At 67.0% G+C, this 57671-nt stretch carries 44 protein-coding genes (2 of these 44 only partly in view); 20 read left to right on the top strand and 24 right to left on the bottom strand.

Annotation, left to right across the window (positions count from 1 at the left end):
* From ABZ004_RS23215 to ABZ004_RS23240, 6 genes are all read right to left on the bottom strand, one after another.
* Positions 1–104, bottom strand: the beginning of a protein-coding gene (locus tag ABZ004_RS23215) for an urease accessory UreF family protein (RefSeq protein ID WP_355682625.1). It extends 571 nt beyond the left edge of the window; 104 of the gene's 675 nt are visible here — the first part of the coding sequence; its start codon is at positions 102–104; the stop codon falls past the left edge of the window.
* Positions 104–1804 (bottom strand): urease subunit alpha, encoded by a 1701-nt coding sequence (locus tag ABZ004_RS23220; RefSeq protein ID WP_355682627.1) that lies wholly within the window; start codon positions 1802–1804, stop codon positions 104–106. The genes ABZ004_RS23215 and ABZ004_RS23220 overlap by 1 nt, the downstream gene beginning before the upstream one ends.
* The gene (ureB, locus tag ABZ004_RS23225) at positions 1797–2159 is read right to left on the bottom strand and encodes an urease subunit beta (RefSeq protein WP_355682629.1); all 363 of its coding nucleotides are present in this window, start codon (positions 2157–2159) and stop codon (positions 1797–1799) included. The genes ABZ004_RS23220 and ureB overlap by 8 nt, the downstream gene beginning before the upstream one ends.
* Positions 2160–2286: 127 nt before the next feature.
* Positions 2287–2589, bottom strand: coding sequence for an urease subunit gamma (locus ABZ004_RS23230; protein WP_355682631.1), 303 nt, complete (start codon positions 2587–2589; stop codon positions 2287–2289).
* A complete protein-coding gene (locus ABZ004_RS23235) occupies positions 2586–4229 on the bottom strand; it encodes a hypothetical protein (protein ID WP_355682633.1) in 1644 nt (547 codons plus the stop codon). Before ABZ004_RS23235 ends, ABZ004_RS23230 begins: the two co-directional genes overlap by 4 nt.
* A gap of 123 nt (positions 4230–4352) precedes the next feature.
* Positions 4353–4754, bottom strand: coding sequence for a MarR family transcriptional regulator (locus ABZ004_RS23240; protein ID WP_355682635.1), 402 nt, complete (start codon positions 4752–4754; stop codon positions 4353–4355).
* Positions 4755–4927: 173 nt separating this feature from the next.
* Here ABZ004_RS23240 and ABZ004_RS23245 point away from each other — a divergent pair, with 173 nt between their 5' ends.
* From ABZ004_RS23245 to ABZ004_RS23255, 3 genes are all read left to right on the top strand, one after another.
* Entirely contained in the window at positions 4928–5995 is a 1068-nt protein-coding gene (locus ABZ004_RS23245; RefSeq protein WP_355682637.1) for a substrate-binding domain-containing protein, read from the top strand.
* A 70-nt stretch (positions 5996–6065) separates the two neighbouring features.
* Entirely contained in the window at positions 6066–6377 is a 312-nt protein-coding gene (locus ABZ004_RS23250; protein ID WP_355682639.1) for a helix-turn-helix domain-containing protein, read from the top strand.
* Entirely contained in the window at positions 6374–6820 is a 447-nt protein-coding gene (locus ABZ004_RS23255) for an SRPBCC family protein (protein ID WP_355682640.1), read from the top strand. The genes ABZ004_RS23250 and ABZ004_RS23255 overlap by 4 nt, the downstream gene beginning before the upstream one ends.
* 99 nt (positions 6821–6919) lie before the next feature.
* Here the strand turns inward: ABZ004_RS23255 and ABZ004_RS23260 are convergent, their stop codons facing one another.
* Positions 6920–8296: an FAD-dependent monooxygenase gene (locus ABZ004_RS23260; protein WP_355682642.1), complete on the bottom strand. Its 1377-nt coding sequence runs from the start codon at positions 8294–8296 to the stop codon at positions 6920–6922.
* 92 nt (positions 8297–8388) lie between these two features.
* On the opposite strand from ABZ004_RS23260, the gene ABZ004_RS23265 reads away from it, so the two are divergent.
* Both ABZ004_RS23265 and ABZ004_RS23270 read left to right on the top strand, forming a co-directional pair.
* Positions 8389–9018 (top strand): TetR/AcrR family transcriptional regulator, encoded by a 630-nt coding sequence (locus tag ABZ004_RS23265; RefSeq protein ID WP_355682644.1) that lies wholly within the window; start codon positions 8389–8391, stop codon positions 9016–9018.
* Positions 9011–9661, top strand: a complete 651-nt coding sequence (locus ABZ004_RS23270; protein WP_355682645.1) for an alpha/beta hydrolase-fold protein — start codon at positions 9011–9013, stop codon at positions 9659–9661. Before ABZ004_RS23265 ends, ABZ004_RS23270 begins: the two co-directional genes overlap by 8 nt.
* 90 nt (positions 9662–9751) lie before the next feature.
* Here ABZ004_RS23270 and ligD read toward each other — a convergent pair whose 3' ends face one another.
* The 3 genes from ligD to ABZ004_RS23285 form a co-directional block, all read right to left on the bottom strand.
* The gene (gene ligD / locus ABZ004_RS23275) at positions 9752–10732 is read right to left on the bottom strand and encodes a non-homologous end-joining DNA ligase (protein WP_355682647.1); all 981 of its coding nucleotides are present in this window, start codon (positions 10730–10732) and stop codon (positions 9752–9754) included.
* 937 nt (positions 10733–11669) lie between these two features.
* A complete protein-coding gene (locus ABZ004_RS23280) occupies positions 11670–12827 on the bottom strand; it encodes a branched-chain amino acid aminotransferase (RefSeq protein WP_355682649.1) in 1158 nt (385 codons plus the stop codon).
* A 10-nt stretch (positions 12828–12837) separates the two neighbouring features.
* Positions 12838–14184, bottom strand: coding sequence for a helix-turn-helix transcriptional regulator (locus tag ABZ004_RS23285; RefSeq protein WP_355682651.1), 1347 nt, complete (start codon positions 14182–14184; stop codon positions 12838–12840).
* 790 nt (positions 14185–14974) lie between these two features.
* Here ABZ004_RS23285 and ABZ004_RS23290 point away from each other — a divergent pair.
* On the top strand, positions 14975–15730 hold the full coding sequence (locus ABZ004_RS23290; RefSeq protein WP_355682653.1) for a helix-turn-helix transcriptional regulator: 756 nt from the start codon (positions 14975–14977) through the stop codon (positions 15728–15730).
* Between the two features lie 69 nt (positions 15731–15799).
* Here ABZ004_RS23290 and ABZ004_RS23295 read toward each other — a convergent pair whose 3' ends face one another.
* From ABZ004_RS23295 to ABZ004_RS23305, 3 genes are all read right to left on the bottom strand, one after another.
* The gene (locus tag ABZ004_RS23295; protein WP_355682654.1) at positions 15800–18802 is read right to left on the bottom strand and encodes a S8 family serine peptidase; all 3003 of its coding nucleotides are present in this window, start codon (positions 18800–18802) and stop codon (positions 15800–15802) included.
* Positions 18803–19213: 411 nt separating this feature from the next.
* On the bottom strand, positions 19214–19726 hold the full coding sequence (locus ABZ004_RS23300; protein ID WP_355682655.1) for a hypothetical protein: 513 nt from the start codon (positions 19724–19726) through the stop codon (positions 19214–19216).
* A gap of 131 nt (positions 19727–19857) precedes the next feature.
* The gene (locus ABZ004_RS23305; RefSeq protein WP_355682656.1) at positions 19858–20352 is read right to left on the bottom strand and encodes a hypothetical protein; all 495 of its coding nucleotides are present in this window, start codon (positions 20350–20352) and stop codon (positions 19858–19860) included.
* A 137-nt stretch (positions 20353–20489) separates the two neighbouring features.
* On the opposite strand from ABZ004_RS23305, the gene ABZ004_RS23310 reads away from it, so the two are divergent.
* Complete coding sequence (locus ABZ004_RS23310) at positions 20490–23867, top strand: BTAD domain-containing putative transcriptional regulator (protein ID WP_355682658.1); 3378 nt, start codon at positions 20490–20492, stop codon at positions 23865–23867.
* On the opposite strand, the gene ABZ004_RS23315 is transcribed toward ABZ004_RS23310, so the two are convergent.
* On the bottom strand, positions 23864–24631 hold the full coding sequence (locus tag ABZ004_RS23315; protein WP_355682660.1) for a class I SAM-dependent methyltransferase: 768 nt from the start codon (positions 24629–24631) through the stop codon (positions 23864–23866). The two genes, ABZ004_RS23310 and ABZ004_RS23315, sit on opposite strands and share 4 nt — an antisense overlap.
* Positions 24632–24718: 87 nt before the next feature.
* Here ABZ004_RS23315 and ABZ004_RS23320 point away from each other — a divergent pair, with 87 nt between their 5' ends.
* From ABZ004_RS23320 to ABZ004_RS23345, 6 genes are all read left to right on the top strand, one after another.
* On the top strand, positions 24719–25597 hold the full coding sequence (locus ABZ004_RS23320) for an alpha/beta hydrolase (RefSeq protein ID WP_355682662.1): 879 nt from the start codon (positions 24719–24721) through the stop codon (positions 25595–25597).
* A gap of 129 nt (positions 25598–25726) precedes the next feature.
* Positions 25727–27508, top strand: coding sequence for a glycoside hydrolase family 18 protein (locus tag ABZ004_RS23325; protein WP_355682664.1), 1782 nt, complete (start codon positions 25727–25729; stop codon positions 27506–27508).
* 66 nt (positions 27509–27574) lie between these two features.
* Complete coding sequence (locus ABZ004_RS23330) at positions 27575–29236, top strand: FAD-dependent oxidoreductase (protein ID WP_355682666.1); 1662 nt, start codon at positions 27575–27577, stop codon at positions 29234–29236.
* Positions 29236–30696, top strand: a complete 1461-nt coding sequence (locus ABZ004_RS23335; protein ID WP_355682668.1) for an ATP-binding protein — start codon at positions 29236–29238, stop codon at positions 30694–30696. The genes ABZ004_RS23330 and ABZ004_RS23335 overlap by 1 nt, the downstream gene beginning before the upstream one ends.
* Before the next feature lie 315 nt (positions 30697–31011).
* Entirely contained in the window at positions 31012–37530 is a 6519-nt protein-coding gene (locus tag ABZ004_RS23340) for an RHS repeat-associated core domain-containing protein (protein WP_355682670.1), read from the top strand.
* Positions 37530–38015, top strand: a complete 486-nt coding sequence (locus ABZ004_RS23345) for a hypothetical protein (protein ID WP_355682672.1) — start codon at positions 37530–37532, stop codon at positions 38013–38015. Before ABZ004_RS23340 ends, ABZ004_RS23345 begins: the two co-directional genes overlap by 1 nt.
* Before the next feature lie 3 nt (positions 38016–38018).
* Here the strand turns inward: ABZ004_RS23345 and ABZ004_RS23350 are convergent, their stop codons facing one another.
* The 5 genes from ABZ004_RS23350 to ABZ004_RS23370 form a co-directional block, all read right to left on the bottom strand.
* Entirely contained in the window at positions 38019–38801 is a 783-nt protein-coding gene (locus tag ABZ004_RS23350) for an aminoglycoside phosphotransferase family protein (protein WP_355682674.1), read from the bottom strand.
* A 25-nt stretch (positions 38802–38826) separates the two neighbouring features.
* Positions 38827–39087, bottom strand: coding sequence for a hypothetical protein (locus tag ABZ004_RS23355; protein ID WP_355682676.1), 261 nt, complete (start codon positions 39085–39087; stop codon positions 38827–38829).
* A 22-nt stretch (positions 39088–39109) separates the two neighbouring features.
* Positions 39110–39928 carry a poly-gamma-glutamate hydrolase family protein gene (locus ABZ004_RS23360; RefSeq protein ID WP_355682678.1) on the bottom strand — a complete coding sequence of 273 codons (819 nt, stop codon included), beginning with the start codon at positions 39926–39928 and terminating at the stop codon, positions 39110–39112.
* A gap of 83 nt (positions 39929–40011) precedes the next feature.
* Entirely contained in the window at positions 40012–40968 is a 957-nt protein-coding gene (locus tag ABZ004_RS23365) for a sugar kinase (RefSeq protein ID WP_355682680.1), read from the bottom strand.
* A gap of 259 nt (positions 40969–41227) precedes the next feature.
* Positions 41228–41851, bottom strand: a complete 624-nt coding sequence (locus tag ABZ004_RS23370; protein ID WP_355682682.1) for a bifunctional 4-hydroxy-2-oxoglutarate aldolase/2-dehydro-3-deoxy-phosphogluconate aldolase — start codon at positions 41849–41851, stop codon at positions 41228–41230.
* 178 nt (positions 41852–42029) lie between these two features.
* Between ABZ004_RS23370 and ABZ004_RS23375 the strand changes: the two genes are divergently transcribed.
* Positions 42030–43850, top strand: a complete 1821-nt coding sequence (locus ABZ004_RS23375) for a sialidase family protein (RefSeq protein ID WP_355682684.1) — start codon at positions 42030–42032, stop codon at positions 43848–43850.
* A 5-nt stretch (positions 43851–43855) separates the two neighbouring features.
* Here the strand turns inward: ABZ004_RS23375 and ABZ004_RS23380 are convergent, their stop codons facing one another.
* Genes ABZ004_RS23380 through ABZ004_RS23395 form a run of 4 tightly spaced genes read right to left on the bottom strand, consistent with a single transcriptional unit; the run spans position 43856 to position 47334 of the window.
* The gene (locus ABZ004_RS23380) at positions 43856–44710 is read right to left on the bottom strand and encodes a hypothetical protein (protein WP_355682685.1); all 855 of its coding nucleotides are present in this window, start codon (positions 44708–44710) and stop codon (positions 43856–43858) included.
* Positions 44704–45849 carry a galactonate dehydratase gene (gene dgoD / locus ABZ004_RS23385; RefSeq protein WP_355682687.1) on the bottom strand — a complete coding sequence of 382 codons (1146 nt, stop codon included), beginning with the start codon at positions 45847–45849 and terminating at the stop codon, positions 44704–44706. The genes ABZ004_RS23380 and dgoD overlap by 7 nt, the downstream gene beginning before the upstream one ends.
* Complete coding sequence (locus tag ABZ004_RS23390; RefSeq protein WP_355682689.1) at positions 45846–46553, bottom strand: FCD domain-containing protein; 708 nt, start codon at positions 46551–46553, stop codon at positions 45846–45848. The genes dgoD and ABZ004_RS23390 overlap by 4 nt, the downstream gene beginning before the upstream one ends.
* A 58-nt stretch (positions 46554–46611) precedes the next feature.
* A complete protein-coding gene (locus tag ABZ004_RS23395) occupies positions 46612–47334 on the bottom strand; it encodes an SDR family NAD(P)-dependent oxidoreductase (protein WP_355682691.1) in 723 nt (240 codons plus the stop codon).
* 192 nt (positions 47335–47526) lie between these two features.
* Between ABZ004_RS23395 and ABZ004_RS23400 the strand changes: the two genes are divergently transcribed.
* The 5 genes from ABZ004_RS23400 to ABZ004_RS23420 all read left to right on the top strand — a co-directional run bounded on the left by ABZ004_RS23400 (position 47527) and on the right by ABZ004_RS23420 (position 54871).
* Positions 47527–48810, top strand: a complete 1284-nt coding sequence (locus tag ABZ004_RS23400) for an ABC transporter substrate-binding protein (RefSeq protein ID WP_355682693.1) — start codon at positions 47527–47529, stop codon at positions 48808–48810.
* Positions 48807–49760 (top strand): sugar ABC transporter permease, encoded by a 954-nt coding sequence (locus ABZ004_RS23405; protein WP_355682695.1) that lies wholly within the window; start codon positions 48807–48809, stop codon positions 49758–49760. The genes ABZ004_RS23400 and ABZ004_RS23405 overlap by 4 nt, the downstream gene beginning before the upstream one ends.
* 115 nt (positions 49761–49875) lie before the next feature.
* Positions 49876–50700 (top strand): carbohydrate ABC transporter permease, encoded by an 825-nt coding sequence (locus ABZ004_RS23410; RefSeq protein WP_355682697.1) that lies wholly within the window; start codon positions 49876–49878, stop codon positions 50698–50700.
* 44 nt (positions 50701–50744) lie between these two features.
* On the top strand, positions 50745–52748 hold the full coding sequence (locus tag ABZ004_RS23415; protein WP_355682699.1) for an alpha-galactosidase: 2004 nt from the start codon (positions 50745–50747) through the stop codon (positions 52746–52748).
* A 38-nt stretch (positions 52749–52786) separates the two neighbouring features.
* Positions 52787–54871, top strand: a complete 2085-nt coding sequence (locus ABZ004_RS23420) for an NPCBM/NEW2 domain-containing protein (RefSeq protein ID WP_355682701.1) — start codon at positions 52787–52789, stop codon at positions 54869–54871.
* Between the two features lie 126 nt (positions 54872–54997).
* Here ABZ004_RS23420 and ABZ004_RS23425 read toward each other — a convergent pair whose 3' ends face one another.
* Complete coding sequence (locus ABZ004_RS23425) at positions 54998–56032, bottom strand: questin oxidase family protein (RefSeq protein ID WP_355682703.1); 1035 nt, start codon at positions 56030–56032, stop codon at positions 54998–55000.
* Positions 56033–56503: 471 nt separating this feature from the next.
* On the opposite strand from ABZ004_RS23425, the gene ABZ004_RS23430 reads away from it, so the two are divergent.
* Positions 56504–57671, top strand: the 5' end (the start) of a protein-coding gene (locus ABZ004_RS23430) for a BTAD domain-containing putative transcriptional regulator (protein ID WP_355682705.1). It continues 1907 nt past the right edge of the window; 1168 of the gene's 3075 nt are visible here — the first part of the coding sequence; it begins with the start codon at positions 56504–56506; its stop codon lies off the right edge, out of view.

A 57671-nucleotide genomic window follows, 5' to 3' on the forward strand; every position in this document is an offset into this window, starting at 1 on the left:
AGCCCAGCCCGTACTGCGGGCTCAAGGCCGGCCGATTGCGTATGCCCACCCGTCGGCAACCGGCCATCGGCCAGCATCAGCGCGACCAGCTCAGGGGAACCCATCAGAACAAGTTGTAGAGCTGGGCCAACGGCAGAACGTCAGCCGGTGCGGGTTCGATCAGATCGCCATCGACCTTGATCGCGAACGTCTCCGGGTCGATGTCGATGGACGGCAGCGCGTCGTTGTTCTTCATCTGCGCCTTGCCGACGTCACGCGTCGGCCGTACCGCAGCCAGTTTCCGCCTTAGTTGAAGCCTTTCGGCTAAGCCGTCATCGAGCGCCGCCGGCGAAACGAAGGAGAACGAGAGATCGGCGCCGATCGCATCGCCGAACGCCGGCCGCATCAACCCCGGCTGCGGCGTCGGAATGGACGCGTTCGGATCACCCAGCGCAGCCCAGGCGATGGAGCCGCCCTTGATCACCAGCGCCGGCCGCACCCCGAAGAACCGCGGATCCCACAACACCAGATCGGCCAGCTTCCCGGCCTCGACCGAGCCCACCACATGATCGATGCCGTGGGCAACGGCAGGATTGATCGTGTACTTCGCGATGTACCGCCGAGCGCGTTCGTTGTCGGCAGGGCCGGACCCGAGGTGGCCACGACGAGCCTTCATCACGTGCGCCACCTGCCACGTACGGGTGATCACCTCGCCGATCCGCCCCATCGCCTGCGCGTCCGACGACGTGACGGACAGAGCACCGAGGTCATGCAGGATGTCCTCGGCCGCGATCGTCGTCGCACGAATTCGGGACTCGGCGAAGGCCAGGTCCTCCGGCACATCCGGGCTGAGGTGATGACAGACCATCAACATGTCGAGATGCTCAGCGACGGTGTTGACGGTGTGCGGCAGAGTCGGGTTGGTGGAGCCGGGGATGACATGGGGCTCGGCCGCGATGCTCAGGATGTCGGGTGCGTGTCCGCCGCCCGCACCCTCGACGTGGAACGCGTGGATCGAACGTCCCGCGATCGCGCCAAGCGTCGACTCGACGAAGCCGGCTTCGTTCAAGCTGTCGGCGTGCAGCGCGACCTGAAGCCCCCAGTCATCGGCCGCCTTCAACGCGGTGTCGATCGCGGCCGGCGTAGATCCCCAGTCCTCATGCACCTTGAACCCAGCAGCGCCCGCCAACGCCTGCTCAGCAAGCGCTTCCGCGCTGACCGTGTTGCCCTTGCCCAGCAGCAGCACGTTGAGCGGAAACGCGTCGAGGCTCCGATGCATCTGCTCCAGGTGCCACGCACCCGGCGTGACAGTCGTCGCCTTCGACCCCTCGCTCGGCCCTGTTCCGCCGCCGACGACCGTGGTCGTACCGGTCGCGAGCGCCTCATGCAGCTGCGATGGTGACAGCAGGTGCACGTGGGAATCGATCCCTCCGGCGGTCAGGATCCGTCCCTCACCCGCGATGATGTCCGTCGACGGCCCGATCCTCAGATCCGGATGCACCCCGTCGGCGATGTCGGGATTCCCCGCTCGCCCGAGCGCCACGATCCGCCCGTCCCGGATCCCCACGTCCGCCCGCACGATGCCCCACCAGTCGAGGACCAGGACGTTCGTGATGACGGTATCCGGCGCGCCTTCCGCACGAGTCGCCGTACCCTGCGCCATCGACTCCCGGATCGACTTCCCGCCCCCGAACACCACCTCCTCCCCACCTACGGTCAGGTCCTGCTCGACCGCGACCCACAGATCGGTGTCCGCCAACCGCACCTGGTCCCCAACAGTCGGCCCGTACAGCGCCGCATACGCCGCCCGAGAAATCTCAACCATGGTTGGCTCCACCTGATGGAAGCTGGCCGGCGTCTGATTCCTTCACCTGGATACCCGGCACCCGGCGGAGACCACGGAGTGCGACCGCCGCAACCTCCCGCGAAGCACCTGGTTCGAAGCGCTGCGAGGTGCCGGAGGGAATGTCCAGGCGGAACCCCAGGGCTGCGGTCCGGTCGAAGTCCAGCGCGGAGTTGGCGTCGGGTAGATGCAGATGCGAGCCGATCTGCACCGGGCGGTCGCCGGTGTTGAGGATCACCAGAGTCAGCCGCTCGGCATCAGTCCGGTCGGCGTTGAGAACGATCGTGCCTGGTGCCACTCGGATCGCCCCGGGGCCGTCCGCACGAGCCGCCGTCATCGTCGCCATCCTGGCTGGACGTCCGGGTTCGCGAGAACGCGGTCGTCGAATGGTCCGGGTTGCCTGCGGTTGTGCGCCCTCTGACCTTCATTGCTAAGTCTAATCTCGTTCGGCATGGTGCTCCGGATCAGATGATGGGGCTGTGGATAGTGACGAGTTTGCGGCCGTCCGGGAAGGTTGCTTCTACCTGGACGTCTGTGAGGAGCTCGGCGACGCCGGGCATGACCTGGTCGCGGGTGAGGACCGTGCGGCCTTCCGTCATGAGGTCGGCGACGCGGGCGCCTTCGCGGGCTCGTTCGATGACCCAGGTGCTGAGCAGGGCGACGGCTTCGGAGTGGTTGAGGAGCACTCCTCGGGCCAGCCGGTCGCGGGCGACCAGGCCGGCCATGGAGAGGAGGAGCTTCTCGACCTCCGCCGGGGTGAAGTTCACGCGTTCTCCGGAAGTACGTGGTCGGATACCTTGTCGGTGCTGAGGCAGAGCGAGCAGACCGCGGCGTCGTGCGTCTCGCAGGCCGTCATGTCCGGCCGCTCGTAGTCCTGCCGACAGACATGGCAAGACAGTACTGCGCCCGACGGGTTCCCGTGCTCGTCGTACATCGGCAAGTCGATCCCGTCGCTCGTACGCCGTAGGTAGTACCGGCCCTTCGTCGCGATCGCCAGCACCGGGGGCAGCACAAGCGCCAGCACGATCGCCACCAGCGGCGAGTACGGCTTGATCCCGGACCCGAGCCCGCCGAAGAACACCAGGATCGACACCCCGGCAGCGACAGCCATCGAGACGAAGCCGACCGGGTTCACGGCATAAAGCATGCCGCGACGGAACTCCGGTGCCTTGGGGGAGATCTTCAGCAGGTACTTGTTGAAGACGATGTCGGAGGCAACGACCACGATCCACGCCATCCCGCAGTTCGCGTAGAACCCGAGGATCGTGTTGAGGAAGTCGAACATGTTGGCTTCCATCAGCACTAAGGCGATCACCAAGTTCAAGCCGAGGAAGACGAGCCGGCCGGGGTAGTGCCGGGTCAACCGGGTGTACGAGTTCGTCCAGGCCAGCGATCCGGAGTACGCGTTGGTGACGTTGATCTTCACCTGGCTGATCACGACCAGGACGACGGCCAGCGTCATCGCCAGCCAGCCCGGCAGGAAACCACGGTAGATCTCCAGGAACTGATGCACCGGCTCGTTCGCGACGGTCGCCCCGTCCGCGACATTGGCGATGATGTAGACGGCGAGGAACAACCCGATGACCTGCTTGATCGCCCCGAAGATCACCCAGCCCGGACCGGCCAGCAGTACGGCGGTCCACCAGCGACGCGAATTTTCGGGCGTCTTCGGCGGCATGAACCGCAGATAGTCGATCTGCTCGGCGATCTGCGCGATGAGCGACAGGCAGACCCCGGCCGCCAGCAGCATCGACCCGAGGTCGGTGCTCGAACCGCTCTCGCCCCGATAATCGAAGAACGACGAGACCGAATCAGGGTGCGAGACCACGAGATAGACGAAGGGCAGCACCATCAGCAGCAACCACAGCGGCGTCGTCCAGACCTGCAGCGTGGACAGTACTTTCATGCCATAGATCACCAGCGGAAAGATCACCATCGTCGAGACGGCGTAGCCGAGCGCGAGGGGTATGTGCAGGCCTAATTTCAAGCCTTGGGCCATGATCGAGCCCTCGAGCGCGAAGAAGATGAACGTGAACGACGCGAAGATCACGTTGGTGACGACCGACCCGTAGTACCCGAAACCGCTGCCGCGGGTGATCAGGTCGAGATCGATGTTGTAGCGCGCCGCGTAGTACGCCAGCGGCAGGCCGGTCGCGAAGATGACGACGGCGAAGATCGCGATCCCCCAGAGCGCGTTCGTGGTGCCGTAGGAGATGCCGATGTTGGCACCGATGGCGAAGTCGGCCAGGTAGGCGATGCCGCCCAGGGCCGAGACGGCGACGACGCCGGTGGACCACTTGCGGTAACTGCGCGGCGCGAACCGGAGGGTGTAGTCCTCGAGCGTCTCGCGGGTGGCGGTGCTGGGCTCAGCAACGGTGGGGGCGTCCAACGCGGGTTCTGCGGTCATGACGAACTCCTGCGGCACCTTCGGGCGGGTGGGTGCAGCTAGGGCCGGCGACGCTGCCGGCCGGCGATGCACCCGAATGGAAGGAACCTAAGAGCGGCATGTTTCCGCAGTGTTGCCGAACAGCTACGGTCGTGTATTTCCATCTGGAAGTAATTCGGTCAGGCGTGGCTCAGCGCTGTCGGCGAGGGCGGCCGGGGCGATCCGCTGCTCCTCGCCCGAGATCCGTGAAGCGACCGTCAGGCCGACGGGGGAGAGGGCGGCGACGACCCGACGCCGGTCGTCGTGGTGGATGCGCCGCAGTACGAGACCGCGCTCCACCAACTTGTCGACGTGGCGGGTCAGGCTGGCGGGAGGCAGTACGGCGTTCTCGGCGAGCGTGGTCATCGGCTGCCCGGGCTCCTCGTGCAGAGCCGACATCACCCGCCACTGCTCGATCGTCAGCTCGAACTCCTCCAGCAGCGGAAGCAGGCCGAGTTCGATCCGCCGCTCGGCCTGTTTCAGCTGCAACAGCAGGCTGACCGCCATCAGATCCTCCCCGTGCCTCACGAAAAGCCTCACCCGGTACGCCGTACGCCGGTACGCCGTACGCCGGTACGCCGCACGCCCGTCGGCACGCGCCGGCCGTTGGGCGTCTCACAGTGCGGTGAATATAGCTCAGTGCTCGGAGAATCGCGCCCGGTTGGACCACACTGGTCGGCATGCCCGGATCAGAGGTGGTCTCGATCGCCTTCGTCGTGCCTCAGCAAGGGCCGACCGGGATCTACGGGCCCTCTTGCCTGGCCTGCGGTCAGCTGGCAGTCGAGCAACTCAATGCACACAAAGGCATCGCCGGCCGAAGGATCGAGCTCGTCCACGTCGACGCCGGCAGGCCTCCGGACGTCGTCGCCGAGGAGGTCGACCGGCTGGTCGATTCCGGCCAGGTGGATGCCGTCGCCGGCTGGCACATCTCCGCCGTACGCGTTGCTCTCACGAAGCGGATCGGCGGCCGGGTCGTCTATGCGTTCGCTGCCATGCATGAAGGCAACGACAACACCCCGGGCGTGTTCATGCTCGGCGAACGCCCGGTCAACCAGTTGCTCCCGGCAACTCGATGGATCCGCGAACAGCACGGCGTACGCCGCTGGGCCGTCGTCGGCAATGACTACATCTACCCTCGCGTCACGACCGAGACGACGATCAAAGCCTTGCAGGGAACGGGTTCGTCCGTAGTACGGACTGATTTCGTTGCCCTCGGCACCACGGACTTCCGGCCCGTTCTCCAGGGTCTCGACAATGGCGATGTCGACGGCGTGATCATGTTGCTGATGGGCCAGGATGCCGTCCACTTCAACCGCCAGTTCGCGCGGGCCGGACTCAGTGATCGACTCCTGAGATTAAGCCCTGCAATCGAGGAGAACACCCTGCTCGGCGCAGGCTCCGGAGCCAACGACGGCCTGTATGCCGCGGCGGCGTACTTCGATGCGCTCAGTACCGTCGAGAGCGGCGAGTTCGCCCGCGAGTACCACGCTCGCTTCGGCCCCTGGGCTCCGGCGCTCAATGCCATCGGCGAATCCTGCTACGAGGCGATCCGGTTCCTGGCCCGGCTCGGCGATCTCACCGGCTCGATCTCCATCGACGCGCTCGCCGGCTTGCCGCCGAACGCCTTCTACGACAGCCCACGCGGCCTGGTCCGCCTCGACGGCAACCTGGTCACCCAGGACGTCTACCTGGCCGAGGCTCACGGCTTGGAGTTCGAGATCCAGGACCAGATCTCCCGCACCGCCTGACAAAGCACGTTCGACCTCCAAGGCGTCGTACCGATTGACAGGCAACTAAAAGGTTGCCTATTGTGAAGACGTGGATCTGGTGTTCAAGGCGCTGGCGGATGCCGGCCGCCGGCAGTTGCTGGATGCCTTGCGGGATCGGAACGGGCAGACCCTGGGGGAGTTGTGTGAGCAGTTGCCCGCGCTGACCCGGCAAGGCGTGACGAAGCATCTGCGGTTGCTCGAGGAGGCTGGGCTGGTGGTGACGCTGCGACGGGGGCGGCAGAAGTATCACTACTTGAATCCGGTGCCGATCAATGAGATCGCTGAGCGCTGGATCAGTAACTACGAAAAGGACAAGCTACGCGCCCTCAGCGCACTGAAGGCGGCATTGGAGGAGTCATGAACAACCCTGCGATGGTGCACGTGACCTACATCGAGACCACGGCGGAGAAGTTGTGGGCGGCGCTCACCTCGGGAGCATTCACCAAGCTGTACTGGTTCGGCCGGCGGATCGAATCCGATTGGACCGTCGGTTCGCCGGTCAGGTTCTTCGACAGTGCCGACGACAGCCTGACCGACTCGGGCAAGGTGCTGACGTACGACGAGCCGAAGACGCTCGCCTACACGTTCAAGAACGAGTTTCTCGAGGATCGCAAGGACGATGAGCCCGGCCGGGTGACGTTCACGATCGAGCCGGCCGGACCGAACGTGGTCAAGCTCCAGGTCGTTCACGACCGGATCGAGGAGGACCAGGTCGAGGGCTGGCGGAACGGCTGGGGTCCGATCCTGGCCAACCTCAAGACCTACCTCGAAACCGGCCACACCCTGGACATCACCTTCGACTGACCGCAGCGATGTCCCTTCACGACCAGGTCGGCCACGCCCGTCGGCGCTGTCTCCAAGGCTAGGAGGCGGCGCAGGCCCCGGCCCGACGGAACGGCATGACTAGGCGAGGTAGCCGTCGGGCCGGATCAGGATCTCGTCGCCGTCCTCAGCGTGGTAGTGGATGAAGGCATCAGGAGAGACGTAGTAATCCGGCTGGCCGTTCGTCCGTACTACGTTTACCGCGTGCGGGTGGTCGGAAGGCGTCGCCGGTGTGAATCGGAGCAGCGTTTCGTGCGGCCCACGGAACAGGTCGAAGAGCCGCAGTTTGTTGCCTGAGGCATCGACTAGCGGTGAGTCCGGAGCCCGGTCGCCACTGGTAAGAACCGCAGTGTCGGCCGGGTCGCGGTAACTGACGTCCAGCTGGCGGGTGTTCTCGCCACGCTCCATCGCGGTCTCGTCGCCGTCGCGGTGCTTCTGCATCAGTTCACTGCTGATCCCAAGAACACGAGCGGCATTCGTACGCCGTTCGGTCTCGTATGTCGCCAGCACCTCCTCCCGGCCGTCGGCGAGTTTCCAGCCGAGGTTGTAGGCATCCTGCACGCCAGTGTTCAAGCCTTGGCCGCCGGTCGGCGGGTGCACGTGAGCCGCGTCGCCGGCGATGAAGACCCGGCCGACCCGGAACCGTTCGGCCAGCCGGACATTCGGCCGCCATATCGTCGACCAGGTGAGGTTGCGCAACTTGGCGACGCCCGGACCGGCGTGCCGGTCGACCAGTTCCTGCAGGGTCTCCAGGGTCGGGTCGAGTTCGTCGTCGTCGGGCGGCGTACCGAACTGGAATTGGTCGCCGCCCGACAGCGGGGTCAGGAAGATCCCTTCCATCGGCTGGCCGGCCTTGCCGAACCAGTGGCCGTAGGCGTGGTCGAGTCCGTCGGCGGAAACGTCGCCGAGCAGCATCCGGATCGACTCGTCGGTGGTGCCTTCGAAGGCGATGCCCAGGGTCTTGCGGACGAAGCTGCGGCCGCCGTCCGCGCCGACGAGGTAGTCGGCGATCACGGTCTCGCCGGTCGACAGTTCGGCGATCACTTGATCATCGGTCTGGCGGAAGCCGACGAGTTCGGTGCTTAGTTCAACCTCCACGCCGAAGTCCGCGAGCCGCTTCCGGAGGATCGCCTCGGTGCGGGACTGGCCGAGCATGCGCCCGTTCGGGTAAGGGATGTCTGGCGTCGGGTCGACCGGCTCGGCCATCCGGCGCTCGCCCACGAACTGCCCGCCGATCGTGACCCGGATCGCCGGCATCGCGATGCCCTGGTCGAGTACTTCGTCGATCACCCCGAGGTCGTCGAACACTTCCAGGGTCCGCGGCTGCAGGCCGTCGCCGCGCGAAACGTCGAAGTACTCACTCGCCTTCTCGATCAGCCGCACGCCGACGCCGCGGCGGGCCAGGTCGATCGCGAGGGTGAGCCCGGTCGGGCCGGCGCCGGCTACCAGAACGTGCATGACATCTCCTCAAGTTGAGTGAATCATGATTCACTGAATTTAGATTCACTATGAACGTGACTAGGGTTCGTTGTCAAGGAGGAGGTGCTGGGGTGACCACAACCCGCAAGGAACAGGCGGCCGGGACCGAAGCGGCGCTGAAGCAGGCCGCGCGCCAGGTCTTCGCCGAGCGCGGCTACCTGAACACGAAGATCACCGACATCACCGCGGCGGCCGGCCGGGCGACGGGCTCCTTCTACAACCACTTCGCCGGCAAGGAAGAGCTGCTCGAGGCGCTGTTGAAGGACATGCTGATCGAGGCCGACGAAGCGGTCTATGTCGACCTGACGCACGAGGCGGACTTCAGCAAGATCGAGTCGATCCGGTGGCACGCCGCCGCGTTCTGGAACTTCTACAAGGCGCACATCCCGGAGATGGTCGCGCTCAAACAGGCCGCGATGGTCGACCCCGAGCTGGGCCGCCGGCTGCAGCAGATCATGGCCGCCGACGACGCCCACATGATCGACCACCTCGCGCATCTCCCGGCGCCCCAGCCGGATCCGAGGCTCCACATCTCGGCGATCAACGCGCTCCTCGAAGGTTTCGCCTACACCTGGTTGGTCACCAACCCGGCAAACGGCGACACCATTCCCGACGAGACTGCGATCGAGGTCCTCACCAACCTCCTCCATCACGGCCTGGCGGGCCGCCCCCAACAGCGAGGTGCCACCGCTCATGGATAACCGGCTCATCACTGAGACCTTCGAGTACGACGGTGGCCGGAAAGTCACGGCGTACGTGCCGCCGGAGCCACCCGAGGCGATCGTCTTCGCAGGCGACGGTCAGCTGATCGCGCAGTGGGGCGGGGTTCTCGAGACGGCCGATGTACCGCCGACGATGATCGTCGGCGCCCATCGGACGGACGATCCGGACGAGATGGTCCGCATCCAGGAGTACTCGCCGTCGTTCGACGAGGAACGCTTCGCCGCCCACGAGGACTTCTTCGTCAACGATGTCCGCGAGTGGGTGAGCTCCCGGTTCGGCATCGCGCTTCCCGCCGAGCGCACGGCCGCGTGCGGTGTTTCGGCGAGCGGAGAGCTCTCACTCGCGATGGGATTGAGGCATCCCGACATCTACGGCGTCGTCTTCTCGGCCTCTCCCGGCGGCGGCTACCGACCGCCCGCCGAGTTGCCGAGTCAGCTTCCGCGCACGTATCTCGTCGGCGGCACCCAGGAGCCGTTCTTCCTCGCGAACGCGACCCGCTGGGCGGACGCGCTCCGAGCCGCCGGCGCGGACGTCGTACTGACCGAACGTCCCGGCGACCACGGCGACCCGTTCTGGCAGGCCGAGTTCCCGCTGATGGTCGCCTGGGCATTCAGTAGCTGAGGCCGGGCGGACCCCGATCGCGCGGACCCTGATCGCGCGGGACTCCGGCCGCGCGGGACTCCGGTCGCGCGCGGCCTCGGCTGCCCGGTGTCACTCCTCAGGCGGTGGTGGTTCCTCGGCGCCTTCGCGTTCGTCGCGGTCGGCCCACTCGATCAAGGTGTCGAGCGAGTACGCCGTATCGTCGATCGTCGCGTGCAGGTCGCCCAGTTCGGCGAACCTGGCGGGGACGGTGGCGATCGTGAACGCCTTCGGGTCGACGGTCTCGATCTCGTCCCAGTGGATCGGGGTGGAGACGGTGCCCTCGGGGTTGCCGCGCACGGAGTACGCACTGGCGATCGTGTGGTCGCGGGCGTTCTGATTGAAATCGACGAAGACCTTCGACGGGTCGCGATCCTTGCGCCACCAGGTCGTCGTCACGTCGTCCGGCGCGCGCCGCTCCACCTCGCGCGCGAACGCCAGCGCGGCGCGGCGTACGTCAGAGAATCCGTACTCCGGTTCGATGCGCACGTAGATGTGGATGCCCGAGCCGCCCGAGGTCTTCGGGAAGCCCGTCGCACCGAGATCGTCGAGCACCTCGTGCGCTACCTGCGCCACCCGGCGGACCCGATCGAACGGGCAGTCGGGCATCGGGTCCAGGTCGATCCGCCACTCGTCGGGCTTCTCGGTGTCGGCGCGGCGGGAGTTCCAGGGGTGGAACTCAACGGTCGACATCTGCACCGCCCAGGCGACGTGCGCGACCTCGGTCACGCAGAGCTCGTCGGCGGTCCGGTTGTAGCGCGGGAAGTGCACGCGGACGGTCTCCATCCACGGTGGTGCCCCGTTCGGCAGGCGCTTCTGGTGCACCTTCTCGCCGGAGACGCCGGAGGGGAAGCGATGCAGCATGCAGGGTCGCTCGCGCAGCGCCCGCACGATCCCGTCGCCGACGGAGAGGTAGTAGTTGACGAGGTCGAGCTTGGTCTCACCGCGCGCGGGAAAGTAGACCCGGTCCGGATTCGAGATCCGCACCGTGTGGTCGCCGACCTCGAGCTCGATCGCCGGCGTCTTCGCTTTGGCCGCCTTGGACTCTGCCATGCCGCCAATCTATGCGGCTCCACGGACATCCAACACTCACCAACCCCCCAACGCGCCGCCCGCCCACGCTCAACTCCCCGCCCCCAACCCCCAATTTCCCCCTTTGCTGAGTGCTGGAGATCCGCCAACCCGGACCGCCAGACCATCAGTACAACCGATGGCGACCCGACCAAGGCGCCCGCTGAGCGTGCACCGGCACTGAGACGTTGAGGTCTGGACGACTACTGATGGTCTGGCGGTCCGCTCCCGCGAGTTCCCGGCTTGGTGAGCGCTGGAGATCCGCCGACCCCGAACCGCCAGACCATCAGTACGACCGATGGCGACCCCACGAAGGCGACCGCTGAGCGTGCCTCGACCCCACGACGACCAGCCCTGGACGACTACTGATGGCCTGGCGGTCCGCCTCCGCGAGCTAACGGGCGGGGCGGAGTGAGCGCGGCGGCCCGTGGCAGGCGAGGCGGGGCAGCCATCCCCAGGCGGCTGAGGCGGGGAGACGGCGGGCTGGGCCGTGAGGCCGGGAGCCGGCCACCCGCGCGAGGTCAGCGGTGTGGGGGCCACCTCTCAGGTCAGGCGGGCGGGGGAGTGGGCCGGACCGCCAGGCCATCAGTGCGGGCGGGGGAGTGGGCCGGACCGCCAGGCCATCAGTGCGGGCGGTGGCGAGCTGGCGGAGGTGATCGCTGAGCGTGCCTCGGCGCCAATGCGGCCGGACCTGGGTAAGTACTGATGGTCTGGCGGTCCGCGCCCGCGAGCTAGCGGCGGGTGAAGTGAGTCGGAGGCTCAGGGCAGGCAAGGCCGGTGGGTCAGCCGCTCAGGTCAGGCGGGGCACATCAGCCAGTCGTCGGAGGCGGTGCGCGGACGTCCAGCACCGGTCAACCGCTGGGCGTGGAGGCTGCTCACGCTCGGCGGGTCGGCGGGGGCGGGGGATTCTGGTGGTTGGTCAGTGGGGGAAGTGCGCGGGAAAGGCGAGGCGGGCTAGCCAGCCTCGGGGGTCGGGGGTGCGGCCGTATTGGAGGTCTAGGAGGGCGGCGCGGATGGAGGAGGTGACTGGGCCGACGCCTTCGGCGGTGGAGTGGTCGCCGATCGGGAGGTTGCCGCCGGACCAGGCGACTCGGCCGATCGGGGTGATGACCGCCGCCGTGCCGGAGGCGAACGTCTCCGCGATCTCGCCGGTGCGAACCCCGTCGCGCCACTCGTCCGCGGAGATCCGGCGCTCCTCCACCTTGTACCCGAGGTCCGCCGCGAGCTCCAGCACCGAGTCGCGAGTGACGCCGGCGAGGATCGAGCCGGACAGCTCCGGCGTGGCGATCCGCCCGTCGGCGTACACGAAGAAGACGTTCATGCTGCCGCTCTCCTCGATCCAGCGGCGTTCGACCGCGTCGAGGTAGATCACCTGGTTGCATCCGTTCTCAGTCGCTTCGGCGAACGCCGCCAGGCTCGCTGCGTAGTTGCCACCGCACTTGGCAGCGCCTGTGCCACCCGGGGTCGCCCGGATGGAGGTGTCCGAGAGCCAGATGGACACCGGCTTCGGGCCAGTGTCGAAGTACGGACCTGCAGGCGACGCGATGACGCCGAACAGCACCTCACGTGCCGGCCGGACGCTCAGTGCAGCCTCGGTGGCCATCATGTACGGACGCAGGTAGAGACTCGTCTCTCCGCTGCCCGCCGGAGGCACCCACACCTCGTCGACGGTGACCAGCGCACGCAGCGCCGCGAGGAACTCCTGCTCGGGCACCTGTGGCAGGGCAAGCCGCTGCGCACTCCGGCTGAAGCGTGCGGCGTTCATCTCTGGCCGGAACGCCCACACCGAGCCGTCCTCGTGCCGGTACGCCTTGAGGCCCTCAAAGATCTCCTGCGCGTAGTGCAGCACCGCGGCGGCAGGACTCACCTTGAGTGGCCCGTACGGCATCACCTTCTGGCCATGCCAACCGCGCTCTTCAGTCCAGGAGGCCAGCACCATGTGGTCGGTGAACGACTGCCCGAAGCCAGGCTTCGCGAGCACCGCCGCACGGGCGTCTGCGGTCGCTGGGGCGCTCGCCAGCTCGACCTCGAAGTTCCACGTGTCTGCCACTGCTGCTGTCCCGTTCTGACTCGTCACTCTCGGCACGCTACCCCGCTGCCCCCGCATAGCTCGACCCACTGCCCACAGTGCGGTTCAGATACGGCCTGCGACCGAGCAGTTCGCGGTAGTCCCGAACTGCAGGTCGCACAAGCTCCTTGCCCGGTACTGCGGACAGCACGCGCGCGCCCGCGTCGTACAAGTACTGCGTGTGCCACTCATCGGGCAGCTCCACCAGCACCCGCATCGCCAGCGCCAGCCCGGCAGCAACCTCGCCGTCGACCATCAAACAGCGCGCCAGACACAGCTCGAGTTCAGCGCGCTCGACCCTGCTCTCCAGCGGGCACAGATCCAGCGCTCGCTCCAGCACGACATAGCCGGCTGCTGGGTATCCCAGCTCCGCGCAGACCTGTCCTTCAATCCCATGCACCTTGTACGCCGACCAGCCGAAGAGCCCGCTTGTCTCTTCGTCAGGCAACTCGGCAGTCACGGCGAGAAGCTCCTCTGCTGCTTCCCAGGCAGTTGTCGCCAGCCCCTGCTGAGCAAGAACCAGCGCCCTGTCCGCATGCGCCCGCGCCAGGCACGCCGCTCGTCCACCGAGAACGCCGCCACTACTGGGTGAATCGGTGGCCAGTGCGACGGCTTCGTCGGAGAGAGTCAGAAGGCCGCCGAGAGGCCTGCGCTCGGCGAGGCCGGCTGCCGCCTCCCAACCGCGGACCAGACTCATCGCCAACCGATCGCCGGAACTCTCGGCAGACGCCCGACAGGTCGACCACCAACGCCGGGCAGCCCGAGCCTGTCCTAGTCCTGTCAACGTGAGCGCGACCAGTGCGCTCAGCTCAGTAGCCGGTACTGCGTACTCGGGTGACTCTGCTGGGAGCAGTTGCAGCTGAGCAGCTAGCTCGGGCAGCAGCTCTCCCGGTGGAGTCGTGCTGAACGCCATCGCGAGATCGGCGGCGACCGCCTGCCACTCGTCCGTTGCGTGCGACTGCTTGAACGACTCGGCCAGCCCGTGCCGGATCGCTTCCAGGGTTGCCGGCAGGGCTGCCCGGTGGGCCGGTCGAGCGTGCTGGTCGTGCCCGGCAGCGCCGAGCGACGGCAGCCCACTGTGCGTTGGTGCGGTCGGTGCGGTCGCTCCAGTTGGCCGGGAGCGGACGGTTGCCTGCGCCTGCTCTGGCTGGGGGTTCGCCTGCTGGTAGGCGGTGGTGAGAGTACTGCCGGTGTTCAGCTCGCGGTCGCACAGCCGGGCGAGGTGCGCCGACCCCGGTCGCTGTCCGCGCTCCACCTGGGACAGGTAGCTGTGGTCGTATCCCACCCGGGTCGCGAGTTGCCGCAGACTCAGAGCGGCCGCTTGCCGGGACTGCCTCAACTGCACGCCGAACGCTGCCTCAGCCACAGGATCCTCCCCCGTTCGAGCTGTGGGCCGGACTGGCCGGCTCACTGGTCACGCCTGGTGGTTGCGGTGCGTGCCGGGCACGTTACAAGGGCCTACCGACAAAACAGTGCGCAGCACCGAGCGCCTTGTATTACAGGCGATTCGCAGGGGACTGTGGGCTGGTTGGACAGCCCACAGATCACACCTGGTGGGCGCGGCTCGCGCCGGTGAACCTACAAGGGTGAAGCGACAGAACACGACGCAGCAGAAGCCGCGCCTCTTCCAGCTCGTCCGGCACACCGATGTGTCCGGCGTGCGGGGCACGGGAACCCTGGCAGACGGAGTCGAGTGGCCCGACGGAGCAGTGATCCTGCGCTGGCGTGGCCGCTGGCCGGTCACCTCCGTCTGGGAGGGCGGCATCGAAGCACTCCTGACCGTGCACGGCCAGGGCGGCCGAACCCAGGTCCATTGGCTCCCTGCGGTTCGGCAGGCCGGTCTCTCGCCACCAGTTCCAGGTGGTGGGCAGGCTGGTGTCTCGCCAGCAGGTCCAGGTGCTTCGGCGCGGGTTGAGGCGTTGGCGGGTGCTGGCGAAGTGCGTGGTACTGAGCAGGGTGGAGTGTTGTGGCTTCCGGCGGCTGGTGTGGACGGCCTGTGTGCGCGGTGCGGACGCGGGTGGCCCTGCCTTGGCTGCGACCCCTGACCAGGCGCGAGACAACGGTGTCAACCGGTTGCTGATCCGGTTTAGTGTGGAGGCGGAAGATCCTGTGAGCATGGATGGGTTGGGTGGGCGGTGCGGGGCGAAGAGGAACAGTTGGCGGCGCCGTCTGCCAGTGACCCGCTGGACGAGCTGGATGCGCAACTTTCGAGGCTGCGTCGGGTTGCTGACGAGCTGCGTGGTTCTCGCGGCAAACCGGTGCTGACCGGGAACCAGGTCGAGCTGATCGAGGACGGTCCGACGCTGCTGCAGACCTACGAGGAGCTGCAGAAGAACGCGAAGCGCGAAGTACGGGTGCTTGACCGCCCGCCGTACGCGACGCCGCCGTCCAGCCAGCAGGCGCTGGAACTAGAGCGGTTGAGTGCGGGCGTCGGGTATCGGGCGATCTATGGCACGGAGGTGTTCGAGAGCGAGGACATCATGGGGGTGCTGCCGGAGCTGCAGTCGGCGGGGGAGCGGAGCCGGGTGCTCGCCCAGGTGCCGATGAAGATGGCGGTCGGCGACGACGACACCGTCTTGATCGGGCTGACCAAGCGGGCGCCGGCGGAGTCGCACCTGCTGATCCGGTCATCGGGTCTGCTGGACGGGCTGATCGCCACCTTCGAGATGCTGTGGGCGCTGGCGATTCCGATGCCGGGGTTGCCGTTCAGCGGTGAGTTCCCGGCGCTGCGGTCACCGGACCGGGACATCCTGCTCCTGCTGGCCGGCGGTGCGACCGACGACAAGATCAGCAGGCACCTGCGGATCAGTCCCCGGACGACCCAGCGCCGGGTCCGCGCGCTGATGGAAGCGCTCGGCGCGCAGACCCGGTTCCAAGCGGGCGTCCAAGCCGCCCGCCGCCGCTGGATCTAGAGGTATCCGGGCTCGCTCGCCGCGAACCCGGACCCCGCCCCAGCTAGCTGATCGCAACCACTGGACCTGCTAGTTGATTGTCACCACCGTTCCTGCTCGGTTCGGGAACTCGACGAAGCCAGTGGAGCGCTGGTTGGTCGGCAGACCGGACCAGGATGCGGTGACCTGGAAGGGCTTGCCTGCGGCGGGTGTGGTCGAGGGGGTGACCTTCAAGGCGTTGCCAGAGCTACCCGTCACGACGTTGGTCTGCATCGTGTACTGCGTGGTGTCCGCGCCGGGCGGGTTCGACAAGGTGATCGCCAGTACTCCCCAGACTCCAGGAGCCGGTGCCGCCACCGTTGCCGAGGCCTGGTTCGACCCGTCGCCCTCGAAGGACAGCAGCTGCATCTGACCATTGACCACCTTGTAGAGCACCATCCAGATGCTCCCGGCCGGGTCAACCGTCTTGATGTTCCACTGCACCGCCTTGGTGTCAGCAGTCACCGTTACCGGGTAGTTCGGCAAGTCAGCATCCGCTGCACCGGCCGGAACAGCACCAGGAACCAGCGGAGCCGAGACCACGCCGTACGACTTGATCGGGACACCTGCCTTGCCCGCGGTCACGTCGAACGACGCCTTGCCGGAGGCACCCGAGCCTGCGACAGCGGTCGGTGCAACGACGGACGTCGGTACGACGACGATCGGACTGCGGACCGACTTGCCTGCGCCCTGCCAGGTCAACCAGCCGCTGGTGGTCTCGTTGGACGGTGCTGTGTCCTGGGTGAGCTTGACGGTGAAGCTTCTCGTCTGACCCGCCTGCAGATTCAGGATGGACGGGGTGACGACGGCCTTCATGCCCGGCACAGACACCGTCGCCCGGTACAAGCCGGCAGTGATAGCGGTGACGCGGCGAGTGACGGTCTGCGTGCCGACTAGCTGGCCGACGGCGATCGACGGTGCGTTGTAGTTGCTCGGGTCGATGGCCGGTACGCCGGTGCCGGTGTTGACGCCGCTGCCTTCCAGGTAGCCGAGCCAGTCGGTGTCACCAGAGTCGTAGACCAGACCCGGGTCCAGCATGCGCGACGGCTGAACCTCACCGGCGCCGCGGGCGAACGGGTCGTTGTTGACGGCTCCAGTGGCTGTCTTGACGTCACTGGTGGTGGTCATCAGAGCGGACTTGACCATCATGGGAGTCCAGTCGGGGTGCTTCGACAGGTAGAGCGCTGCGAGTCCGGCGATGTGCGGAGCAGCCATGGAAGTGCCTGAGTAGAAGGCGAAGCTGTGCCCGTCGTTGGTCGGCGGAGCGACCGCAGCCAGCACGTTGACGCCAGGTGCGGCGATGTCCGGCTTCAACAGGTCACCGTGGCTGGACAGGGACGGACCGCGCGAGGAGAAGTCCGCCATCTGCGGGTACGGCGTGGTCTGGCTCGTCTGGTTGCCAGGAGTCAGTTCGGCGGTGGCGCCCGGCGTACCGGCGTACGCCTTGACTGACAGTGAGCCAGGAGTGTTCAGGTGCACGGTTGGCACAGAGTGGGAGTCGGCGACCATGTCCTGGTCGGTCAGGTTGAGCAGCACCATCGCGACTCCACCAGCGCGCTTGACCTCGGCCGACTTCGCTACTCGTGCGCCGACCCCGCGGTCACAGACCACGATGTGCCCGTCGACCTTGCTCGGGTCGAGCGTGTCGGGCAAACACTGCGAAGCGTCGTACGCCGTGACGGCGGCTGTCTTCGCGGCCTCACCGGTGACCAGCGGCTTGCTGCTCACCTTGGTGGCGATGCTGGTGCTCAGTCCGGCGTACTTCTCTCCGTTGCCCAGAGTCACTGTGCCCTCGTACGGCGCCACGGTGCTCGCGCCGACCGTGGTGACCCAGGGAGACGTGTTGTCGAGAGTGGACGGGTCCGGACCGGAGTTTCCGCCTGCTGCGGAGACGAAGATGCCGGCCGAGGCTGCGGAAAGGAAGGCGAGCTGAACCGGGTCGGTGTGCGCGGACTCGAAGATGGAGCCGACCGAATAGTTGATCACGTCGACACCGTCGGCGACGGCCTGGTCGATCGCGGCCAGGATGTCGGATGTGTAGCCACCGGAGCCGACGCCGTCCTTGCCTTCCCACAGTGCCTTGTAGACGGCGATCTTGGCGGCAGGAGCGACACCGGAGATGGTGCCGAAGTTGATGCCGCCTTCTGCGACGTCCACTCCGGCCTTGCCGGCCGCTGTGGTCGCAGTGTGTGTCCCGTGGCCTTCGCCGTCACGTGGTGAGGCGTAGTCGGCCCGAGCCTCGGGGGGCGTGGCTCCGAGCCAGGCGTCGCCGAAGTACTTGGCACTGATGAGCTTGGTGTTGCACAGGTCTGCAGTGAAGTCTTCACCAGCCTGGCAGGAACCAGTGAAGTCGCTGCCGTCTGCCTTGTGCATCACGATGGTGCTGCCGGACCGGAACGGACGGTACGGGTCCGCTGCGGTAGCAGGCGTGGTGCCCAGCTTCGGTCCGGAGAGTGAGGCGCTCTCCGGCCAGATGCCGGTGTCGACGACGCCGACCACGACACCCTTACCTGCTTGGGCATTGCCGCCCAGGGCAGACCACACACCGGTCTTGCCGGACAGCTTGAGGAAGTCGGTCGGCTTCTTGTCGTCCAGTGCGATGTGCAGCTGGTCGGGTGTCACCGCGACGACGCCTGGCGTCTTGCTGAGCTCGCTGACTTGCTGGCCGGACAAGGTCGCGGCGAAGGCGTTGATGGTGGTCGAGTAGTGGCGGGCCGGCTTGGCGCCTACTTTGGCGGCGATCTGGTCGTGCCGGTTGGTCAGGAAGGAGCGGTAGCTCTTCGCGTCGGAGCTGGTGGTGTTGACCTTCTTGCCCTTGGCCGGCTTCGTGGCCTTCAGCCCGGCCACGCCGCCTTGGTAGGTGGCGAGCGGCTTGTCGGCCAGCGTGACGACGTACCGGCCCGGGGCGAACTTGGGCAGCCGCATCGAGGTGGCCAGGTTGTCGGCTGGTGCTCCCGATGGCGCGGGAGCCGCGCTGCCGACCGAGGTGGCCAGCGCGGCGGTACTCAGGACGGCGGCCGCGATGAGCGCGGTCCGGCGACGCAGTTGGTTCACAGAGTTCCTCCAGTGGCGGTGAGGGATTGCCGGAAGCCTGCCAACCCACGCCGCCGCCCACACCGTTTTGGCTTCAACTAGCCACTGGCGGAAAACTGTCAGGTATGTCGGCGCTCCTGCTCAGCTGACGTCTACCGCCGTCACGCCGGCGGTGCGGTGCAACGGGACGGCGGTAGACGCAACCGGGGCAGCGCCGCGCCTGACGAACCCAGTTGAACGTGTCGTCGCAACGCTGCCTCCCGGCGCTGTGTCCCACCGACGCAGCGCCGTGTCCTGGCGGGTATTAACGCGGCCCGGACGCGCGGAACACGGTGAGTCGCCGACGCAGCCGACGATGCCCGCCGCCAGCGCCGGCATCAGCATCAGCAGAACCGGGAGCCAATCGGACAACGAAGGATTTTGAGACATGGTTCATTCCTTGGGTTTCGTCTGAAACAGGTGAAAGGTTCGGAGACCGGCGAGGTCGCTGCCGGGGCAGTGCTTCAACAGCCAGGGCCCGACGATCTTCTGGGCTGCGGCGAGCTGATCCATGTCGGCCTGGCTGAAATCGTCCGAGTCCGCCCGCGGCAGCAGATTCGCGACGACCTGCATCGAGGGCCTGATCTCGGCGGGCGCCTGGTCGGCGATCCCGCGGAGAGTCTTTTGCGCCGCGGCGATGGCCTCCGGGCTGTCGGCGTCCGGCCCATCGTCCTTGCCGTCGCCGTCGGTGGTGCCGGCGCCGCTCACGCTCTCGAGCACCTTGCAGTAGGGGTCGGCAGGACCGCTGCTCGGCGTCGGGTCGTCTGCGGGCGGCGTACTGGCACCGGCTGGATCGGGCGGCGTTTGGAGGTCGCTGCCGTCCGGCGGCGTGTTTGTCGGAGCGCTGTCCGGAGCCTTGACCGGCTGGGTTGCCGCCTGGTTCGGCGGGGCACCTGCCGAGCTCACGCCGTCCTTGCAAGCCGTTGCTGTCAGCAACAACCCGGCGAGGATCGATACAGCGACCAGCGGTTTGAGTCGGGGTGTTCATTCGGTTCCCCCAGTGGTTGGTTCACGCCCGGTTGAGCGTGAGGTGGTCGTCAGCAGTTCTTGTCGTGCCAGGCGTTGAGCTCGACCACGTCTTGTTTCACCGCGTCGGTGGAGACTTCGCCGGCGGCGTCGGGGTGCCGCAAGGCGATGACGATCGGCCCGGTGACCCCCTGGCCAGGGCGCTGGATCTCGGCCGGGATCTCCTGAACCCACTTGTTGATGCGGGCGGAGGTGCCTTGCCGGTCGCTGGGCGCCTTGCCCTGCTGGAGGTCTCCGGCCAGCTGCGTGATGAACTGCAGGTCGTCACAGACCTCTCCACCGCCACCGGAAGGAGCCGGCGTCGTGTCGGCCGGCGCACTCGGCGTCGTACCGGCGTCGTCGGGCGGGGTCTGGTCGGAGTCGCCGGCCGGGTCGGTGGCGCCGGTGGTCTGACTACCCTGCGGAGCGGGCGCGGAGGACGTCGATGAATCCTTGCAGCCGGTCAGGCCGCACGTCATGGCGGTGGCGGCGAGCAACACCGCAGTACCGGCGATCAAGCGGGACATGGTCGGAGGACCTTTCGTGGTGGGACGACTACTTCGCCCAAGGTCCCGCGACGCCGTTTCAGATCCGTTGCATTCCCATCTCCCGCCCACGGAGCGGCCCGCGGGGAGGTGATGCCGGCGGTGGTTACCATCGGTGGGTGCTGTCGTGCCGGGTGCTGGGGCCCATCGAGGTCGAGTTCGACGGAGAGCCCGTCGAGATCTCCGGAGCTGTCCCGCGGCGACTGCTGGCGGGGCTGACCACCAGCACCCGCCCGGTGCCCAACTCCGAACTGGCCGAGCTGGTCTGGCCGGGCGAGCCACCATCCGACCCCGCAGGAGCGTTGCGGGTGGTCGTGTCACGACTGCGGACCGCGCTCGGGCCGGCTGCCCGTGACCACCTTGTCCGGACCGGGCAGGGCTACCAACTCGTCGTACCGGTGGAAAATCTCGACCACCGCCGGTTCGTCACGCTGGTGACCGAGGCGGCCGCCGCTTTCAGCGCGGGAGAACCGGCGGTCGCCGTACGCCGGTATCAGTCGGGACTCGCGCTCTGGCGTGGGCATCCGTGGCCGGAGCTCGATGGGTCGCCCGCGATCGCCGGATTCCAGGCCCGCTTGGAAGAACTGCATGCCGTCGCGGTCGAGGAGTCCGCAGCCGCCCAGCTCGCGACCGGCGACAGTGCCTCAGTAGTCCCCGTACTACGGGAAGCCGTTGCTGCGGGCCCCTATCGCGAGAGGCGCCGCGAGTTGCTCGCCCTCGCGCTCTACCGCAGCGGTCGGCAGACCGATGCGCTGGCCGAACTGCGCGCCGTACGAGACCTGCTCGACACCGAACTAGGAGTGGAGCCAGGCCCGGTACTGCGTGACCTCGAGCGCCGGATGCTGCTCCACGATCCGACCCTGATGCCCGATCGGGAACCGGTCGCCGCGCCACCTCGCAGTGCGCCGGCGCAGCCTGGCTTCGTCGGCCGTTCCGCGGATCTCGAGGCGTTGACGGACCTGCTGCCGACCGGTGGTTTCGCGTTGATCACCGGCGAGCCCGGGATCGGCAAAAGCAGCCTGCTGGCCGAGTTGGCCCGGATCGCATGTGCCCACGGCCGGGACGTCGTGAGTGTCCGCACCGTCGAAGGGACCCAGCCGTTCTGGACCTGGCAGGAAGTGGTCCGGCAGTGGACGGCGGTTGCGGATCAGGAGACCCGGCGCCAGCTCATCGATCCCGACGGCGAGTTCGGCGCGGTCTTCAGGCCAGGCCGTTCGGCGGTCCAGTTGACCGCTGAACGGCGCTTCGCACTCTTCGACCGTTTCGACGAGCTACTGGCCGCGAGTGCTGCCACGCGTGGGCTGGTGATTCTCCTCGACGACCTGCAGTGGGCTGACAGTGCGTCGCTGGCCCTGCTCAGCCAGCTGGCCAAACGCAGACGATCGGCCGACGTACTGATCGTGGCCGCGGCCCGGTCGGCGGAGTTCCTGACGCGGTCCGGCGCGCCCGAACTCCAGGCGCTGATCAGCCGGCACGGCCGTCATCTCGCGCTCGACGGCTTGTCCGCGAGCGCCGTCGAGGAGTTGCTGACCGGACTGACCGACCAGCCGGTGGACTCCGGAATCGTTGCCTCGATCATCGACCGGACGGCCGGCAACCCGTTGTTCGTGACCGAGCTCGGGCGGCGGGTGCTGACCGGTGACGACGGCGTTCCCGAGGTGATCCGGGATGCGATCCGCCAGCATCTGCACTCGCTTCCGGCCGGCTGTCGGCGGACGCTGGCCGCATCGGCGGTGGTCGGCGGCGAGATCGACCTGGTCACCACCGGCGCCCTGATCGGACGGCCGGTGGCCCAGATCCTGGCCGATCTCGAGCAGGCGCTGGGGATCGGCGTCGTGACCAGGCAAGGGACAACCTTCGGCTTCCGGCACGACCTGCTCCGTGAGGTGCTGGCGGCGGATCTGCCGATGGTCGAGCGGGCCGCGCTGCATCTGCGGATCGCGGAGTACCGGGAGGCGACGACACCCCTCCAGGTCTCGGAGATCGCGCGGCATCGGCTGGCCGCGCTGCCACTGGGCCGGCCTGAGGAGGCTGCGGCCGCCGCTGAGGCGGCGGCGCTGGCAGCGACCGCCGGCATGGCCTGGGAGGACGCGGCCGAGCTGTACGAGCAGGCGATCGTGGTCGCGGCGGACAGTTGGCCGAGTGCGGATCGGAGCCGGCTCCTGCTCGGGGCCGGCCGGTCCTGGTATGTCAGCGGATTCTGGGAACGCGGGATCGATCGCTGCACGGACGCCGCCGAGCTGGCCCGTCGGGCCGGCGATGCCGAGGCGCTCGGCCGGGCCGCCCTGGCTCTGCCCGAGGCGCCGGACTTCCGCTGGATCCCGCTGGTGCGGACCTGGTGTGAGGCGGCGCTGGCGGGCCTGCCGCCGGAAGACAGTCCGTTGCGCGCGCAGTTGCTGGCTCAGCAGTCGTTGGCGGCGGTCTTCGACAACAACGAGGTCCGGATGGCCGCCCTGAGCGAGACCGCTCTCGAGATGGCCGAGCGGATCAAGGACGACGGCGCCCTGCGGATGGCGTACCGCGCCCGGCAGCTGGCCAGGTCCACTCCGGACGGCTGGGCAGACCGGCTGGACCTTGGGTCGAGGATGCGGGCGCTGGGGGAGCGCGCGGGTGACCTGGACGCCGTGGCGTGGGGCGGTCTGTGGTCCTTCGACGCGCTCGTCCAGATCGGCCGGAGTCTGGCAGCCGAGGAAGAACTCCGGCGGCTCGGGCCGGTGCTGGACCGGCTCGGCGACGACGGGATCGAGTGGAACGTGGCCAGGAGCCGCGCGGCGATGGTCATCGCCCGCGGCCGTTTCGCCGAGGGGCGCGAACTCTGGGAGGCGATCCGCCGCTCGGTGCATGCCGGTGAGCTGGCGTCGTCGACGATGTGGGTCCAGCACCCGGCTCAGGTCAGCACCCTGACCGGCGACGACTTCGACCTCGAGGCGGTGCTCCCGCCGAACCTGGACCACCCGCTTCGAGTGGCCTCCGTCTTCAGCCTGGTCGTTCCCTGGCTCGTCGCCCACGGGCGGATCGCGGACGCCGAGCAGTACTACCGTGAGCTGCCCGATCGTCGTGACATCCGGCTGCCGGTCTTCATCCGGATGTCGTTCGAAGCCCTTCGTGGCTGGGCTGCCGCCGAGTTCGGCGACGAAGACGGTGCCCGTCACGCCTACGCGGCGCTGGAGCCGAACGCCGAGCTGCATGTCTGCGCCGGAGCCGGGATCGGGACCATCCTGGGATCGACGCAGTACTACCTCGGTGTCACCGCGGCTGCCTGCGGGCAGACCGAGCAGGCCGTCCAGCACCTACGGGCAGCCGTCGAGTCCAACGAACGGGCCGGGTACGAGCCGCTGGCGGCACTGAGTCGCTGGCGACTTGCCCGCGCCTTGCTCGACCGGCAGTCGCCCGGCGACAGCGCCGAAGCCCGGCAGCTGGCGGACGTCGTACGGGCAACTGCCGAGCGACTCGGGATGGCTCCGTTGCTGGCCGACATGGCCACCCGGATGTCTTAGCGCGTGGCTTCTATCAAGACATAGTTCACGCTGAATTCCGGGCTCGCGTCCTCGAGCAGCGCGATCACCTCGGACCGGACCTCACCGAGTACACCGGCCTGCTCAAGCAATGGGCGGAAGGTCGCGCCGGCCGGATGCTGCACCACCCGGTTCTCCCAGTATTCGGCCGGTGAGCCGACCACCAGGGGCAACTCGTGCTGGGTTGCGGTGACCTTGAAGCCGTACGGCGTGAGTAGTCCGCCGAGTGCGTCTAGGTCGTGCCAGTGGAACTGCCCGGCCGCTGGGCTGCGGCCGGTCAGGCGCCTGATCGCCCTCATCGGTGCCGCGTTCAATCGATCGAGGAAGCCGCCTGGCTGCCAGGCGGTGAACAGCATCCGGCCGTCCGGAGCCAGCACGCGGGACAGTTCCTGGCCGGCCGCGTGGGCGTCCGGGGCAAAGATCAAGCCGAAGTTCGAGAGGAGAACCTCAACGGAACCGTCCGGCAGCGGGACGTCGGCGGCTGATCCCTCGCGGGTCGCAAGGCTGAGCCCGCGCTGATCAGCCGTCTTCTGGGCTGCAAGCCGCAGCCGCTCGGCCGGCTCTATCGCGATGACCTCGGCTCCTTGCCCGGCGGCGAGCAGTGCGACGTTTCCAGTGCCGCTCCCGAGATCGACGACTCGTTCACCTGCTCGCAATGTGGCAGCGGTCACCAGTTCCTGCGCGGCCGGCAGCAGATCGGCCGCCGTCCACTCGTACTCACCGAGACTCCAGTCGATCTGCGTCATGCCCGCTCCTTCTCCGTGGTGATGCCACTGAAGCTAGGCGCTCCGGGTTTCACAGCCGTATCAGATCCGTTGGGCTAGCGTGCGGGGATGGAGATCAATGGGGTGAATCTCTTCGTGGCGGAGTACGGAGCGGCGACTGCTCCGCCGCTGCTGTTCATCCACGGGCACGGTGGGGGCTACCACTACCAGCAGTTCCAGGCGGACTTGCTGGCGAAGAGGGTTCGGTTGATCGCGCCGGATCAGCGTGGCGTGCTGCGGTCGGATCCGGTGGGGCCGGGAGAGCGGCTCGATCTCGATCTGCTGCTGGAGGACTTCGAGGCGTTGCGTGAGCGGCTTGGGATCGGCAAATGGGCGATTCTCGGGCACTCGGCGGGTGGGAACTACGCGGTGGAGTACGCCGTACGGCATCCGGATTCGGTCAGTGCGGTGATCTTCGACTGTCCGTGCTGGGACTTCGACGCCAACGATCGTTTCCGGTTGCCGATATTCGCCAGGCTTTACGACGAGTTGGGCGATCACGAGAAAGCGGCGGAGTGCAGGGCGTTGGCAGTTCTTCCGCGCAGGCTGACCGCTGAAGACAAGACCTATGAGCTCGCCTGGGGGTTGGGCGCCAGGTTTCAGGATCTGTCCTTCCATGATCCCGCTAGGCGTGCCGAGTTCGAGCAGGTTGGACAGGAAGCAGGTTTCTCCGAGGAGATCTGGGCGAGGGGGATGAGTCATCTGGTGACGGTGGCGGAGCTCTACAACTCCAAGTTGGAGCGGTTGAAGGAGCTCAGCCAGCCCAGTCTGCTGATCGAGGGGATCGATGATCTGGCGACCGATCCCGTGTCGGTCGATGCCTATCGCAACAATGTGCCGGGTGGGCGGGTGGTCACCTTCGAGCGGTCGGGGCATTTTCCGCACTTCGAGGAGCCGATCCGGTACGCCGAACTGGTCGGCGCCTTCGTGAACGCGCACGCAGGCTGAACCCAGCACGTCCCGACGGCTGGGTGCGTCGGGTATCGGACAGGTCGGGAATCCGACCGGGTGATCCATTGACCAGGAGTTTCGGAACCTCTCTACTTAATGCACCCACCCCGCCCCGGAGGTCCGGCCATGCGTTCACGGTGTCTTGCCGCGCTCACCGCCTTGCTCGTCGTCCTCACAGGATTGGTGACCGGCGTGGCCACTGCGCAGGCCGCGAACCTGCTGGCCAACCCTGGCTTCGAGGCCGGCTCGCTGAGTGGCTGGACCTGTTCAGGCGGCTCGGTGATCAGTAGTCCGACCCACTCGGGCACTGGAGCGTTGAACGGAGCTGTGTCGGCCAGCGACTTCGCCCAGTGCAGCCAGACTGTCGCAGTACAAGCCAATACGGCATACACGCTGTCAGCCTGGGTGCGGGGTTCCTATGTCTACCTGGGCGTCACAGGCGGCTCCTCGACTTGGACGCCGTCAGCCTCCGGCTACACGCAACTGACGGTTGCCTTCACGACAGGAGCCAGCCAGACCTCGGCACAGGTCTACCTCCACGGGTGGTACGGCCAACCGGCGTACCAGGCTGATGACGTGAGCTTGGACGGCCCCGGTGGTACGCCGCCAACCGGTGGAGCTCCAGGTGTCCCCGGCGCCCCCTCTGTCACCAGTACTACGAACAGCGCGATCTCCCTGTCCTGGGGAGCTTCCAGTGGCACTGTGACGGGGTACCGGGTCTACGAAGGCTCCAGCGTCGTCAAGACAGCCACCGGTACTACGGCGACAGTCGACGGCCTCTCCACGTGCACCAGTCACAGCTACACGGTTGCCGCGTACAACAGCAATGGAGAGTCAGCTAAGTCCTCGGCAACAACCGGTACGACGAGTGGCTGTACTAGTACCGGTCTCGCAAAGCACGCCCTGATCGGCTACATGCATGCCAGCTTCGCCAACGGATCCGGATACGTCCGGATGGCCGACATCCCATCCGCCTGGAACATCATCAACCTCTCCTTCGGTGAGCCGACCTCGGTGACGTCCGGCGATATCCGATTCAACCGCTGCCCGGCGAACGAGTGCCCGAATGTGGAGAGCGACGCTGACTTCATCGCGGCGATCCGGACCAAGCAGGCGGCCGGGACGAAGGTGCTGATCTCGATCGGCGGCCAGAACGGACAGGTCCAGCTCACCACCGCCGCGGCCCGCGACTCCTTTGTGAGTTCGGTCAGCGCGATCATCGACCGGTACGGACTGGACGGGCTCGACATCGATTTCGAGGGCCATTCGCTCTACCTGGACGCCAACGACACCGACTTCCGCAACCCGACGACGCCGGTGATCGTGAACCTGATCTCGGCGCTGAAGACGCTGAAGGCGAAGTACGGATCGAGGTTCGTGCTGACGATGGCGCCGGAGACCTTCTTCGTCCAGATCGGCTACCAGTTCTACGGCTCCGGGACGAACGGCGGCGACAACCGGCGCGGTTCGTACCTGCCGGTGATTCACGCGCTCCGCGACTCGCTCACCGTGCTGCACGTCCAGGACTACAACTCGGGTCCCGTGATGGGGCTGGACAACCAGTACCACACGATGGGCGGCGCGGACTTCCACATTGCGATGACCGACATGATCAAGGCCGGCTTCCCGGTCGGCACCACCGGGCAGACCTTCCCGGGTCTGCGACAAGACCAGCTTGCGTTCGGCGTACCGGCAGCTAGTAGTGCCGGGAACGGCTACACCGCCCCTGCAGCCGTTCAGCAGGCGCTCGACTGCCTGGTCAAGGGTCAGAACTGTGCCGGCTACACGCTCCGGGGCGGTTCTTCGCCGGCGTTCCGCGGGTTGATGACGTGGTCGATCAACTGGGACAAGTACTACAACTGGGAGTTCCAGAACAGCCACGCGCCGTACCTCGCGGCCCTTCCGTAACAGCGGCGGTAACGCCCTTGGCTGAACCGTTGCGGGAAGTTGGCGATCCGCTGGTATGAAGGAGGCATGACAGCGTCGACAACCCGCCCGGTGATCCTGACCGTGGACGACGACCCGGGCGTCTCCCGGTCGATCGCCCGCGACCTTCGCCGCCGGTACGGCGAGGAGAACCGGATCGTCCGGGCCGAAGCGCCCGACCAGGCCCTGGATGCCCTGCGTGAACTCAAGCTCCGGGGCGAACCGGTCGCCCTGCTGCTGGCCGACTACCGGATGCCGGGGATGTCCGGCATCGACTTCCTCGAGGCCGCGATGGACCTCTACCCGCTCGCCCGGCGGGTGCTGCTGACCGCGTACGCCGATACGGATGCCGCCATCCAGGCGATCAACGTGGTCGACCTCGACCACTACCTGCTCAAGCCGTGGAACCCGCCGGAGGAGAAGCTCTACCCGGTGGTCGACTCCATGCTCGAGCTCTGGAAGGCGACCCCGGAGCCGTCCACCGACGAGACCCGGGTGATCGGGCACCGCTGGTCGGCGCCGTCGTTCGCGGCCCGCGACTTCCTCGCCCGCAACGCCGTCCCGTTCCGCTGGATGGGTGTCGACGACGAGGAGAGCAAACGCCTGCTCGAAGCAGCCGGAGTCGACGGTACGACGCTGCCGGTCATCATCACGCCGGAAGGCGAAGTGCTGGTCGCGCCGTCCGAGGCGGACCTGGCCGACAAGGTCGGTCTGTCCACTGCTCCGGCCGCGGAGTTCTACGACCTTGTCGTGGTCGGCGGTGGCCCGGCCGGTCTCGGCGCGGCCGTCTACGGTGCGAGCGAAGGTCTCCGGACCGTGCTGGTCGAGCAGGTGGCGACCGGCGGGCAGGCGGGTCAGTCGAGCCGGATCGAGAACTACCTGGGTTTCCCGGATGGGGTGTCCGGTGCACAGCTGACCGATCGGGCGCGGCGGCAGGCGGTCCGGTTCGGGGCCGAGTTGCTGACCGCCCGGCAGGTGGTCCAGCTCGAGTCGACCGGATCGGCCCGGCGGCTGGTGTTCTCCGACGGCAGCGAGATCTCCGCGCACTCGGTGATCCTGGCGACCGGCGTCGCCTACCGATCGCTGGAAGCGCCCGGCGTGGACGATCTCTGCGGTCGCGGTATCTACTACGGATCGGCGACCACCGAGGGTCCGGCCTGCGCCGGCCAGGAGGTCTACATCATCGGCGGAGCCAACTCCGCGGGCCAGGCGGCGGTCTATTTCTCGAAACATGCCAAGACCGTGCATATGCTGGTGAGAGGACCATCGCTCGAGGCGACCATGTCCTCCTACCTGATCGACCAGATCGGCCAGATCGACAACATCGAGGTGCACACCTGCACCCAGGTGGTGTCCTGCAAGGGGTCGGAGCACCTGGAGCGGGTGACCTTGGTGAACAGTGCGACCGGAGAGAGCCGGGAGGTGGACACGGAATGGATGTTCGTGTTCATCGGCGCGGCTCCGCGGACGGACTGGCTGCCGGGTGACCTGTTGCGCGACGAACGCGGCTTCGTCCTGACCGGGCCCGACCTGCACGGGCGGCCACCGGGCTGGGTGCTGGAGCGCGAGCCGTATCACCTCGAGACCAGCATGCCCGGCGTGTTCGCGGCCGGCGATGTCCGGGCCGAGTCGGTGAAGCGGGTCGCGTCCGCGGTCGGCGACGGTGCGATGGCAGTGACCCTGGTGCACAGATATCTGGAGATGCTCTGATGGCAGTTTCTGAAACGGACGAACCGTTGCGGCTCAGCATCGACGAGCTCCGCACGCTGTTCCTGTTCGAGAGCCTGACCGACGAGCAACTCGGCTGGCTGTCGCGGGAAGGGCACGTGGAGGCCGTCGACGACGGGATCGTCTTCAGCGAGGGTGACGAGGCGACCTGCTGCTACCTGCTGCTCACCGGTGGGATCCGGATGTGCAAGCTGTCGCACGGCGAAGAGGTGGAGATCAACCGCAGTACGCAACGCGGTGTGTACGCCGGCGCGGTGACCGCCTTCCTCGGCGCCGACGAGCGCAAGAACTACAACGCGACGATGCGGGTGCTCGAGCCGTCCACGTTCTTCGTCATCACCGCCGAGACGATGGCGACGATGATGAACCGCTGGTTCCCGATGGCGGTGCACCTGATCGACGGCTTCGTCCAGGGCATGCGGCGGACCAACGAGACGATGGGTGAGCGTGAGCGGTTGCTTGCCCTGGGATCCTTGTCCGCCGGTCTGACGCACGAGCTCAACAACCCTGCAGCAGCAGCGGTTCGGGCTGCGGCGACACTGCGGCAGCGGGTCGCCGGAATGCGGTCCAAGCTGGCGATGCTTGCCGACGGCACCCTTGACGCGACCAAGCTGCACGCGATCGTGGCGATCCAGGAGGCGGCGGTCGAGAAGGTGGCGAAGGCTCCCGAGCTGTCGCCGCTGGACCTCAGCGATGCCGAGGACTCGCTGACCGACTGGCTGGACGACCATGGCGTCCGCAACAGCTGGGATGTCGCGCCGGTGCTGGCCGCGGTCGGGCTGGACGTGCCGTGGATGGAAGAGGTGCAGGCGGCGGTCGGCGACGAGTACCTCGAAGGCGCGGTGCGCTGGTTGATGTACACGATCGACACCGAGTCGCTGATGAACGAGATCGACGACTCGGTGACCCGGATCTCCACCCTGGTCGGGGCCGCCAAGCAGTACTCCCAGATCGACCGCGCGCCGTACCAGGTGGTGGATCTGCGCGAACTGCTCAAGTCCACGCTGGTGATGATGTCGGGCAAGCTGCAAGGCCTGAACGTGGTGAAGGACTTCGACCCGGAGCTGCCGCAGATCCCGGCGTACGCCGCGGAGCTGAACCAGGTCTGGACCAACATCATCGACAACGCGGTCGGCGCGATGAACGGCGAAGGCACGTTGACGATCCGGACCAAACGCGACGGCGCCTATGCCGTCGTGATGATCGGCGACACCGGCCCCGGCATCCCGCCGGAGATCCGGAACCGGATCTTCGAGCCGTTCTTCACCACCAAGCCGATCGGCGAAGGCACCGGCCTCGGCCTGGACATCTCCTGGCGGATCGTGGTGAAGAAACACCACGGCGACCTCCGGGTCGACTCCAAGCCCGGCGAGACCTGGTTCAAGATCATCCTCCCGATCGACCCCGAGAACGAGATCGAAGCCCAGGCCGACCTGATCTGACCCGCGCTGCGTCGTCTACCGGCCTTCGCCTCGTGCGGGCTCGGCATCGGTGCGGCAGGGCGAGGGCAGGTGGGGCTGTTACGGCGAGAAGCAGTTTCTGCAACTAGCTGCAGAAAGTGCTAACAGCCCACGCTGCGTACGCGATGGTTGGGTCGCCCGGCCCGCTCGACGACCCTGCCCGTCGTCGAGTCGTCCCAGGCCGGCGCGAGTTGTGGGGAGATCGCCTTGTCCGTTCTCGATCGCTTGGGTCGACCTCAACGACCCCGGTTGCCACGCCTGGTAGGCCTGGCCCTGTCATCAGTCCTCGTGCTTGGAATGGGGATCGGCCAGTCGGTCGCCGACGCCGCCCCTGCCGCCATCCCCGACGCCAAGCCCCCTGCCGCCCCACCCGCAAAAGTGACGTCCCGTCCGGACGTGGTCTCTGCTGCGGTGACGGCCCGCTCGCAGGGTTCCCGGGTCGAGGTCGAGTCGATGCGGACCGAGACCTCGACCACCTGGTCGAATCCGGACGGCACGATGACGACGGAGGCGCATGCGGCCCCGATCCGCTTCAAGTCCGGCGGTGCCTGGAAGGACGTCGATCTGACTCTGCAGAAGGGCGTCGACGGGTCGGTCGCACCCCGCTCTCAGCAGCACGGTCTGCGTCTGGGGAAGCGCAACGCCGCGACCGGTCAGGTGTTCGCCTCGGCCGATTCCGGCCCCGGCAAGACGGTCGAGTGGATCTCTCCCTGGAAGCTTCCCGAGCCGAGCCTGGACGGCACGAAGGCGACGTACGCCGAGGTTCAGCCCGGTGTCGACCTGGTGCTGGATGCCCGCCGGAACGGTTTCGAGAACGACTTCGTCGTGAAGCAGCGCCCAGCCACGGCGCCGGTGTGGCGGATTCCGCTGCGCACCAAGGGTTTGACCGCGAAGCAGCAGGCGGATGGTTCGATCGCGTTCGTCGATGCGAAGAATGTCGTCCGGTCGAAGATCCCGGTCGGGTTCATGTGGGACGCGGCGGGTGTGGACAAGGCGACGGTGAAGGTCACTGTTGAGCAGGCGTCCGCGGGTAAGGCGACGTTGGTGGTCGCGCCGGACGCGAAGTGGTTCCTGGACCCGGCCCGGGTGTTCCCGGTGACGGTCGATCCGACCTATGCGACGGGTTCGGCGTACGCGGCGTTCGACACGTTCGTCCAGTCCGGTTATACCTCTGATCTGTCGGGGTTGCCGGATCTGCGGACGGGGAAGAACGGGACGCACACCGAGCGCACGTTCTTGAATTTCTCGACCGCGCCGTTCAAGGGCAAGGACATCTTGTCGTCGTCGTTGTCGATCTGGCAGTACGGCGCCTCGTCCTGCACGCCGAGCACGGTGTATATCCGGTCGACGATGACGCTGGCCGATACCGCGACCCGCTGGACGAACCAGCCGGCGCTGGGTTCGGTCTACGGTCAGGCCTCCGCGGCGAAGGGTTTCTCCAGCGACTGTCCGGGCGGGCGGATCTCGATCCCGATGACCAGCCTTGCCCAGGCCTGGTCCAAGGCACCGTACGACGTGGGCGGGATGGCGCTGATCGCGGCGAACGAGGCGGACGTGAACTCGTGGAAGCGGTTCTACGCCACGTCCGGCACCAAGGACCCGGTCATCGGTTTCACCTGGAACCGTCCCCCGGCCAAGCCGGCCACGGTCGAGCCGTCCGAGGCCGTCGCCTACGCGGCTCCGGGTGAGACGACGTCGTGGTTGTATTCGGCGAGCCTGCGCCCCTGGGTGCGGACGAAGGCGACCGACCCGGACGGGAATACGGTCAAGTACATCTTCGAGTTCTACACCGGCTCCGGTGACACGTTCAAGTCGTGGGGCACCTGTACGTCGTCGGTGTATGCCTCCGGCACGCTCGCCGGCTGCCGCCCATCCCCAGCCACCCCGCTCCCCGACAACACGCTGCTCTACATCCGAGCGAAGGCCAACGACGGCCGGGTCGACGGGCCGTGGGTTGGCTACAACCAGCGCCTGCGCACCGGCGCTGCAGTCCCGTCGCAGCCGACGGTGTCGTGCCCGGCGCCGTACAACAACGACTCCTGGCAGGACAACTCACCCACCGCGGACGTCACCTGCACCGTCTCCGCGACCGGCTCCGGCTACAACGCACCGGGCTATCTCCGCCTGATCGTCGACGGCAAGCGACCGGCCGGCACGAACGGTGTCGAAGGCCAGGTCAAGATCATGCCCTCGACGGATCCGAACGTTGCGAAGTACGAGGTGAAGTTCAGCAAGGACACCCCGGGTCTGCACACCATCGTGACCCAGGCCGAAACCCCAGCAGGCACGTTGTCGTCGAACGCGACGTACAAGTTCGGTTGGGGCGGCACCTCGCTGACCTCACCGGCCGTGAACCCGCGGACCACCACGTCGAGCACGGTCCGGGTGACTGCGGCAGGTCCGCCGAAGGGCCTCGCGTCCTCGGTGACAGCACACGTGAAGTGGCGCGTCTCCGGCTACGGCAGCTCAGATGACCTGGTCGGCTGGAACGAAGACCCGACCGCGCTCAGCGTTCTGGACAACGCCGCCGGTGGCGTCACCGTCAACACCCAATGGGACAGCACCACCGCCAAGATCGACGCCAACCTCGACTCCGACCCCAACACCGCCGGCATCCAGCCGACGACGTTGAACGACAGAGCCCCGGTGCTGCTGGATGTACAGGTCTGCTTCAAGTACGGCACGACCGAGCAGTGCACCTGGTCCCAGACCCCGAATACCACCATCCAACGCGTACCGCATGCCTTCGGCAACGGTTTCCCGACCTCGGCAGCAGGCCCCGGCCAGGTCGCGCTCCGGACCGGTGAGTTCAACCTCGACGCAACGGATGTTTCCGTGCCCGGCTACACCGGTGACCTGTCGATCTCGCGGTCGCACTCGACCTACTCGACGCCGACCAACGACATCGACGGTGCCTTCGGTCCGGGCTGGGTCGCCGAGTTCGACGGCGCCGAAGCCGGCGCGGCCGGGTGGCGGGTCATCGACTCGACCAGCATCGACGGCACGATCGCGCTGGTGGACGGCGACGGGACCTCCCTGGTCTACACCTCGCCGACCCACAAGCGGCGTACCACGGACACCTTCGACCAAGGCACCTGGATTCCGGCCGACGAGGACACCCAGGTCGACGGGTCGAAACTGACCATCACCGGTACCGCCACGGCGCCGGTGCTGTCCTACATCGAGGATGACGGCACCGTCACCACCTGGAACGTCCCGGAGCGGCCGTTCCCGAACCAGCCGTCGGTCTGGCGGCCGATCACGATCAGCGAGCCGGGCATCGCGACCAAGACGACGTACTCCTACGACTCGAGCGGCCGCGTCGTGCGCATCCTCGCACCGACCGGGCCAGGCGTCACCTGTGGTGCCTACGACCAGACCAAGCCGCCGCTGACCGGGATGGCTGCGGGGTGTCGCGCGCTGCGCTTCAAGTACGCGGCCGTCGGCACGGGCCAGTTCCAGATGACCGAGGCCTGGCTGGACATCTACAACCCCGACAAGTCCGGTGGCGCCGCGATGGACTCGATCCAGGTCGCGGCCTACACCTACGACGGCAGCGGGCGACTGATCAAGGTCACCGATCCGCGGTCGAATCTCTCTACCGAGTACACCTACAACGCCGCCAATCACCTCACCTCGCTCAAGCCGGCCGGCCAAACGCCGTACCAGCTGAACTATGTGGCAGTGGGCGACCAGGAGAAGCTGGACTCGGTCAAGCGCGACCGTCCCGCCGGTGACCCTGCTGGTGGCACGGCGACGCTCGCCAAGTTCGTGTACGACGTACCCCTGTCCGGAGCGGGTCTGCCGGACCTGACCGCTGGTTCGGTCGCCAGGTGGAACCAGAAGACGACTCCCGCCAACGGGTACGCCGTCTTCGGTCCGGATCACCCGGTGTCCGGTACTCCGGGTGCTGACGACTGGCAGTACGCCGACCTGCAGTACACCGACGCGGCGGGCTATACCGTCAACAACGCGAAGTACGGTGCTGGGGACTGGCAATACACCTCCACCGACTACAACGACCAGGGCAACGTGACTCGCCAGTTGGACGAGCGCGCTCTGCGGACCGTGATCGACAACGCAGTACCGGCAGGTGCTCCAGCCGACCAGTTGGCCACGGTGAACGTGTACAACGCCGACATCAAGAACGCTGCCGGCGATGCGGTGGTCACTCCTGCGGGGACCTTGGTGATGGATTCTTACGGCCCGTCGCGCTTCGCAACAGTCAAGGACGGCAGCACCAAGTGGGTCCGGACGCACACCCACAACGCGTACGACGAGTCCGCGCCGAACTCAGGCATCAACCCGGCAACTGCTCTGCCTTACCGCCTGCCGACCACGGTCACTACGGGCGCCTTCGACCCGGCCGCGGGAACCGAGGAGCCGATCACCCGTACACAGACCGAGTACGTCGCAGCAGTTGTGGGCGACGGCGACGGGTGGGCCCTCGGCAGGCCCAGCAAGACGATCACCGACGCCAACCCCGCCGGTCCTCGTAACGACGTGACCGGTGATGTCGTCAAGGTCACCCGGTATGACACCGAAGGCCGTGTCATCGACAGTCGACAGCCGAACTCCAACGGCGCCGATGTGGGAACCACGAAGACCATCTACTACACGGCAACCGCCAACTCGGCCGCGCCCGAGTGTGGTCTTAAGCCGCAGTGGGGTGGCCTGACCTGCAAGGTCTACCCGGCCGGTGCTCCATCGAGCGGGCCGACCTTGCCGACTACCACCATGACCAGCTACAACTACCTGCTGTCACCGAAGACCGTCACCCAGACCTCTGGTCAGGTCACCCGGACCAGCACGACGAGCTACTTGATCGACGGTCGCGCGCAGACCACCAAGACAACAGTCACTGGTCTGACTGGCTCGACTGCGAACACAGAGAAGACCACGACGTACGACGGTGCGACAGGTGCTGCGACCGTCGTGACGGCAAAGGCAGCTGACAACACGACGACAACGATCACTACGGGCTACGACAGCTGGGGCCGTCAGGTCAGCTACCAGCCGCAAGGCGACCCGGTGAGTACCACTGTCTACGACGCGAGTGGTCAGATCGCTACGCTGACTGACTCCAACGGCTCAACCCGTTACACCTATGACGGCACTGACGCGGCCGGCAAGACTGAACACCGTGGCCTGGCCACCAAGGTTGAGGTCATCACTTCTGGGTCCACCTGGTCGTCGACCGGTGCCTATGACGCCGACGGGTCCATGACTGTGCAGAAGTTGCCGGGTGGGATCACGCAGTCCACCGACTACGACAACGCCGGTGAGCAGACCGGGCTGCGCTACACCGGCCAGGTCACCAGCACCAACGAAGACGGCTCGACCACGGTCGATCCTGATGGTCCGTGGTTGTCCTGGTCGGTCGACAACGACGTCACTGGCCGCCTCGTTCGGGAGTGGACCCCGGACGGCAACGCTTTCACTGGTTCTCCTGGTGATGCACCTGGCGACGCTGTCGGCTACGACCGCGCCTATAGCTATGACAGCCTCGGCCGCCTGACCAAGGTCGAAGACCGCACCGCCGCAACCACCGGCGTCGACGTCACCGACCCCACCCAAACCCCAGGCTGTGTCACCCGCACCTACGGCTTCGACCGCAACGACAACCGCCTCACCAAGTCCACCGCGCCCGCGGCGGCTGATGGCTCCTGCACCACGACCGGAGCCGCCACCACAACCAGGGCCTTCGACTCCGCTGACCGCCCGGTGACGGGTGCCAACGGCGTCGGGAACTACGTCTACGACGCACTCGGCCGTACGACGACCCTCCCGGCCTCGGACACCCCGAAGCCCGCCGACGGCAACCTCACCATCGGCTACTACGACAACGACCTCGCCCGATCCATCGCTCAGGGCGGAACGACCACCACCTACACCCTCGACGCCCTGGACCGTCGCTCGGTAGAAACAGCGACCAACACCAGCGGCTCGACCGACACCATCCGCCACTACACCGACACCTCCGACAACCCGACCTGGGTCGCCACCGGTACCACCACCCAGCGGTACGCCGAACTGATCGGCGGCGACCTGTCGCTCACCGTCGACCAGACCGGGAAGGCGTCGCTTCCAATCGCCAACCCGCACGGCGACACCGTCACCACCGTCGACCTGACCGGCACCCAGCCGGCCACCTCGATCGGTGCCTGGAGCAACTACGACGAGTTCGGCTGCGGCACACCGGCCGACACCGGCACCGTCGACTACGGCTGGCTCGGCGAGAAGCAACGCGCCACTTCGGCTAGCGGCTTGGTCTTGATGGGCGTCCGCCTCTACAACCCCACCACCGGCCTCTTCACGAGCCTTGATCCGGTCCCCGGCGGCAACCCCAACGCCTACACCTATCCCTCCGACCCCATCAACGCCTTCGACCTGGACGGCCGCCGCTGGGGCTGGAAGAAATGGAAGAGTTGGGGCAGATCAGCCGTCAGAAACTTCAGCTCCGGTTACCGTGCAGTCAGGAACTACCACTACACCGCCTTCGGTTATGCGTACGCCCGCGCTTCGGGCGCTCACTGCCAGAGGACACCGGGTCTTACCCTCTACTGCAGCGGCTCCCGCCGCTGGGTGCCGGAGGCCGGTTACACCATCGGTAACGTGTGGGTATCAAAGAAGCGTTATGAGGGCAACGAGCGCGCTGCGCGTCTGCGCCATGAGGGAAAGCACTCATCGCAATATGCGAGCTTCGGTCATGCTTTCATTCCGGCTTACATTGCGGACTGGGCGATCCACCGGGGTAACCGGCGCCGCATGTGGTTCGAACGTTCGGCCGGCCTGTGCGATGGAGGATATTGCTGATGCGGTGGCGGATCATCCTTCCGATCAGCCTCGGGGTGCTGGTGATGCTGGCCGTCTTCGTCGGTGGCTTGTACCTCATGGCCACTGGGGAAGCGGACTCGCGCGGATACGTGCTGCGCGAATCCTCGGGGCAGTTGGTCGTCGGGTACCGCATCTGTTCCGGTGAGTCGATCGAGAGTGTGACCGTCACGGATCAAACCGTCTCCCCGGCAGTCACGCTCTGGAGCGTCGTACGGTCCGCCGGGCAGACCGGGAAGATTCCGTTGGGCAAGGTGCCGGGCGGGTTCGGCGAGCGGGATCCGTTCGTCGTACCTGCGGCCGATCACACGATCAGATTCGAGATCACCGGTACGTCCGGAACCGCGACGACGGTCCAGTTCGTGCCTTCGAAGCTGCCTGCGGGTCAGTTCTGGGATGCCGGCGCTGCCGATCCTGCCCCGGTGTCGAAGCTCCACCCAGAAGGATCGGAGAACTACGGCTGCTGATAGTCAGTTGTTGAGGAGTTCGGCGGCGGCGTCCAGGCGTCGCCGCCAGGCTTCTGCCTCAGGGGATGTGGACGCGTGGTTGGCCAAGCTGAGTAGGCCTTGGACGACCAGGGACGGTAGTACTGCTTGGAGAGCGGCGTCGGTGTTTGTGCCGGTGCCGCTCCTGTAGGTTGCGATGGTGGTTGGCCAGAGGGTGGGGTCGACTGAGGTGAGTAGGTGCCAGCCGAGGTCTAGTACGCCGGGGGCTGCTGAGACGTCTTCCCAGTCGAGGAGGGCTATCTCGCCGGTGGGGCTGGTGCGGAGGTTCTGGGCTGAGGCGTCGCCGTGGATCAGGGTGAGTGGGCCGGCGGTGAGGAGTTGGCGTTCGGCTGTTGCCACGTTGCCGACAAGGCGTTCGGCGAGGGCGCGGACGGTGGGGGAGAGGTCGTCGCGGGCGGCTAGGCGCGGCCAGGTTTCGGCGTACAGGCGTTCTACGAGGCCGTCGCCGGCGCCGATGGGGCGGATCCACGGCCAGCGGATGGCGACTTTGTCGGTCCAGCGGTTGTGGAGGTCGGCCAGTAGGTGGGCCGCGGCCTCGGGGTCTGCGCCGAGGGTCCACGCGGAGAGGTCTTCGAGTTCGAGCAGGGTGCCTTCGGCGGAGATCTCCGAGTGGTAGCAGGCCGGTACCCGGATGCCGATCTCCGGCGCGATCTCGCGGTAGAAGCGCACCTCTGCCTCGAACATTCCGAGAGCCTCGGCGATCGACCCGGCAGTAGCGATCTCGCGCCGCTTCACGAAGACGTCCATGGGCCGATCCTTGCGGGTCGAGAGCTCAGCTGTCGCCTTGTTTATCGGCGTACGCGAGCAGATCCTCGTAGCTCTGCTCGCTCGGGCGGTAGAACTCGTCCGGGTCGCGGTGCCGGCCGATCGCGCTCTCGCCGAGGAGACGGGAGATCGTCAGGGCGGCCGACAGGGGGGCGGTGGTTGACGACGATCTCGCGGACCTGGCCCCGGTCGTTGAGGTGGAAGGTGCCGACACCGGTGACCGGGCCGCCTTCGACGGTGGCTGTGTATTCGTCGACGGCTCGATCACAATCAGTACGGGGCGCGCCGAGTCAGGGGAGCAGCTGGGCTGCCTCCAGGTCGGCGACGGCGGCTCGGGTTGCGCTGACGAAGGACCGGAAGAGATCCCGTGTGGTGTTCTTGCGGTCGGCTCGGGTGTTGGTGTCGAACATTGCCGCCCGCAACGAGGTGGTGAGTTCGAGTTGGGCGCCGGTGCCGAGCAGGGTGCGGTTGGCGATGTTGGTGGGTTCGTCGCCGTTCAGGTCCGGGATGGAGGCGGCATCGATCGCGCGGATACCGGCAGCGTTGAGCCTGGTCAGGAGCTTCGTCTTGAAGGTGCTGTTCCGTCCGCCGACCAGGACCGCCTCGGTGCCGTCCGCGAGGCCGGCCTGCGCGGCAGTGCAACCGTGCAGGCTGACCGCATTGAGTGATCCGCCGGCGAGCGCTCTGGCCACCGGGTCGTCGCAGTTCGTCGACGTGACATGCAGTTCGGCGTTGCCGGTCGACCGCAGTCCTTCGAACATCCAGTAGTCGTGAACCGGTCCCTCGGCAGGTGTTGGAACCAGGCTGGCCGGGTGATATCCGGCGATCGCGAGGCACAACTCCGACGTACCGGCCTCGATTCCGCCGCCGTGTGGCGCCAGGATCACCGTGCGCTGTACGGCGTACCGCTGGCTGAGGTCGTCGTCGAACCACTCGTGCCGGCGGTAGCGACGCGAGTAGTCGACGCCCTCGCCCAAGGACGGGTCGGCGTAGAGAGCGGTGTTCGACGGGTAGCGGTCGGCGGTCGTCGTGGCTGAGGCTGTCAGGGTGCGCGACGCGGCGGCCGCGATGACAGCCAGGCCCAGGAAACCCCTTCGTGTACTACGCATTCTGTCCCCTCTCCGATCGGCCGACCTCACCAACCCTGGGGCCGACAGCGTCGCGCCGCCGAGCATCCGGCGTGTCGCGCGGATCAACGGAGGGCGGTGCCGTGGGTGTGGGCGAGGAGGGTCAGGTCCTCGCGGGTGGGGAGGGATTCCCAGTCGCCGTATGCGCCGACGCAGAAGGCGCCGGTGGCCGTGGCGCGTTCTAGGCGGGCGGGGATCGGGAGGTGGTCGAGGGTGGCGGAGAGGTAGCCGGCGACGAATGCATCACCGGCGCCGATGCTGTCGACGACGGTGACCGGGAGGGCTGGGCGGTGGGTGGTGCCCGAAGTGGTGTGCGACCAGGCGCCCTTGCTGCCGGCGGTGACGACGACTTCGGCGGCTGAGGTCAGGAGGTCGGCGATCGGGTCGGTGGCGTCGGTGAGGATGTCGAGTTCGTCGTCCGAGGCGAACACGGTGTGGATGTGCGGGATGAGTTCGCGCAACGCGGCGGCGGCGTCAGCGCGAGACCAGAGGCGGGCGCGGTAGTTGACGTCGAGCGAAACCTGTACGCCGGCTGCGGTGGCGGCCCGTACTGCGGCCAGCGAGGCGAGCCGAGTCTCGGGGGAGAGGGCGGGGGTGATGCCGGTGACGTGGAGGAGGTGGGGCTGGGATGTTTCCATGGCCCGGATGCACTCGTCGGCGGTCAGGGTGGAGCCGGCCGAGCCGCGCCGGTGGTAGCTGACCCGGGTGATGTCGTGCGCGGGTTGATCGAACGCGATGAACCCGGTGAACGACTCGTCCGAGAAGCGCAGGTACCGCGTATCGACTCCCTCGGCCCGCAAGGTCCGCTGGATCAGCCTGCCGGGCTCATCGTTGCCCACGGCCCCTATCCAGGCAGCCCGATGCCCAAGCCGCGCCAGCCCGATCGCCACATTGCTCTCCGACCCGGCGACCGACAGGTGCGCCTCGCCTCCGAGTCGCATCGTCGCCTTCGATCGGATCGACACCATCGCTTCGCCAAGCGTGAGCACCTCGAGCCGGACCGCCACGCCATCAGTGGTCACCGCAGGCGAAGGTGTTGGCGCCTGAGTCAAGTGGCTGGAGCCCTGGAGGTCGCGGGTACTGATGGTGTGGCGGTCCGCCGTGGCGGTCGGCTGGTCTGCCGGCGAGGTGGGCTGGACGTCCGTCACTGGGTCCGCGCTCTCCCGATGGTGGTCGCTGGTGGACTGCGGGTTGGCCTCCACGTCCAGGGGATCCCCAGGTGAGCTGGGCTGGGGGTTGGCCTCCACGTCCAGGGGGTCCCCGGGTGAGGTGGGCTGGGGGTTAGGCATTGGTTACCGCGGCTAGGAAGGTGGCGGCGCGGGCTGCCAGGGCGGATTGGGAGCCGCCGGTGCCGGCGTCGCCTAGGAGTGGAGAGCCGAGGCCTACTGCGAAGGCGCCTGCGGCCAGGTATTGGGGAGCGGACGAAGCGTCGATGCCGCCGACGGCGATGAGTGGGGCGTTGGGGAGTGGAGCCCGGAGTTCGCGGAGGTAGCTGGGGCCGTGGAGTTTTGCTGGGAAAATCTTGACCGCGAGCGCTCCCATGTCGAGCGCGGTGATCACCTCGGTCGGAGTCAGCGCGCCGCAGAGGAGCGGCAGGCCGATCTCGACACTTCGGTAGGCGCCACGAGTGATCGCCGGGGTGACGGTAAACCCTGCGCCAGCGGCTGCGACCTCATCGGCCTGGGCGGCGGTGATGACAGTCCCGGCGCCGATCAGGATCGAAGAATCGAACTCCGAACGAGCCTTGGCGATCGCCTCCGCACCACCCGGCGTCGTCAGCGAAACCTCGAGCGCGGTGATCCCCGCGCCGACGAGGGTGCGGATGCACTTCAGTGCCCGGTCGGGTCCGTCCGCCCGGATGATCGCCAGCACCTTCCGCCGGCTGAGTTCGGCTAGCAGGTCCACGACAGCTCTCCTTCGACGATTTCACGGTAGGCCAATCGAGGCCTGGAGCATTTGATCGATCCACACATAGGACGTCCGATGTCCGGGTTTCGCAGGCCGGAGTTGTGGACAAATTACGGGATGAGCAATCCAAGAGGTTGTTTACTTTCCATTCACCGGAAGGCAGGTCTCCCGCCCCATGCCCAGCTTCCGCCGTTTCTTGATTCAAGTCCTGACCCTCTGCCTGTTGGCGGCCGGCCTGGTGGCCGCTCCCCAGCAGGCCAGTCCCGCGCAAGCGACGGTCACCCAGACCGTCCTCTTCGACAAAGGCTTCGCCGGCTACGGCTGCTACCGGATCCCGGCGATCGTCCGGACGAAGGCGGGCACCCTGCTCGCCTTCGCCGAAGCACGTCGTACCTGGTGTGCCGATTCGCAGGAGATCGACCTCGTCGTCCGACGGTCCATCGACAACGGGCGGAGCTGGTCGGAGCAGAAGACCGTGTTGTCCGGCGTCGACGGCGATCCGGACGCCGTGTCCACGCGCGGCAATCCGACCCCGATCGTCGACCTCGAGACCGGCCGGATAGTGCTCCTGACCACGATGGATCCCGGCAACGGGACCGATCGGCCGCGGATTCCGTACGTGCAGTTCAGCGACAACGACGGTGTGTCCTTCACTCCTGCGACGAACATCGCCGACCAGATCGGCGACCCCACCTGGGGCTGGTACGCGACCGGGCCGATGCACGGCATCCAGTTGACCCGTGGCGTCCACGCCGGCCGCCTCGTCGCCGGGACGAACTACGACGTCGGCCAGAAGGTCGCCGGGCAGCTCGTCTACAGCGACGATCACGGCGAGCACTGGCACAAGGGCGCCACCGATCTGCGGAGCAACACCGACATCATTCCGCAGGAGATCAGTGTCGTGGAAAAGGTGGACGGCGGCATCTATGCCGGTGCGCGGAACAACAACGGCAGTGGTGGCGACAGCCGGGCATTTGCCGTCAGCAACGATGGCGGCGAGACCTACGTCACGCCGTACAAGAGCGTCGCCGGGCTGACGACTCCTACGGTGCAGGGATCGCTGCTGCGACTGCGGGCCGTGGACGAAGGTGCGAAGTACAACCGCATCCTGTTCGCCTCGCCGGCGGATCCGTTGCGGCGCAGGTACATGACGATCCGGTCCAGCTTCGACGAGGGCAACACCTGGCAGTCCGTTGCCGACGGCACCAGGATCACCAGCGACTGGTCCGGCTATTCCGACATGGCCGTGCTCGGTACGGGTGAGATCGGGCTGCTGTACGAGGCCGGCGCGGTCGATGCGCGCGATCAGATCCGGTTCGCGCGGTTCACCGAGACCGACATCGGGCTGCCGGACGGCGCGAGCGGGCCGACCACCCCGGACGTGTCCGGCCTGGGGAACAACAGCTATCTGCGCGGCGGCACCACCGCGGTCGCCGGCAAGTTCGGGCAGGCGCGGGATCTCGATGGAGTCGACGACGCGATCCAGCTCCCGTTCGCCGAGTCGCTGGCGGTCGGGGCAGGGGACTTTACTGCTATGGCTTGGATCAAGTACGGAACCAGTACCGCGAACCAGGCGATCTTCTGGGGCTACGGGATCAACGACTTCTCGCAGTTCTGGCTGCGGGCCGAGCCGGGGGACAGCCGGATCCGCGGGCTCATCACGACCGGGGGCAATACCGCCGTGGTCGCGACGACCAAGGCGTACAACGACAACGCCTGGCATCACGTCGCCCTGCAACGCAAGGCCGGAACGCTGTCGATCTGGGTGGACGGGGCTCAGGCCGCTTCGGTTGCAGCGCCCGCCGGGTCGGTCAGTCCGGGCCGGCCGTTCAAGATGTACGTCGGTCAGCGGCTCGACGGGGCGCACCATTTCGACGGGTCGCTGGATGAGGTCCGCATCTACAAGCGAGCGTTGACCGCCGCCGAGATCGCGTCCATCCGCACCAGCAACTCCACCACGGTTGCCAACGTGGTGCTGGATCTGCCGCTCGGGTAGCACGATCAGACTGACCTGGCGGAGATGACGAGCCGCCAGGTCAGTTCACCCGACTCGGGCACGATCGCGGCGTCACCGGGCCCGGCTTCGTCGAGGTCGAACACCCGCCCGAGCATCGGCTCCACCCCCAGACTCCGGTACGGCGTATCGTCGGGAAACCCACCCAGATTCCGCCACAACGCCACCGAAACCGGTTGGCCAGGGCAACTGAGCGAGAACGTCAACTCGTCCGAGCCGTCCCGCACGGAAATCGTCGAGAGGTGCACCAGCACCGCGCCAATAGCTGACCCGTCGTTCGAGTCGTACGTCTCCATTTCAATCCCACCCGGAGATGGCCAACTCGCCTCAAACCAAGGCGCTGTGCCGGGCCAAGGAACATTCAGGTGTCCTGTGGCTTCTGGGTAGAGGCGGCAGGGGGTGCCTGTCGGGGCGATCAACCTGGTGCCGACCGCGCAGTCCAGTAGGGCGTGGGCGGTCCAGGTGAAGTGGTAGCCGGGCGGGGCGACCAGGCGGTAGTCGGCCCAGATTGCGCCTGATTCGGTGATCTCCGGAGGAGGCTCTCCGCCGTTGAAGCGGCGTAGGAGGACGGCTTCGCCGTACTGGACGGCGTCCCAGTCTTCGTCTTCGTCGAGGGAGGCCCACGGTTGGTTCCATAGGGCGCCGTGGTCGGGGACGCCGCGGACGGTGGGGAAGCATTCGTCGAGGCCGCCGACGTCGATATAAGACGTGAAGCCAGTGCGTGGGACTGACGACAGGGCAGGGTTCGTCCACAGCCATTCGCGCCCGCCGAGGACGAGCGAGGTCCAGCGGCCGCCGTCGTCGAGATCGACGACGACCTCGTTGGTGGGGAGCTCTACCATTCTGCGAACGATCCGTCCTCGTGCGTCCAGACCGGGTTCCGCCACGCGTGCCCGAGCTTGTCGGCCGCGCGAACGGCCTCCTCATCGACGGTGATTCCCAACCCAGGCAGGGGATTGAACTCCGCGTGCCCGTTCACCCACGTATACGGCGTCGGGTCGGTCACGTACGACGTGAGGTCGCTGCCCGTGTTGTAGTGGATCCCACGACTCTGCTCTTGGATCAAGAAGTTCGGCGTCGCGAACGAAACCTGCAGGCTCGCCGCCAACGAGATCGGCCCAAGCGGACAATGCGGCGCCAGCAACGCGCCATGCGTCTCAGCCAGTACTGCGATCCGCCGCAACTCCGAGATCCCGCCCGCGTGCGAAACATCCGGCTGCACCACGGCGACCCCGGCATCCAGGGCCGGCACGAACTCGGACCGGTTGTACAGCCGCTCGCCCAAGGCCACCGGAACCGTAGAGCTTGAAACAACCTCTGGAAGATGGTGCAGATGCTCCGGCAACACCGGCTCCTCGACGAACAGCGGATGCAACGGCTCCACCGCGTGCAGGATCCGCCGCGCGGCCGCAATCCCGACCCGACCATGCAGGTCGATCGCCACATCACGCGTATCACCAAGCACTGAACGAGCAGCCGCGAGCCGGGCCACGATCGCGTTGACCTCACCCAGCGACGGCGACGGCTGGATCCGCCCGCTCGCGTTCATCTTCACCGCGGTCATCCCGGCCTCGACCTGAGCGGCGACCTGATCCGCGATCTCGGCCGGCTCATCGCCGCCGACCCACGCGTACACCCGGACGCGATCCCGCACCCGCCCGCCGAGCAGCGACGAAACCGGCGCCCCGTAGACCTTCCCCGCGATGTCCCACAAGGCATGATCCAAGCCGGCGACAGCGCTGCTCAGCACCGGCCCGCCCCGGTAGAAGCCGCCCTTCGACAAGATCTGCCAGTGCCGCTCGATCTGCAGCGGGTCCTGCCCGATCAGATACTCCGACAAGGTCTCGATCGCCGTCCGGACAACTTCCGCGCGACCCTCCACGACTGGCTCGCCCCAGCCGACGACGCCGTCGCTGGTCTCGATCCGGCAGAACAACCAGCGTGGCGGGACCAGGAACGTCTCGATCCGCTCGATCTTCACTTGCGGCGCCGTACTTCGGACAGATCCTCGGCCGCCTTCGCCAGGAGTTCACGCATCGCCAGCTCCGCGCCCTCCGGATCGTGCGCGCGGACCGCGTCGACCACCCGCCGGTGGCTCGGCACCGAATCGTCGGAGGGCTTCACCCGATGCACCAGCCGGTCGCGATCGGCCAGGCCGGCCTCCATGATGACCTCCATCTTGGTCAGCAGCTCGTTGCCGGTCGCGGCCAGCAACGCCTTGTGGAAGGCGATGTCCGCCTCGGCGGCGGCCAGGTCGTCAGCGGCCGACGACATCGCCGCCAGCGCGGAGTCCAACGCCTCCAGATGCACATCCTCGGCCCGTACGGCGGCCAGCCGCGCGGCCGCAGGTTCCACGATGCCCCGTACTTCGTGCAGTTCTTCGAGCAACTCGGGACGCACGTCGTCGTCGAAGTGCCACCGGATCATGTCCGCGTCGAGCAGGTTCCAGTCCGACCGCGGCCGGACGAACGTGCCGCGCTTCTGCCGCGCGTCGACGAGTCCCTTCGCGGTCAGTACCTTCAACGCCTCCCGGACAGCGGTCAGGCTGACGCCGAGATCTGCCTGCAGCTCGACCACGTTGATGGTCGCGCCCTGCGGGATCTGTCCCGACAGGATCCGCTGCGCCATCACCTCGACGATCTGCCCGTGCAAACCTCGTGACATCCCGCGCTGAATCCCCGTCACCGGCATCTCCCCATCGCTTGTGAAACAAGTCCTGAATCAAGTCTCGAACGGCAGTCCGTCATGCCGAGTCCTTCACCGCGGACCAGCCGCCGTCGACCACCAGGCTGGCCGCCGTCACGAACGAAGCCTCGTCCGACAGCAGGAACGCGACAGCGGCCGCGACCTCGTCCGGCCGGCCGAGTCGCCCAACCGCGGTTGCCCGAGCACTTTGTTCCTTTCCCTCCGGGGTGACACGGTCCCACGCGGCGGTGTCGATCGGCCCCGGCAGCACGGTGTTCACCCGGATCGCCCCGCCGTACTCGACCGCTAGCTGCCGCCCGAGCGCCACCAGAGCGCCCTTGGTCGCGGCATAGGCGGGATGCCCGGGGATGCCGGCCAAGGCGTGCACCGACGACACCAGTACTACGGAACCTCGGGTCGCCGACAGATCGGCGTACAGGGTCTTGAAGCCGAGGAACGTGGCGGTGAGGTTGACGTCGAGCTGGCGTTGCCAGGAGCTCGGCGACAATTCGTGCGCGGGCAGGACCTCGACCAGGTACGCGTTGCTGACGAGTCCGTCGATCGGTCCGAGTTCGTCGCGGCCGCGCGACCGCGCCTCCGCCCAGGTGTCCGGCGCAGCGACATCGCCTTGTACGGCGATCGCCCGGCCGGGGACCTCCTTGCACGGTTGCAGGTCGACCTGGACGACCGAGGCGCCCTCGTCGAGCAGCCGTTGCACACAGGCCGCACCGATACCGGTGGCTGCCCCGGTCACCACGATCACCCGCTCAGCAAGCCGCAACAGAAGCCTCCACGTCTCCAACGATGCACCAGTTGATCGTGACCAAGTCATCACGTCAAGCGATTTGCTCGTAATTTACGAATTAATATTGACATGCCCGACTGCGCGGCTGCAAGATCCTCCGCAGAACGAACCACTCAATCGACTGGCACGGCGGATCCCGCCGGCGCCGCGAGAGCTCAGGAGTAGGGCATGGCAGGTCTGGCAGCTGATCGGCGCACGTTCCTCAAGGGGCTCGGGATGCTTGGGGCCGCGGCCCTGATCCCGGGTTGCGCGACCTCGACCACCAAGAGCGGTGGCAGCAGCGGCGGCGCGACTGGTGAGCTCTCACTGCAGTCCAACCTCTCCGCCGAGCAGGCGAAAGCCGCGATGGAGAAGCTGGTCGAGGCTTATAACAAGACCGGTGGGAAGGTGAAGCTGAACACCGTCGCGTCGGAGATCTTCCGCACCCAGCTCCCCACGTACCTGACGTCCGCGAACCCGCCGGACGTCTACACCTGGTACGCCGGGTCGGTCGCGAACTCGTACGCCAAGAAGGATCTGCTGCTCGACGTCACCAGCGTCTGGGACGGGATGAAGAGCTACCCGGAGTCGATGCAGAAGGTCTCCACCGGCGAGAACGGGCAGAAGATCTTCGTGCCGGTCAGCTACTACTGGTGGGGCATGTTCTACCGCAAGTCGAACTTCCAGAGGTGGGGCGTCACCCCGCCGAAGACCTGGGAGGAGTTCCTCGCGGTCTGCAAGACGATCCAGAGCAAGGGCGTCCCGCCGATCGGCATCGGCCTGGGCGACACCCCGTGGGTCGCGTCGGGCTGGTTCGACTACCTGAACATCCGGATCAACGGCGCTCCGTATCACCGCCAACTGCTGGCCGGCGAGAGCCGTTTCGACGACCCGAAGGTCAAGGCCGTCTTCACCAAGTGGAAAGAGGCGCTCCCGTACTTCGACCCGAAGGGGAAGTCGTTCCCGTTCCAGGAGGCGACCTCGGCCTTGCTCGGTGGCAAGACCGGGATGTTCCTGATCGGCACCTTCTTCGCCGACTCCGCGCCCAAGGACGCGCTCGACGACATCGACTTCTTCCAGTTCCCGATCATCGACCCGTCGGTCCCGGTCGCCGAAGAAGCCCCGATCGACGGCTACTTCGCCAGCAAGAAGGCGAAGGACCCCGAGGCCGTGAAGAAGTTCCTGGGCTGGCTCGCCACCCCCGAGGCGCAGGAGATCTACGTCAAGAACTCGTCCGGAACGGTCATCCCCGCGAACCCCGATGCGAAGTCCGCCGACACGCCGCTGGTCCGCAAGGGCAAGGCCATGGTTCAAGACGCGAAGGAAATCACCCAGTTCTTCAACCGTGACTCCAGCGACGCCCTCCAGCCGACCGCCGACGCCGCCCTCACCAAGTTCCTCGACAAGCCCGACCAGATCGACAAGATCCTCAAAGACTGGCAGGCAGCAGCCGAAAAGATCTTCAAGGCATGACTGCCACCTCGGTCGAGTCGGTGCCTGATGCGGCAGCCGCCAAGCCGGCCCGGTCGAAGGGGCCGGGGCGGCAGCCGCGGAGTAAGTTGCATCGGATCTCGCCGTTGATTCTGGCGTTCGTGTTCGTGCCGTTCCTGATCGAGGCGGTGTGGGTGTTCTGGCCCGCGCTGCAAGGGTTCTGGCTGGCGTTGACGAGCTGGGACGGGTTGTCGGCGCCGAAATTCGTTGGCCTGGGCAACTTCCATGACATGGTCTCGGACCCGATCTTCCGGACCGCGTTGAAGAACACGGCGATCTGGCTGGTGTTGTTCGGTGGGCTCAGCGTGATCGGCGGGTTCGGGATGGCCCTGCTGCTGCAGAAGGAGCGCCGCGGCGTCGGCATCTACCGCGCCGCGCTGTTCACTCCGGTCGTCTTCTCACTCGTCGTGACGGCGCTGATCTGGCGGGTCTTCTACCAACCCGACGGCTTGGTTGATTCCGTACTGCGCGGCGTCGGGCTCGGCAACTTCGTCCGGCCCTGGCTCGCGGATCCCGACACTGCCTTGTACGCCGTGATCCTGCCGGCCTTGTGGCGCCAGATCGGCTACGTGATGGTGCTCTACCTGGCCGGTCTCAAGGCCGTCGACCCTGCTCTCTACGAAGCAGCAAGGGTCGACGGAGCCTCGGCCTGGCAGCGGACCCGGTACGTGACGATCCCGCAGCTCAAAGGCGTGAACTCGGTCGTGCTGTCGGTGATCGTGATCGACTCGCTTAGATCCTTCGACATCGTCTGGTCGATGACCAAGGGTGGGCCGTACCACTCGTCCGAGCTGCTCAGTACGTACATGTACTCGACCGCGTTCCAGTCCACCCAGCTGGGCTACGCCTCCGCGATCGCCGTGGTGATCTTCGTGCTAGCGCTCGCGGTCATCCTCGGCTACCTGATCCGTGCCTTCCGGGAGGAGACATGACCCTGCTGTTTGCCTCGCCTCCGGCTCGGCGGGTCATGGGGCCAAGCTCCCGTCCTTCCCTCGTCCCTCCGGTCGCTTCGCTCCCTCCACTCCTCAGTCCAGGCCAGGAGGCCCCATGACGAACCGGTTCAAGACGACCGGGTACCACCTGGCGATGGGACTCGTCTCGTTCCTCTGGATCGCGCCGATCCTGTGGGTGGTGGTGATCTCGTTCCGCAGCTTCGACGACGTCGCCGCGAACGGCCTGGGTTCCCTGCCGCACTCGTTCACCTTCTCGACGTACAAGTCGGCCTGGGAGGACGCGGACGAGTTCAGGGCTTTGATCAACTCGTTGTTGGTCACGATTCCGGCGGTGCTGCTGAGTCTGGGGTTCGCGGCGACCGCGGCGTACGGGCTGGCTCGCTACAACATCCCGTTCCGGCGGACCGTGTTGCTGCTGATGTTGATGGGGAACCTGCTGCCGCCGCAGATCCTGCTGATCCCGATCTCACGGTTCGTGGAACTGACCGGGTACTACGACACGCTCTACGCACTGATCGCGGTCCATGTCGGGTTCGGGCTCGGCTTCTACACGTTCGTGCTGCACGGCTTCATGCGTGATCTACCGCGGGAGATCCAGGAGGCGGCCACGATCGACGGGGCCGGTCCGGGCAAGATCTTCTCGAGCGTGATCCTGCCGCTGACCCGGCCTGCGCTCGCGGCACTCGGTGCGCTGTCGTTCACCTGGATCTTCAACGATCTGCTCTGGTCGATCACGGTCATCCGGTCGGGCGAGAAGATGCCGGTGACGCCTGCCCTGCTCGGTCTGCAAGGGCTGTTCGTGTCATCTTGGAACGTGATTGCCGCAGGCACCGTTATTGCGGCGGTGCCGACACTTGTCGTCTTCTTGAAGTTCCAGAAGCACTTCGTGTCGGGGCTGGCGATCGGGGCCGTCAAGTGACGACCGGGGTGGTGGGGCGGGAAAAGTATTCAACACAGTGGACGTTGCGTGGAGCAGCCACGTCGTATGTGGTCGAGGTGCCGGAGCATGGGCGCTGGGCGAGCTTGGTTGCCTGGGGCCCGTATGCGGTGGCCGACGGCCCGTCGACGGTGGCTCCGACCGGGACGGTTCACTTCCTTCCGGAGGCCGATGTCGAGCCGCTGGAGTACGCAGTACGAGGGGTTCGGTATGCCGCTCCCACCGAGTTGGTGGTGAGCGGGCCGGATGGGAACGACGAGTGCCGGCCGGTTTTCGTGTCCGGGGCGCAGGAGGACGACGATCTCGAGCTGACCTTCGTGGACGAGCTTCGTCGGCTTCGGCTGGTCCTGCACTACCGGCTGCCGGCTGAGCTCGACGTCGTCGAGCGATGGGTCTCCGTGCACAACGACGGCGCGGGCGATCTGACCTTGCATCATCACGACTCGGCCGGCTTCGTCGTCCCGACCGCGTCCGGCGCTCACGTGCGTTATTTGTGGGGCGAGTGGAACAGCGAGTTCCAGCAGGCTGCGGTCACGCTGCCGCGCGGCAGGTTCACGATCGACAGCCGGCAGGGCATTACCGGCCACTCGTACTCACCCTTCCTGTCCGTCGCCGATGCCGACGACCCGGCCGGTACTACGTGGGGCGTGCAACTCGCGTGGTCGGGGTCGTGGCAACTGAGCGCGGACGTCGACACCACCGGGCAGACCCGGATCCAAGCGGGCCGAGTCGCACCCTCGCTCGGCCTGGTTGTGGCCCCTGGATCCTCCTGGGTTTCCCCGGTGGCTGTTGGCGCTTGCAGTACCGAAGGGCCGGATGGGCTTGCCCGTGCCTTCCACGCCTACCAGCGGACCTTCGCCCGCGGCTTGCCGCAGAAGGTCGTCTACAACTCCTGGTTCGCTACAGAGTTCGATGTAAGGGCTGATCATCAGCTTGAACTCGCCAGGCGTGCGGTGCGGGCCGGGGTCGAGACCTTCGTGGTCGACGATGGCTGGTTCACCGGGCGGGTAGACGACACGGCCGGGCTGGGGGACTGGGACGTCGACCCGGTCGCCTTCCCGCAAGGGCTCGGTGCCTTTATCGAAGACCTGAAGGAAGTGGGGCTCGGCTTCGGGTTGTGGGTTGAGCCCGAGTCGGTCAGTCCGGGATCGGAGCTGGCGGCCAAGCATCCTGAGTGGATTCTTCGGACCGAAGGGCGCGAGCCGCTGCTGATCCGGAATCAGTTGCTGCTCGATCTCGGTCGCGACGATGTCGCCGAGTGGATCTGGGAGACGCTCGACCGGCTGCTGACGTCGTACGAGATCAGCTATCTCAAGTGGGACGCCAACCGGCCGCGGCTCGACAGCGGGGTGCACGCCGATCTCGACGGCAGGGTGGTCGCGAATCTCTACCGGATCCTCGACCAGATCCGTTCGGCACACCCACAGGTGGTCGTCGAGGGCTGCGCGGGTGGTGGCGGTCGGGTCGATCTGGGGATGGCCGCTCGGGTCGACACGCTCTGGCCCAGTGACAACACGGCTCCGCTCGATCGGCTGAAGATCCAGCGCGGATTCCTGAGCGGGTACTCGCCGCACTTGATGAGCTCCTGGGTGACCGATGCCGAGGGCACTCATGACGGACGCGAACGGTCGCTGGCCTTCAGGTTCCACGTCGCGATGGCCGGCGGTCTCGGGATTGGCGCGGATCTGTCGAGGTGGTCCGACGATCAGCTGGCCGCCGCGGCGCGCCACGTCGCGCAGTACAAGGACATTCGTGAGGTCGTGGCCAACGGGTTGGTTTATCCCTTGGCCGAAGGGGTGCAGTATGTCGGCGCCGACCGGTCGGTGGTGTTCCTGTGGGACACCGGCGACGGGAATGTCCGAGGCACCTTGCCGACCAGACCGCGCCGGATCCCGCTGGTTCAGCTGGATACCGCGAAGAACTACCGGGTGGGGGACGAAGTCCACCCGGGCAGCTATCTGCTCCAGGTCGGCGTCCGCTGGGGAGACACAGCCGATTCGCAGTGCCTGGTCGTCGAGCCCGTCGACTGACCGTCCGTTCTGTCCGCCAAGGCAGTAAGGAACAAGACGTGAAAAAGCTATCCGCCTTGCTCGGTGGGGTGATTGCAGCGGCCCTGGTGACCGCTTCGCTCGCTACCGCCGTAGCTCCCGCCTCAGCTACTCCTACCTCCTCTTCCGCCACCACCCCGCCGGTGCTCAGTCCGACGCCGTACATGGGATGGAATACCTACTACGGCCTCGGTGGTGACTTCACCGACGCCACCATCCGCTCGGTTGCCGACTCGCTGGTCAGCCGTGGCCTGAAGAAGGCCGGCTACGACATCGTCTGGCTCGACGGTGGCTGGCAGGCGGACGAGTCCCGCAGCGCGGCCGGCGATCTGGTGCCGAACCCGGCCAAGTTCCCCAACGGCCTGAAGCCGTTGGTGGACTACATCCACAGCAAGGGCCTCAAGGCCGGCATTTACACCGACGCCGGACCCTACATCCCCGGTCGGTGCGGTCTCGGCAGCGGCGGCTACTACCAACGCGACGCGGACCAGTTCGCGGCCTGGGGTTTCGACGCGGTCAAGGTCGACTACCTCTGCGGCATCGCGGCGAACCTCGACCCGAAGACCGTCTTCACCGAGTTCGCCCAGGCCTTGCACAACAACGCGAGCCACCGTCCGATGATCTTCAACCTCTGCAACCCGGTGACCTCGCCGGACTGGGGCAACTACCCCGAATCGCAGCAGTCGATCAACTCCTGGTCCTACGCGCCGGCGATCGCGCAGTCCTGGCGGACCTACACCGACGTCGGCTTCCAGGGCGACATCAAGTTCAAGGACGTCCTGCGCAACTACGACGCGAACGCCAGGCACCCCGAGGTCGTCAAGCCCGGCGCGTTCAGCGATCCGGACTACCTGGCACCTGAACTCGGCATGTCCGACGAGGAGTTCCGCAGTCAGCTGACCCTGTGGGCCGTGGCCGCCGCTCCGCTCGTCGTCGGCAGCGACATCCGCAAGCTCAGCGCCACGACCATTGGCATGCTCACCGACCCCGATGTCGTCGGGATCAACCAAGACCCTGCCGCAGTACAGGCAGTGCGCGTCGGAGCCGCCGGCACTGCGGAGACGTGGGTGAAGCGCCTCGCCGATGGCAGTCGTGCGGTCGTCCTGCTCAACCGCGGTGACAGCGCCAAGACCCTCATCACCACAGCTCGCGCAATCGGGCTGAGCGGATCGCGGTTCACTCTGAAGAACGCTTGGACCAACTCGGTCACCGAGAGCGCGGGCACGATCAGCGCGGCGGTTCCGGCCCACGGTACGGCGCTGTTCCGGGTCTCCCAGGCCAGTGGTGTCCCGGGCATCCCGCATGTGACGGCGGGGATCCCGCAGGTGACGAAGGTCGGCACCGACGCGCAGCCTGAGGGAGTCGCGCCGGTAGTTGCCGGGGGCGACGAACTTACTGCGCAGGTGGTGGTTCGCAACGACGGGCTGCTCCCGGTCCTGAAGCCTGCGGTGTCGCTGACCGGCGGCGCCGGCTGGACGGTCAAGTCGTTGATCACGGCACCTTCGATTCTTGCCGGTGGCAAGCAGGCGACCTTCACCTTCACGGTGAAGCTGCCCGCGGGCGCGGCTACTGGGAACGCGGCGCTGACAGCGCGTACGTCGTACGAGGCCGTCGGGTACGGCCAGCAGCAGCAGTCGACCGTTTCGCCGGTCGTTGTCGCGCCGGAACCGCCGAGCGGCACTGCGGCGCTCTCGCATCATCAGTGGATCGTCGCGACCAGCGGCTGGATGTCGCCGACGGTCGACGAGAGTGTGGGTGGCGGTTCGCCGATCAGCCTGGTCAGCCAGACGTACCCGACCGGGATCGGGGTCGCGTCGCCGTCCACCGTGCGGTTCTACCTGGGCAAGGCGTGCAGCCGGCTGACCGCGACGGTCGGCATCGACGACGCCGTACGGAATGTCGGTCCGGAAGGCGGTACGTCGACGTTCCAGGTCGTCGGCGACGGCAAGGTGCTGTTCGACAGCGGCGTGGTCGACCGAGACCACCCGAAGCCGGTCGACGTCGACCTGACCGGCGTCCGCGTCCTCGACCTGCTGGTCGGCGACGCCGGTGACGGCGGCTACAACGACCGCGCCGACTGGGCAGCCCCGACAGCAACTTGCTGAGCGCTGCCGACGGCGATTCGCTCGGACTGGGTGATCCGCTGGATCGCTTGAACCAAGCGTTCGGGTGATGGCTTGAACTAAGGGTGGTGGTCGGTGACTTCGCGGGAACACCGACCACCACTTCTCCTATTTGATCAGATCTCCGACCCGTTGGGCAGCGGCCAGCACCTCGGAATCGCCGGTATGTGCGAAAGCGTCGAGCGCCGTGTCCGCGAACTTGATCACATGCTCGTCGGAATGCTGCAGCGCGTAACTCATCAACTCATCTGCGTGGATGCCATCGGGTAATTCATGCCGTGGAATAGACTCTGACGGTGAGTAAGCGGCGGTGATCGCCGCGCTCGCTGCCCAGACCGCGGACAGGCTCGGCGCCCAGAGCGATGGTGGAAGCGCCGGGAGCGTGTGCAGGACCGCGTTGGGCGCGGTCGCGGTGTGGACCAGCAGGACCGGGCTGCCGTGTCCATGACCGAGATAGCGTGCCACGGCGCCGGCCACCAGGTCTTGAAGTATGTCTTGTACCTCGGCTGGGTTGCTGGGTGCTCTGAGCGCCCTGAGCGACGCCGGCCAGGCAGGCATCTCGGCAAGCTGCCCGAACCGCACCGCGACTGTGCCTTGCTGGGAAGGAATGCGGGGAATCGCGTCCAACGCAGCATTCACCTCCAGCGTGCCGTCCACCTCGGCCGCACCCGGGACGGCGCGCATGCGGGCTGCCCAGAAGGCGAGACCGTGCGCCAACTCGGTGACAGCTGCAGGGCTTGTATCACCGCGTAGCAACGTCCGTACTGCGTGGCTGACGCGAATCACCCCGTGCGTCGCGCCAGCCACGATCCCGGGGAGCAGACGCGGCCACCAGGTGACGAGTACCTCGCGCCACGGGTGCTCCCGCATCTGCTCTTCGAAGTACGCCGACCAGTCGCCGACCCGCCGGCCGTCACCGAGCGCGTCCTGCCACGTGGCGTCGGTGATGCGATCGCTCACCGACGGCAGTTCGCTGAGCTTGCCCAGATACGCATCGACCCAGCGATGCACATCAGCCGCGAGCCCACGCCGTACCAGCACCTCGACCGCCATCGGCCCGTGGTTCGTCAGGCTGCTCTCGCCCCACTCCGGCCCGGTCCGCGCGAACCGCTCGTACGCCTCATCCAAAATCCCGTCACCCATGCCGCGCAGTGTGCCGCCCCGCCCTGTAGTTCCCCTGTGGACCGCACCCCTAACAGCAAACACCTGTTCAGCTGCCTCCACCTGTACCGACGGACATGAGGTATCCGTCCCCGCGGGGGAGCTGAGCCGGTGAGTTGAGCGACGCCCGGAGTCCGAGTTGCGGATACCTCATGTCCGTCGGCACGCCAGGCGGCAGCTCGCACCATGTCTGCCGAGCGGCAGCTCCCACCGGTGTCTGCCAGGTGGGCGGGTCTCTTCGGGACGGCGGTCGGGTGTTCGCTGTCGGCGGGCGTTCGGCGGTGGGATGGAGTGCCCGGGCTGGGTTCGTCGGACTGGTGCGGCGGGGGCGGGATGGAGTGCCCGGGTTGGGTTCGTCGGACTGGTGCGGCGGGGGTGGGATGGAGTGCCCGGGCTGGGTTCGTCGGACTGGTGCGGCGGGGGTGGGACCTGGTGTTGTCCTACTCTCGGGGGATGCGGTTCGGGGTGTTGGGGCCGGTGGCGGTCTGGACGGAGGGCGGGGATCCGGTGCGGATTCCCGAGCTGAAGGTGCGCGCGGTGCTGGCCGAGTTGCTCGTCGCCGAGGGGCGGGTGGTTCCGGCGGCGCGGCTGATCGACGATCTGTGGCCGGACCGGATGCCGCGGGATCCCGCGAACGCGTTGCAGTTGCGGGTGTCCCAGCTGCGCCGGGCTCTCGAGGCGGCCGAACCGGGTGCGCGGACGTTGGTGGTCTCGCAGTCGCCTGGGTATCGGCTGGACGCGGTGACCGACGTCGCACAGTTCCGCTCGCTGCTTGATTCATGGGGTGATCTAAGGCTTCGAGCGGCGCGGCTGAGCGAGGCCCTCGGACTGTGGCGCGGTACGCCGTACGCCGATTTCGCGGGCGCGCCGTTCGTCCGCCCGGCGGTGGATCGCCTGGAGGAGGAGCGACTCGGTGCGGTGGAGTCGCTCGTGGAGATCCGGCTGGAGTTGGGCGAGCACGCCGAGCTGCTCGGCGAACTGGGCGACCAGGTCGGCCGGCACCCGTTGCGGCAACGGTTGCGGGCGGCGTACCTGAAGGCGCTCTATCGGTCCGGTCGGCACAGTGAGGCGCTGAACAGTTACCGGCAACTGCGGGATCAGCTTCGCGATGAACTAGGCCTTGAACCAACCGCTGAATTGATGGAACTGCAGCAAGCGATCCTGCGCCAGGATCCCCGGCTCGAGGCGATACCGGTACGGCGTCGGTCCAATCTGCCGCCCGCGATGACGTCGCTGATCGGTCGCGATGAGCTGCTGCCGGAAGTGGTCGGCCTGCTGAAGAAGCAACGGCTGGTGACGTTGACCGGGCCTGGTGGAGTCGGGAAGTCGCGGCTCGCGATCGAGGCTGCCCGCGAAGTCACCGGCGAATTCCCCGACGGCGCCTGGCTGATCGAACTCGCCGCCCTGGAACGCGCCCACCTGGAAGCCGCCCACCTGGAAGGCGGCGGAGCGGCGGGGAAACGCGCCCACCTGGAAGACGGTGGGGCGGCTGGGATAGGTGAGGCGATTGCTACTGCGCTGGGTATTCGGGATCGCCAGGTGATCGATGCCTTGAGCAATCAGTCGGTGCTGCTCGTCCTCGACAACTGCGAGCATCTGATCGGCTGCGTGGCGGAGCTGG

Origin of the sequence: Kribbella sp. NPDC006257 (assembly GCF_040613535.1) — a bacterium.
Lineage (GTDB): Bacteria > Actinomycetota > Actinomycetes > Propionibacteriales > Kribbellaceae > Kribbella.

Bases quoted from the DNA above. Each gene is read 5' to 3' on its own strand.
- ABZ004_RS23220 (WP_355682627.1), bottom strand. From the start codon at position 1,804: ATGGTTGAGATTTCTCGGGCGGCGTATGCGGCGCTGTACGGGCCGACT.
- ureB (WP_355682629.1), bottom strand. From the start codon at position 2,159: ATGACGGCGGCTCGTGCGGACGGCCCCGGGGCGATCCGAGTGGCACCA.
- ABZ004_RS23235 (WP_355682633.1), bottom strand. From the start codon at position 4,229: ATGACCGCAGAACCCGCGTTGGACGCCCCCACCGTTGCTGAGCCCAGC.
- ABZ004_RS23240 (WP_355682635.1), bottom strand. From the start codon at position 4,754: ATGGCGGTCAGCCTGCTGTTGCAGCTGAAACAGGCCGAGCGGCGGATC.
- ABZ004_RS23245 (WP_355682637.1), top strand. From the start codon at position 4,928: ATGCCCGGATCAGAGGTGGTCTCGATCGCCTTCGTCGTGCCTCAGCAA.
- ABZ004_RS23255 (WP_355682640.1), top strand. From the start codon at position 6,374: ATGAACAACCCTGCGATGGTGCACGTGACCTACATCGAGACCACGGCG.
- ABZ004_RS23260 (WP_355682642.1), bottom strand. From the start codon at position 8,296: ATGCACGTTCTGGTAGCCGGCGCCGGCCCGACCGGGCTCACCCTCGCG.
- ABZ004_RS23270 (WP_355682645.1), top strand. From the start codon at position 9,011: ATGGATAACCGGCTCATCACTGAGACCTTCGAGTACGACGGTGGCCGG.
- ligD (WP_355682647.1), bottom strand. From the start codon at position 10,732: ATGGCAGAGTCCAAGGCGGCCAAAGCGAAGACGCCGGCGATCGAGCTC.
- ABZ004_RS23305 (WP_355682656.1), bottom strand. From the start codon at position 20,352: ATGTCCCGCTTGATCGCCGGTACTGCGGTGTTGCTCGCCGCCACCGCC.
- ABZ004_RS23315 (WP_355682660.1), bottom strand. From the start codon at position 24,631: ATGACGCAGATCGACTGGAGTCTCGGTGAGTACGAGTGGACGGCGGCC.
- ABZ004_RS23320 (WP_355682662.1), top strand. From the start codon at position 24,719: ATGGAGATCAATGGGGTGAATCTCTTCGTGGCGGAGTACGGAGCGGCG.
- ABZ004_RS23325 (WP_355682664.1), top strand. From the start codon at position 25,727: ATGCGTTCACGGTGTCTTGCCGCGCTCACCGCCTTGCTCGTCGTCCTC.
- ABZ004_RS23330 (WP_355682666.1), top strand. From the start codon at position 27,575: ATGACAGCGTCGACAACCCGCCCGGTGATCCTGACCGTGGACGACGAC.
- ABZ004_RS23335 (WP_355682668.1), top strand. From the start codon at position 29,236: ATGGCAGTTTCTGAAACGGACGAACCGTTGCGGCTCAGCATCGACGAG.
- ABZ004_RS23340 (WP_355682670.1), top strand. From the start codon at position 31,012: ATGGGGATCGGCCAGTCGGTCGCCGACGCCGCCCCTGCCGCCATCCCC.
- ABZ004_RS23345 (WP_355682672.1), top strand. From the start codon at position 37,530: ATGCGGTGGCGGATCATCCTTCCGATCAGCCTCGGGGTGCTGGTGATG.
- ABZ004_RS23350 (WP_355682674.1), bottom strand. From the start codon at position 38,801: ATGGACGTCTTCGTGAAGCGGCGCGAGATCGCTACTGCCGGGTCGATC.
- ABZ004_RS23360 (WP_355682678.1), bottom strand. From the start codon at position 39,928: ATGCGTAGTACACGAAGGGGTTTCCTGGGCCTGGCTGTCATCGCGGCC.
- ABZ004_RS23375 (WP_355682684.1), top strand. From the start codon at position 42,030: ATGCCCAGCTTCCGCCGTTTCTTGATTCAAGTCCTGACCCTCTGCCTG.
- ABZ004_RS23380 (WP_355682685.1), bottom strand. From the start codon at position 44,710: ATGGTAGAGCTCCCCACCAACGAGGTCGTCGTCGATCTCGACGACGGC.
- ABZ004_RS23400 (WP_355682693.1), top strand. From the start codon at position 47,527: ATGGCAGGTCTGGCAGCTGATCGGCGCACGTTCCTCAAGGGGCTCGGG.
- ABZ004_RS23405 (WP_355682695.1), top strand. From the start codon at position 48,807: ATGACTGCCACCTCGGTCGAGTCGGTGCCTGATGCGGCAGCCGCCAAG.
- ABZ004_RS23410 (WP_355682697.1), top strand. From the start codon at position 49,876: ATGACGAACCGGTTCAAGACGACCGGGTACCACCTGGCGATGGGACTC.
- ABZ004_RS23425 (WP_355682703.1), bottom strand. From the start codon at position 56,032: ATGGGTGACGGGATTTTGGATGAGGCGTACGAGCGGTTCGCGCGGACC.